The sequence below is a fragment of the Nocardia sp. NPDC051832 genome (genome assembly GCF_040681285.1).
In the GTDB taxonomy this organism is placed as follows: domain Bacteria; phylum Actinomycetota; class Actinomycetes; order Mycobacteriales; family Mycobacteriaceae; genus Nocardia.
Window position 1 is genome coordinate 166,504 of the sequence record NZ_JBFAYL010000002.1, and the last position, 56,157, is coordinate 222,660.

General features: G+C 68.5%; 56 protein-coding genes (2 of these 56 cut by a window edge). 38 read left to right on the top strand and 18 right to left on the bottom strand.

Going from position 1 to position 56,157, the window contains the following annotated elements:
• Window positions 1–227, bottom strand: partial view of a MerR family transcriptional regulator gene (locus AB0M14_RS10465; RefSeq protein ID WP_364991944.1) — the start only. Its footprint begins 712 nt before the window's first position; 227 of the gene's 939 nt are visible here — the first part of the coding sequence; the start codon lies at window positions 225–227; its stop codon lies beyond the left edge, outside the window.
• 70 nt (window positions 228–297) lie between these two features.
• Here AB0M14_RS10465 and AB0M14_RS10470 point away from each other — a divergent pair, with 70 nt between their 5' ends.
• From AB0M14_RS10470 to AB0M14_RS10480, 3 genes are all read left to right on the top strand, one after another.
• On the top strand, window positions 298–933 hold the full coding sequence (locus tag AB0M14_RS10470; protein WP_364991947.1) for a maleylpyruvate isomerase family mycothiol-dependent enzyme: 636 nt from the start codon (window positions 298–300) through the stop codon (window positions 931–933).
• Between the two features lie 218 nt (window positions 934–1,151).
• The gene (locus tag AB0M14_RS10475; RefSeq protein WP_364991950.1) at window positions 1,152–1,799 is read left to right on the top strand and encodes a hypothetical protein; all 648 of its coding nucleotides are present in this window, start codon (window positions 1,152–1,154) and stop codon (window positions 1,797–1,799) included.
• A gap of 30 nt (window positions 1,800–1,829) precedes the next feature.
• On the top strand, window positions 1,830–3,443 hold the full coding sequence (locus AB0M14_RS10480; protein WP_364991953.1) for an acyl-CoA synthetase: 1,614 nt from the start codon (window positions 1,830–1,832) through the stop codon (window positions 3,441–3,443).
• Between the two features lie 12 nt (window positions 3,444–3,455).
• On the opposite strand, the gene AB0M14_RS10485 is transcribed toward AB0M14_RS10480, so the two are convergent.
• Entirely contained in the window at window positions 3,456–3,806 is a 351-nt protein-coding gene (locus AB0M14_RS10485) for a hypothetical protein (RefSeq protein ID WP_364991955.1), read from the bottom strand.
• Window positions 3,807–3,897: 91 nt separating this feature from the next.
• Here AB0M14_RS10485 and AB0M14_RS10490 point away from each other — a divergent pair, with 91 nt between their 5' ends.
• The gene (locus tag AB0M14_RS10490; RefSeq protein ID WP_364991957.1) at window positions 3,898–4,524 is read left to right on the top strand and encodes a histidine phosphatase family protein; all 627 of its coding nucleotides are present in this window, start codon (window positions 3,898–3,900) and stop codon (window positions 4,522–4,524) included.
• Between the two features lie 69 nt (window positions 4,525–4,593).
• Window positions 4,594–4,845 (top strand): hypothetical protein, encoded by a 252-nt coding sequence (locus AB0M14_RS10495; protein WP_364991960.1) that lies wholly within the window; start codon window positions 4,594–4,596, stop codon window positions 4,843–4,845.
• Between the two features lie 4 nt (window positions 4,846–4,849).
• Here AB0M14_RS10495 and AB0M14_RS10500 read toward each other — a convergent pair whose 3' ends face one another.
• A complete protein-coding gene (locus AB0M14_RS10500) occupies window positions 4,850–5,488 on the bottom strand; it encodes an SRPBCC family protein (protein ID WP_364991964.1) in 639 nt (212 codons plus the stop codon).
• A gap of 140 nt (window positions 5,489–5,628) precedes the next feature.
• Between AB0M14_RS10500 and AB0M14_RS10505 the strand changes: the two genes are divergently transcribed.
• The 5 genes from AB0M14_RS10505 to ligA all read left to right on the top strand — a co-directional run bounded on the left by AB0M14_RS10505 (window position 5,629) and on the right by ligA (window position 12,390).
• Window positions 5,629–6,270, top strand: coding sequence for a TetR/AcrR family transcriptional regulator (locus tag AB0M14_RS10505; RefSeq protein ID WP_364991967.1), 642 nt, complete (start codon window positions 5,629–5,631; stop codon window positions 6,268–6,270).
• 122 nt (window positions 6,271–6,392) lie between these two features.
• The gene (locus tag AB0M14_RS10510; protein WP_364991969.1) at window positions 6,393–7,613 is read left to right on the top strand and encodes a cysteine desulfurase family protein; all 1,221 of its coding nucleotides are present in this window, start codon (window positions 6,393–6,395) and stop codon (window positions 7,611–7,613) included.
• Window positions 7,613–8,731: a tRNA 2-thiouridine(34) synthase MnmA gene (gene mnmA / locus AB0M14_RS10515; RefSeq protein ID WP_364991972.1), complete on the top strand. Its 1,119-nt coding sequence runs from the start codon at window positions 7,613–7,615 to the stop codon at window positions 8,729–8,731. The genes AB0M14_RS10510 and mnmA overlap by 1 nt, the downstream gene beginning before the upstream one ends.
• Before the next feature lie 324 nt (window positions 8,732–9,055).
• Complete coding sequence (locus AB0M14_RS10520) at window positions 9,056–10,177, top strand: methionine synthase (RefSeq protein WP_364995631.1); 1,122 nt, start codon at window positions 9,056–9,058, stop codon at window positions 10,175–10,177.
• 86 nt (window positions 10,178–10,263) lie between these two features.
• Window positions 10,264–12,390 carry an NAD-dependent DNA ligase LigA gene (gene ligA, locus AB0M14_RS10525; protein WP_364991975.1) on the top strand — a complete coding sequence of 709 codons (2,127 nt, stop codon included), beginning with the start codon at window positions 10,264–10,266 and terminating at the stop codon, window positions 12,388–12,390.
• Between the two features lie 13 nt (window positions 12,391–12,403).
• On the opposite strand, the gene AB0M14_RS10530 is transcribed toward ligA, so the two are convergent.
• Window positions 12,404–13,402: a LysR family transcriptional regulator gene (locus AB0M14_RS10530; protein ID WP_364991977.1), complete on the bottom strand. Its 999-nt coding sequence runs from the start codon at window positions 13,400–13,402 to the stop codon at window positions 12,404–12,406.
• Here AB0M14_RS10530 and AB0M14_RS10535 point away from each other — a divergent pair.
• The 5 genes from AB0M14_RS10535 (at window position 13,401) to AB0M14_RS10555 (ending at window position 16,548) form a co-directional block, all read left to right on the top strand.
• Window positions 13,401–13,772 carry a DUF4267 domain-containing protein gene (locus AB0M14_RS10535; protein WP_364991979.1) on the top strand — a complete coding sequence of 124 codons (372 nt, stop codon included), beginning with the start codon at window positions 13,401–13,403 and terminating at the stop codon, window positions 13,770–13,772. The two genes, AB0M14_RS10530 and AB0M14_RS10535, sit on opposite strands and share 2 nt — an antisense overlap.
• A 10-nt stretch (window positions 13,773–13,782) precedes the next feature.
• A complete protein-coding gene (locus AB0M14_RS10540) occupies window positions 13,783–14,187 on the top strand; it encodes a DUF2871 domain-containing protein (protein WP_364991982.1) in 405 nt (134 codons plus the stop codon).
• A gap of 66 nt (window positions 14,188–14,253) precedes the next feature.
• Complete coding sequence (locus AB0M14_RS10545; protein ID WP_364991984.1) at window positions 14,254–14,775, top strand: hypothetical protein; 522 nt, start codon at window positions 14,254–14,256, stop codon at window positions 14,773–14,775.
• Between the two features lie 49 nt (window positions 14,776–14,824).
• Window positions 14,825–15,523: an SDR family oxidoreductase gene (locus AB0M14_RS10550; RefSeq protein WP_364991987.1), complete on the top strand. Its 699-nt coding sequence runs from the start codon at window positions 14,825–14,827 to the stop codon at window positions 15,521–15,523.
• Complete coding sequence (locus AB0M14_RS10555; RefSeq protein WP_364991990.1) at window positions 15,520–16,548, top strand: S-adenosylmethionine:tRNA ribosyltransferase-isomerase; 1,029 nt, start codon at window positions 15,520–15,522, stop codon at window positions 16,546–16,548. Before AB0M14_RS10550 ends, AB0M14_RS10555 begins: the two co-directional genes overlap by 4 nt.
• Before the next feature lie 7 nt (window positions 16,549–16,555).
• Here AB0M14_RS10555 and AB0M14_RS10560 read toward each other — a convergent pair whose 3' ends face one another.
• The gene (locus AB0M14_RS10560; RefSeq protein WP_364991992.1) at window positions 16,556–16,885 is read right to left on the bottom strand and encodes a hypothetical protein; all 330 of its coding nucleotides are present in this window, start codon (window positions 16,883–16,885) and stop codon (window positions 16,556–16,558) included.
• Window positions 16,886–17,063: 178 nt separating this feature from the next.
• Between AB0M14_RS10560 and AB0M14_RS10565 the strand changes: the two genes are divergently transcribed.
• From AB0M14_RS10565 to AB0M14_RS10575, 3 genes are read left to right on the top strand one after another with little or no spacing between them, the layout of a single operon-like run.
• Window positions 17,064–18,308, top strand: a complete 1,245-nt coding sequence (locus AB0M14_RS10565; RefSeq protein ID WP_364991994.1) for an AAA family ATPase — start codon at window positions 17,064–17,066, stop codon at window positions 18,306–18,308.
• A gap of 23 nt (window positions 18,309–18,331) precedes the next feature.
• Window positions 18,332–18,673 carry a hypothetical protein gene (locus AB0M14_RS10570; protein WP_364991997.1) on the top strand — a complete coding sequence of 114 codons (342 nt, stop codon included), beginning with the start codon at window positions 18,332–18,334 and terminating at the stop codon, window positions 18,671–18,673.
• A 43-nt stretch (window positions 18,674–18,716) separates the two neighbouring features.
• Window positions 18,717–19,223: a GNAT family N-acetyltransferase gene (locus AB0M14_RS10575; RefSeq protein WP_364991999.1), complete on the top strand. Its 507-nt coding sequence runs from the start codon at window positions 18,717–18,719 to the stop codon at window positions 19,221–19,223.
• A 13-nt stretch (window positions 19,224–19,236) separates the two neighbouring features.
• Here the strand turns inward: AB0M14_RS10575 and AB0M14_RS10580 are convergent, their stop codons facing one another.
• Window positions 19,237–19,887 carry an amino acid-binding protein gene (locus AB0M14_RS10580; protein ID WP_364992002.1) on the bottom strand — a complete coding sequence of 217 codons (651 nt, stop codon included), beginning with the start codon at window positions 19,885–19,887 and terminating at the stop codon, window positions 19,237–19,239.
• 266 nt (window positions 19,888–20,153) lie between these two features.
• Here AB0M14_RS10580 and gatC point away from each other — a divergent pair, with 266 nt between their 5' ends.
• Both gatC and gatA read left to right on the top strand, forming a co-directional pair.
• Complete coding sequence (gene gatC / locus AB0M14_RS10585; protein ID WP_364992005.1) at window positions 20,154–20,453, top strand: Asp-tRNA(Asn)/Glu-tRNA(Gln) amidotransferase subunit GatC; 300 nt, start codon at window positions 20,154–20,156, stop codon at window positions 20,451–20,453.
• Window positions 20,450–21,922: an Asp-tRNA(Asn)/Glu-tRNA(Gln) amidotransferase subunit GatA gene (gatA, locus tag AB0M14_RS10590; protein ID WP_364992008.1), complete on the top strand. Its 1,473-nt coding sequence runs from the start codon at window positions 20,450–20,452 to the stop codon at window positions 21,920–21,922. The genes gatC and gatA overlap by 4 nt, the downstream gene beginning before the upstream one ends.
• Before the next feature lie 49 nt (window positions 21,923–21,971).
• Here gatA and AB0M14_RS10595 read toward each other — a convergent pair whose 3' ends face one another.
• Complete coding sequence (locus AB0M14_RS10595; RefSeq protein ID WP_364992011.1) at window positions 21,972–22,853, bottom strand: SDR family NAD(P)-dependent oxidoreductase; 882 nt, start codon at window positions 22,851–22,853, stop codon at window positions 21,972–21,974.
• 116 nt (window positions 22,854–22,969) lie between these two features.
• Here AB0M14_RS10595 and AB0M14_RS10600 point away from each other — a divergent pair, with 116 nt between their 5' ends.
• The gene (locus tag AB0M14_RS10600; protein ID WP_364992014.1) at window positions 22,970–23,557 is read left to right on the top strand and encodes a TetR/AcrR family transcriptional regulator; all 588 of its coding nucleotides are present in this window, start codon (window positions 22,970–22,972) and stop codon (window positions 23,555–23,557) included.
• A 67-nt stretch (window positions 23,558–23,624) separates the two neighbouring features.
• Here AB0M14_RS10600 and AB0M14_RS10605 read toward each other — a convergent pair whose 3' ends face one another.
• From AB0M14_RS10605 to AB0M14_RS10615, 3 genes are all read right to left on the bottom strand, one after another.
• The gene (locus tag AB0M14_RS10605; protein WP_364992016.1) at window positions 23,625–24,068 is read right to left on the bottom strand and encodes an SRPBCC domain-containing protein; all 444 of its coding nucleotides are present in this window, start codon (window positions 24,066–24,068) and stop codon (window positions 23,625–23,627) included.
• Between the two features lie 38 nt (window positions 24,069–24,106).
• Entirely contained in the window at window positions 24,107–25,441 is a 1,335-nt protein-coding gene (locus tag AB0M14_RS10610) for an alpha/beta-hydrolase family protein (protein ID WP_364992019.1), read from the bottom strand.
• 412 nt (window positions 25,442–25,853) lie between these two features.
• Complete coding sequence (locus tag AB0M14_RS10615) at window positions 25,854–26,612, bottom strand: hypothetical protein (protein ID WP_364992021.1); 759 nt, start codon at window positions 26,610–26,612, stop codon at window positions 25,854–25,856.
• A gap of 168 nt (window positions 26,613–26,780) precedes the next feature.
• On the opposite strand from AB0M14_RS10615, the gene AB0M14_RS10620 reads away from it, so the two are divergent.
• Entirely contained in the window at window positions 26,781–27,992 is a 1,212-nt protein-coding gene (locus AB0M14_RS10620; RefSeq protein WP_364992024.1) for a histidine kinase, read from the top strand.
• Between the two features lie 70 nt (window positions 27,993–28,062).
• Window positions 28,063–28,728, top strand: coding sequence for a response regulator transcription factor (locus AB0M14_RS10625; protein WP_194814781.1), 666 nt, complete (start codon window positions 28,063–28,065; stop codon window positions 28,726–28,728).
• 33 nt (window positions 28,729–28,761) lie between these two features.
• Here the strand turns inward: AB0M14_RS10625 and AB0M14_RS10630 are convergent, their stop codons facing one another.
• A complete protein-coding gene (locus AB0M14_RS10630; protein ID WP_364992028.1) occupies window positions 28,762–29,661 on the bottom strand; it encodes a hypothetical protein in 900 nt (299 codons plus the stop codon).
• Between the two features lie 182 nt (window positions 29,662–29,843).
• Between AB0M14_RS10630 and AB0M14_RS10635 the strand changes: the two genes are divergently transcribed.
• Together AB0M14_RS10635 and AB0M14_RS10640 are read left to right on the top strand one after the other, a co-directional pair.
• Window positions 29,844–31,025, top strand: coding sequence for a serine/threonine-protein kinase (locus AB0M14_RS10635; RefSeq protein ID WP_364992030.1), 1,182 nt, complete (start codon window positions 29,844–29,846; stop codon window positions 31,023–31,025).
• A gap of 8 nt (window positions 31,026–31,033) precedes the next feature.
• Window positions 31,034–31,795: a hypothetical protein gene (locus AB0M14_RS10640; protein ID WP_364992033.1), complete on the top strand. Its 762-nt coding sequence runs from the start codon at window positions 31,034–31,036 to the stop codon at window positions 31,793–31,795.
• 3 nt (window positions 31,796–31,798) lie between these two features.
• On the opposite strand, the gene AB0M14_RS10645 is transcribed toward AB0M14_RS10640, so the two are convergent.
• The 3 genes from AB0M14_RS10645 to AB0M14_RS10655 are packed head-to-tail and all read right to left on the bottom strand — an operon-like array spanning window position 31,799 to window position 35,314.
• Window positions 31,799–34,288, bottom strand: coding sequence for an FtsX-like permease family protein (locus AB0M14_RS10645; RefSeq protein ID WP_364992035.1), 2,490 nt, complete (start codon window positions 34,286–34,288; stop codon window positions 31,799–31,801).
• Window positions 34,288–35,013 (bottom strand): ABC transporter ATP-binding protein, encoded by a 726-nt coding sequence (locus tag AB0M14_RS10650; protein ID WP_364992038.1) that lies wholly within the window; start codon window positions 35,011–35,013, stop codon window positions 34,288–34,290. Before AB0M14_RS10650 ends, AB0M14_RS10645 begins: the two co-directional genes overlap by 1 nt.
• Before the next feature lie 28 nt (window positions 35,014–35,041).
• Window positions 35,042–35,314, bottom strand: a complete 273-nt coding sequence (locus tag AB0M14_RS10655) for a hypothetical protein (RefSeq protein ID WP_364992041.1) — start codon at window positions 35,312–35,314, stop codon at window positions 35,042–35,044.
• 236 nt (window positions 35,315–35,550) lie between these two features.
• Here AB0M14_RS10655 and AB0M14_RS10660 point away from each other — a divergent pair, with 236 nt between their 5' ends.
• The 8 genes from AB0M14_RS10660 to gatB all read left to right on the top strand — a co-directional run bounded on the left by AB0M14_RS10660 (window position 35,551) and on the right by gatB (window position 45,910).
• The gene (locus tag AB0M14_RS10660) at window positions 35,551–36,936 is read left to right on the top strand and encodes a histidine kinase (RefSeq protein WP_364992043.1); all 1,386 of its coding nucleotides are present in this window, start codon (window positions 35,551–35,553) and stop codon (window positions 36,934–36,936) included.
• Complete coding sequence (locus tag AB0M14_RS10665) at window positions 36,933–37,646, top strand: response regulator transcription factor (RefSeq protein ID WP_364992045.1); 714 nt, start codon at window positions 36,933–36,935, stop codon at window positions 37,644–37,646. The genes AB0M14_RS10660 and AB0M14_RS10665 overlap by 4 nt, the downstream gene beginning before the upstream one ends.
• 67 nt (window positions 37,647–37,713) lie before the next feature.
• A complete protein-coding gene (locus tag AB0M14_RS10670) occupies window positions 37,714–40,203 on the top strand; it encodes a protein kinase (RefSeq protein WP_364992047.1) in 2,490 nt (829 codons plus the stop codon).
• Window positions 40,193–41,071, top strand: coding sequence for a hypothetical protein (locus tag AB0M14_RS10675; protein WP_364992050.1), 879 nt, complete (start codon window positions 40,193–40,195; stop codon window positions 41,069–41,071). The genes AB0M14_RS10670 and AB0M14_RS10675 overlap by 11 nt, the downstream gene beginning before the upstream one ends.
• A 17-nt stretch (window positions 41,072–41,088) precedes the next feature.
• Complete coding sequence (locus tag AB0M14_RS10680; RefSeq protein WP_364992052.1) at window positions 41,089–42,123, top strand: ATP-dependent 6-phosphofructokinase; 1,035 nt, start codon at window positions 41,089–41,091, stop codon at window positions 42,121–42,123.
• 157 nt (window positions 42,124–42,280) lie between these two features.
• The gene (locus tag AB0M14_RS10685; RefSeq protein ID WP_364992054.1) at window positions 42,281–42,898 is read left to right on the top strand and encodes a Uma2 family endonuclease; all 618 of its coding nucleotides are present in this window, start codon (window positions 42,281–42,283) and stop codon (window positions 42,896–42,898) included.
• Window positions 42,899–42,920: 22 nt separating this feature from the next.
• The gene (locus AB0M14_RS10690) at window positions 42,921–44,300 is read left to right on the top strand and encodes an alpha/beta fold hydrolase (RefSeq protein WP_364992057.1); all 1,380 of its coding nucleotides are present in this window, start codon (window positions 42,921–42,923) and stop codon (window positions 44,298–44,300) included.
• 98 nt (window positions 44,301–44,398) lie between these two features.
• A complete protein-coding gene (gene gatB / locus AB0M14_RS10695) occupies window positions 44,399–45,910 on the top strand; it encodes an Asp-tRNA(Asn)/Glu-tRNA(Gln) amidotransferase subunit GatB (protein WP_364992060.1) in 1,512 nt (503 codons plus the stop codon).
• A gap of 136 nt (window positions 45,911–46,046) precedes the next feature.
• Here gatB and AB0M14_RS10700 read toward each other — a convergent pair whose 3' ends face one another.
• Window positions 46,047–47,156 (bottom strand): PQQ-dependent sugar dehydrogenase, encoded by a 1,110-nt coding sequence (locus tag AB0M14_RS10700; protein ID WP_364992063.1) that lies wholly within the window; start codon window positions 47,154–47,156, stop codon window positions 46,047–46,049.
• A gap of 273 nt (window positions 47,157–47,429) precedes the next feature.
• Between AB0M14_RS10700 and AB0M14_RS10705 the strand changes: the two genes are divergently transcribed.
• The gene (locus tag AB0M14_RS10705) at window positions 47,430–48,254 is read left to right on the top strand and encodes a DoxX family protein (RefSeq protein ID WP_364992065.1); all 825 of its coding nucleotides are present in this window, start codon (window positions 47,430–47,432) and stop codon (window positions 48,252–48,254) included.
• 71 nt (window positions 48,255–48,325) lie between these two features.
• Here AB0M14_RS10705 and ilvD read toward each other — a convergent pair whose 3' ends face one another.
• Both ilvD and AB0M14_RS10715 read right to left on the bottom strand, forming a co-directional pair.
• Window positions 48,326–50,167 carry a dihydroxy-acid dehydratase gene (ilvD, locus tag AB0M14_RS10710; protein ID WP_364992068.1) on the bottom strand — a complete coding sequence of 614 codons (1,842 nt, stop codon included), beginning with the start codon at window positions 50,165–50,167 and terminating at the stop codon, window positions 48,326–48,328.
• A 317-nt stretch (window positions 50,168–50,484) separates the two neighbouring features.
• Entirely contained in the window at window positions 50,485–51,012 is a 528-nt protein-coding gene (locus AB0M14_RS10715) for a PH domain-containing protein (RefSeq protein WP_364992070.1), read from the bottom strand.
• A 346-nt stretch (window positions 51,013–51,358) separates the two neighbouring features.
• On the opposite strand from AB0M14_RS10715, the gene AB0M14_RS10720 reads away from it, so the two are divergent.
• From AB0M14_RS10720 to AB0M14_RS10735, 4 genes are all read left to right on the top strand, one after another.
• Window positions 51,359–53,278: an acetolactate synthase large subunit gene (locus AB0M14_RS10720; RefSeq protein ID WP_364992073.1), complete on the top strand. Its 1,920-nt coding sequence runs from the start codon at window positions 51,359–51,361 to the stop codon at window positions 53,276–53,278.
• A complete protein-coding gene (gene ilvN, locus AB0M14_RS10725; protein WP_040693551.1) occupies window positions 53,275–53,778 on the top strand; it encodes an acetolactate synthase small subunit in 504 nt (167 codons plus the stop codon). The genes AB0M14_RS10720 and ilvN overlap by 4 nt, the downstream gene beginning before the upstream one ends.
• Before the next feature lie 45 nt (window positions 53,779–53,823).
• Window positions 53,824–54,825, top strand: a complete 1,002-nt coding sequence (gene ilvC, locus AB0M14_RS10730) for a ketol-acid reductoisomerase (RefSeq protein ID WP_364995633.1) — start codon at window positions 53,824–53,826, stop codon at window positions 54,823–54,825.
• A 134-nt stretch (window positions 54,826–54,959) separates the two neighbouring features.
• Window positions 54,960–55,895 carry an alpha/beta fold hydrolase gene (locus AB0M14_RS10735; protein WP_364992076.1) on the top strand — a complete coding sequence of 312 codons (936 nt, stop codon included), beginning with the start codon at window positions 54,960–54,962 and terminating at the stop codon, window positions 55,893–55,895.
• Between the two features lie 59 nt (window positions 55,896–55,954).
• Here AB0M14_RS10735 and AB0M14_RS10740 read toward each other — a convergent pair whose 3' ends face one another.
• Window positions 55,955–56,157, bottom strand: partial view of a VOC family protein gene (locus AB0M14_RS10740; RefSeq protein WP_364992079.1) — the end only. Its footprint extends 217 nt past the window's final position; the window shows 203 of its 420 coding nt (coding positions 218–420); its start codon lies beyond the right edge, outside the window; the stop codon is at window positions 55,955–55,957.

The following is a 56,157-nucleotide window of genomic DNA, read 5'->3' on the forward strand; positions in this document are numbered from 1 at the left end:
CTGAGAACCTCTGCCACCGTGGGTAATCCGATACCGACACCGCGGAGCCGGCGCAGCAGAGTGAGCTTCTCGACGGCGGCGTGGTCGAAGGTGCGATGGCCGCCGCTGGTGCGGTCGCACGCCAGAATTCCCTCGTCGCAATAGAAGCGGATGGTCCGGACCGATACTCCGGTCCGCCGCGACAGGTCTCCGATCCCGATCCGCCCGACGGCTGTGTCCTCGATCACGTTCCCTTGAACCTCCACCCGGCTGGAGTTCCTACCGTACTGCCGACCGTACAAGGAAGGACCACCGCCGATGACCGAGCACCACACCATGACCGACCCCCGCCTCTGGGACGCGGTGGCCGCCGAACGCCGCAGCCTGCACGCACTGCTGGCGCAACTCCCGGAGTCCGCCTGGGATCACCCGTCCCTGTGCGAAGGCTGGCGCGTCCGCGACGTCGTCGCCCACGTGGTCCTCTCCGCCGACGCCGGCCTGGGCTGGATCCTGCGCGAGTTGGTCCGCGCCCGAGGCAATTTCGACCGCGCCATCCGCGACACCGCCATCCGCCACGCCGACCTGACCCCCACTCCGGAACTCCTGGCCGAGCTGCACGCCACCATCCCCGCCCGGACCACCGCCCTGGGCACCACCCCGGCCGATCGCCTGATGGACCTGCTCGTGCACGGCCAAGACATCGCGGTCCCACTCGGAATGCCCTACGAAATGCCAACGCCGTCAGCTCAAGTCGCCTTGCAGAGAATCTGGACTCAGGGCGCACCATTCCACGCCCGCAAGAAGCTGCGCGGCTATCGCCTGGTCGCCACCGACCGCGACTGGTCCGGCGGCGCGGGCGAGACGATCGCCGCCCCGGTCGCAACGCTCCTGATGCTCGTGACTGGCCGGATAGCCGTGGCTGACCTGGACGGCTCCCGCGGCGAACGCGGCTGAGCTGCTGCGAGATCCGCAGAGCCGACCGCAATCCGTCCGGTTGTTCTATCGTTCGATGCGGTGACCGGTCATGGTGCCTGCGGCCGGTCAGCTTCGGAGGGGAGGTTCGAATGTCCTACCTGGCAAATGAATTGGCTGCACGGGCATCCGGCTTGGATGCGGAAGACGGTGTAGTCCGAATCTATCCGGGCGAGCACTGGGGCGAGAGTCTCCAGCGGATGTTGCAGCGAGCGCGCGACGAGGTGGTGGTGGCGGTAGGCGCTCCGCTGCGGATGCAGAACTACTACCACCGCGAAGCTTTGGTGCTGCGGGATCTGGTCGAGACCGGGAAACGGATTCGAGTCCTCTACTCGAAGGGCTATGCCGGGTCCCGGGAGCCGGAGCCGGAAAGACGGCAGCCGATCATCGACTCCTGGACCAAGGTCGCGAGCATCGAATTTCCCAACGCGCTCATCGTCGATCGTTCGGTGGGTGTGCTGTGGAGCCCGGCACGGGCGGCGCGACCCGAGGCGCTGGTGATCCGGAACCCGGCACTGCTCAGCTTTCTGCACCAATTCACCACCACGACCTGGGATTCGGCGGTGCGGCTGCGCCCGGAGCAACCGTGCGCGGAGTTCGACGCGCTCTCGCTAGCGGTCCTCGAGGCCCTGGCCGCGGGACTGAAGGACGAGGTGGCGGCCCGCCGGCTGTCGGTGTCGTTGCGAACCTATCGGCGACAGGTGGCGGCGCTGATCGCGCGGCTCGACGTCGGCACCCGCTACCAGCTCGGGGTGCGGGTGGCGGAGTTGGGCATCAGAGCCGGCGCAGGTCAAGCTCCCCGCCGTGATCCGGCAGGAAGTTGCCAAACCCCTCGATCGCCGGCCTGATCCGCCACCTCACGATTTACGTTGTGCCGCATGGCTTTCAACGTCGCTGACCTTTTCGAACATGCTGTGGACGCGGTGCCCGACCGCATCGCCGTCATCTGCGGCGACCGTCAGGTCACCTATCGTGAACTGGACGAACGCGCTACTCGGCTGGCGCACTATTTCGCCGGACGCGGCATCGGCCGGGGCGATCACATCGGCATCTACTCTCGGAACTCGATCGAAATGCTCGAAGCGATGATCGCGAGCTACAAGTTGCGGGCTGTCTCGGTGAGCGTGAACTATCGCTACACCGCGGACGAGGTCCGGTACGTCCTCGACAACGCCGATCTGGTGGCGCTGGTCCATGAACGCCGATACTCCGGCATCGTCGCGGAGGTGCTGCCGACGGTACCGAAGCTCACCGATGTTGTTGTGGTCGAGGATGGTTCGGATCTGAGCAGTGACGGTGTGCGGTACGAAACCGCCCTGGCCACGCAATCGCCGCTGCGCGATTTCGAGGCGCGCTCCGCCGACGACCTGTACGTCCTCTATACCGGCGGGACGACCGGATTCCCCAAAGGCGTGATCTGGCGGCACGAAGACGTATGGCGCGCACTCGGCGGCGGGATCAACCATGTGACTGGTGCATACGTCGAGGATGAATGGACGCTGGCCGAGCAGGCGAAGCAGTCTCCGGCCGGCCTGGTGATCGCACCGCTGTCGCCGCTCATCCATGGTGCGGCGCAGTGGGCTGCCTTCATCGGCCTCAATTCCGGCGGCACGATCGTCCTCGTGCCCCAGTTCGACGCCGACGAGGTATGGCGGACCGTGGCGAAGCACCGCGTCAATGTGCTCACCGTGGTGGGCGACGCGATGGCCAAGCCGCTGCTCGACGCCTATCGGTCCGGGGACTACGACGCGTCTGCGCTGTGGGCGTTCACCAGCCACGCCGCGCTGTTCTCGCATTCGCTGAAACAGCAGTACCTCGAGCTGTTTCCGAACCTGTTCCTCACCGATGTCGTCGGTTCGTCCGAGAGCGGCGGCACCGGGCTGGGGGTGGTCACCAAGGACGCCGACCACACGCAGGGCCCGCGCGTGAAGTTCAATGCCCAGACAGCGCTGATCGATGACGACGACAACGTGGTCGAACCGGCGCCCGGCGCGATCGGCCGAATGGCGCGCACCGGGCATATTCCGCTCGGCTACTACAAGGATCCGGAGAAGACGAAGACAATCTTCGTCGAGATCGACGGGCGACGGTATGTCGTGCCCGGCGATTACGCCCGATACGAGCCGGACGGCCTGGTCACCCTGTTGGGCCGGGGCTCGGAGTGCATCAACACCGGCGGTGAGAAGGTGTTCCCGGAGGAGGTCGAGAGCGCCCTGAAGTCTCATCCAGATGTGTTCGACGCCTTGGTGATCGGCCTCGAGGATGAACGCTACGGCCAGACGGTGGCCGCCCTGCTCCAGCCCCGGCCCGGCGCCCGACCGGACCTCGCGCAGCTCGACGCGCACATCCGCGCCAGGGTCGCCGGATACAAGGCGCCGCGCGCCTATTGGGTCGTCGCGGAAATGATGCGCCAGCCCAGCGGCAAAGCCAACTATCCGGCAGCCAAGAAGTACGTCACCGACCATGCCGAGCTGGCCATCGGACCGCGCTGACCGATGCCGGGTTCAGCGGGCCGACTCGGTACCGCCGATCGGGAAGGAGGCACTGCGCCCGCGTGCCTCCAAACGTCCGTCACCCCAGCTCGCACTGCCATAGGCGTCGACCTCGATGACGTACTGTCCCGCCGTCCGCGTCTCGGGCAATCGCACTGTCGCCGTGGACTTTCCGTCGACGATGTCGAGGTAGGTCCGCTGGGAGGCGCCCAGCGCGAGAACGAAGATTCGCGCGTACTCGAATCGGCTGCGGGCGGCGACGGCGTCGTCGGGCGACCAGCTGACGGTCGGCGAGCGACCGGCGTCGCCGGTGAATTCGACGGTGACTCGCAGTCGCCCCGCGAGTTCAGCCTGGTGCCGCACGGTGGTTCCTCCTCGACTGCCCGGACCAGCCGGGCTCGCCTCTGAATCCAGGCTGGCACGGCCCGCCCCGCAGGGCAAATATCGTGGTGCGATGCGAACCCTTCACGTCATCGCCCATCCGGAGTCGGCACATCATGTGGACGGGCTCGTCGGCGGTTGGTACGACTCGCCGCTCACCACGGCGGGCTCGGCGGCCGCGGTGGCGATCGCCGAGGCGCTGCGGGCCAGGATCCCCGAAGGCGCCGGGCTCGAACTGTTCTCGTCGGATCTGCGCCGCGCCCAGGAGGCGGCCGCCGTCATCGGCGAACGGCTGCAAGTGATTCCGATCCTCGACCGGCGGCTGCGCGAGAAGTCCTACGGGGAAGCCGAAGGCAAGCCCCAGGATTGGCTGACGCGGCGCTTCGTGACCCCACCCGCAGTGGGCGAGCGCCTGCGGCACGACGAGGGCATCGCGGGCGCGGAGTCCATGGCCGAGTTCGGGCAGCGGGTTTACGCGGCGATGGACCCGATCCTGCGAAGCGACTGCCCGCATCAGATCATCGTGACCCACGGCGGCGCAATCACTTTCGTGGTCGCCGCGTGGCTGGCATTGCCGCTGGACGCCCTCGGGTACGCCCGATTCCGGGCCGGACCGGGCAGCATCACCGAACTGCACGAGGACGATTACTTCCACAACCGCCAGCTCGTCCGTCTCGGCGAGACCGATCACCTCCGCTGACCGCTGTCACAGTCGCCCGGCCTACGTCGTCACCTTCATGACAGCGGATATCGCAGAGAGGGAACGACTATGACGACTACACACGAATCGGCGGAGACCGCGACCGTGGCCGCACACCCGGCGAAGTGGAAGTTCTGGCTGCTGACCCTGGCCGGTCTCTACCCGCTGCTGACCGTGCTGGTGACGGTCACCGCGCCGCTGGTCGAGCCGCTGCCGGCGCCGCTTCGCCTGGCGTGCATTCTGCCGATCGCGGTCGCCGCGATGGTGTGGGGGATCATGCCGTTCCTGACCCGGCGCTGCGCCGGCTGGCTGGCGCGCTGAGGATTCAGGAGCGGGCTTCGGCGGCGGCCTTCAGGTCCTTCAGCCAAGCCTCCAGGCCGGCGCCGAGGAAGGTGGTGGAGGTGGGGACGTCGGCCTCGACCTGCGCCCCGGACCAGTTCTCCTCGGTGCGCACCAGCACGCCGCCGCCCACCTCGGTGAAAGTCCAGACATGGATGCCGTTGTCGATGCGCAGCCCCTCGCCGACCGCGGGACCGCTCCAGCGCAGGCACTTACCGGTCTCCACCTGATGCATCGAGGACGTGATGACCAGGGTGGTGGCCGGGGTCGTCGGGGAGGCGGGCACCGGGGTCTTCCATTCGAACTGTGACCCGTCCCGCAGCGTGCCCTGATCCAGCCGCTCGAGGCTCGCGACCGCCTTCTGCCAGGTGGGCCAGCGCTCCACATCGGTCTGCAACTCCCAGATGGTGCTCAGCGGGGCATTGATCACGGTCTCCGTCCGGTACCGGATCTTGGCCGCGTCATCGATTCCGGCCCCGCCGCAGGTCACCGCCGCGGGCGGCGCGGCGACGGGGCTCGTCGTCGGCTTGCTGTCGGCGGTGTCGGTGCCGCACGCCGCAGTCAGCGCGACGGCGGCGACGGGGATCAAGAGCTGGGCGACGCGACGGTTCTTCGAGTGGGACATGGCTACTCCTCGGGCTGTGACTTAGTGGGTATCGATTTACTTAGACCCTATAAGCGTCATGTCTCGAGTGTCAATCAAAATTCTGAGTAGTGCTCGACTTGGTGATAGCCTCTAAATAACCGAACGAGGAGGCGGGGCCGATGGCAGCAGGTGGAACCGGTTCGCGCGAGCGCTACCGGGCGCAGGTGCGCGCGGAGATCAAGCAGCACGCCTGGGAGCAGATCGCCACGGCCGGCGTCCCGGCCTTGTCGCTCAACGCGATCGCCAAACGCGTGGGGATGAGCGGACCGGCCCTGTACTGGTACTTCGCCAACCGCGACGAACTGATCACCGAGCTCATCCGCGACGCCTACCGCAGCCTCGCCGACACCGTCCGCTCGGCGTTCGACGGCGGTGCCGACGTACCCGCCCTGGCCCGCACCGTGCGCGACTGGGCACTGCACGACCCGCAGCGGTACTTCCTCATCTACGGCACCCCGGTCCCCGGCTACCACGCCCCCGAGGACACGACCGCGATCTCCAACGAGGTCATGACGGTCCTCATCGAAGCCTTCGCCGCACTACCCGCCGACCGGCCGTCCACCCCGTTCGACACCCACCTCGACAAGCATCGGCACTGGGCCCCGGCCGAGATCCCCGCGGCGACCCTGCACGGCGCGCTGACCTTCTGGACTCGCGTCCACGGCGTACTCTCCCTCGAACTCGCCGGTCACTTCGCCGGCATGGGCTTCGACCCCGCCCAGCTCTTCGCCGACGAAGTGGACTCGCTGCTGTCCCGCTGACCGCGAGCACCCCGGACACGCCGAACTTCCAACAACGAACCCTTGGCGCGTCGCTCCCCGTTCCGCGCTCTGCGGTTGGGCGGGAATAAGCAGCCTTTCCCGGCGGCTAGACTTTTACGGTCATGAAGTCGGCTCTATCGGGCGGTGCTGCGCCCAAGACGGTCTACCTCGATCACGCGGCCACCACTCCGATGCTGCCTGCCGCTATCGAGGCGATGACCGCTGCCCTGGCTCGGCCCGGTAACGCGTCCTCCCTGCACGGGTCCGGGCGCGCGGCCCGGCGGATGCTGGAAGAGGCGCGGGAATCGATCGCCGCCGATCTGGGGGCCCGGCCCTCGGAGGTCATCTTCACCTCAGGTGGCACCGAGAGCGACAACCTGGCGATCAAAGGCATCTATTGGGCGCGGCGTGACTCCGAACCGCGGCGCACCAGAATCGTCAGCTCCGCCGTCGAGCATCACGCGGTGATCGACGCGATCGAGTGGCTGGAACAGCACGAGGGCGCGCACGTGACCTGGCTGCCGGTGGACGCGGACGGCGTGGTCGCGCCGCGGGTGCTGCGGGCCGCGCTCGCCGAGCACGCCGACGAGGTCGCGCTGGTCACCGTCATGTGGGCCAACAACGAGGTCGGAACCATTCAGCCGATCCGGGAATTGACTTCGGTGGCACAGGAATTCGGTGTGCCCATGCACAGCGACGCGGTGCAGGCGGCCGCGCAGCTGCCCATCGATTTCGCCGCGAGCGGGTTGTCGGCGGCGAGTTTCGCCGGGCACAAGATCGGCGGACCGCACGGGGTCGGAATACTGCTGCTGGGCCGGCAGGTGCCGTGTGTGCCGCTGCTGCACGGCGGCGGACACGAGCGGGACCTGCGTTCGGGCACCTCCGACACCGCGGCGGCGGTCGGCTTCGCCACCGCGCTGCATCAGGCGGTCGCTGAGTTGCCCACGCGGGCAATGGAATTGGCCGCGCTGCGGGACGAGCTGATCGACCGGGTGTCGGACGCGGTGCCGGAGGCGGTGCTCAACGGCCCGCGCGACGGGCACCGGCTGCCCGGCAACGCGCACTTCAGATTCCCCGGCTGCGAAGGGGATTCGCTGCTGATGCTGCTGGACGCGGCCGGGATCGAATGCTCGACCGGTTCGGCGTGCAACGCGGGCGTCGCCGAGCCCAGTCATGTCTTGATCGCCATGGGCGTGGAGCCGTGGGAGGCGCGCGGATCGCTGCGCTTCTCGCTCGGGCACACCTCGACCCGTGCCGATGTGAATGCCCTGGTGCAGGTCCTGCCCCAGGTAGTGGAGCGAGCCAGAGCGGCTGGACTTGCCGGTGCGAAAGGTGGTGTGTGATGCGGGTACTCGCGGCGATGAGCGGTGGTGTGGATTCGGCCGTGGCGGCGGCACGCGCCGTCGACGCCGGACATGAGGTGGTCGGGGTGCACCTGGCACTGTCGGCGAACCCCGGCACGCTGCGCACCGGATCGCGCGGTTGCTGCTCGAAGGAGGACGCCGGCGATGCCCGCCGCGCCGCCGACGTGCTCGGAATCCCGTTCTATGTCTGGGATTTCGCGGACCGCTTCAAGGAAGACGTGATCGACGACTTCGTCGCGGCCTACGCGGCGGGGGAGACCCCGAACCCGTGCCTGCGCTGCAACGAGAAGATCAAGTTCTCGGCGCTGGCGGATCGCGCGGTGGCGCTCGGCTTCGACGCGGTGGTCACCGGTCACTACGCGCGACTGGACGACGGCGTGCTGCGCCGCGCGGTCGACGCCGACAAGGATCAGTCCTACGTGCTCGCGGTCCTCACCGCCGACCAGCTCGCGCGCGCCATGTTCCCGGTGGGCGACACCCCCAAGCCCCGGATTCGCGAGGAAGCCGCCGAGCGCGGCCTCTCGGTCGCGAACAAGCCGGACTCCCATGACATCTGCTTCATCCCCTCCGGCGACACCCGCGCGTTCCTCGGCGCCAAGATCGGCATCCGGCCCGGTGCGGTCGTCGATGCCGACGGCACCAAGCTCGCCGAACACGAAGGCGTGCACGGTTTCACGATCGGCCAGCGCAAGGGTCTCGGGCTGCCCGGACCGGGCGCGGACGGCAAGCCGCGCTACGTGACCGGCATCGATCCCGAATCCGGCACGGTCCATGTGGGTTCGGCCGAGGACCTCCAGGTGTGGACGGTGCTGGCCGACCGCGCCATCTGGACCTCCGGCGTCGCGCCCACGGGCCCGATCGACTGCGTCGCACAGGTGCGCGCACACGGCGGCACCGCCCCCGCGGTCGCCGAAGCGGTCGGTGACGGCCTGATCGTGCGCCTGCGCGAACCGCTCACCGGAGTCGCGAAGGGTCAGGCGGTCGTGCTCTACCGCCCGGACACCGCGGGCGACGAGGTGATCGGCAGCGGCACCATCAGCGGCACCGAGCGCGACAACAGCACCGCTGGAAGCGAAACCCGCGCCGCCGCACAGTGATCTCGGCGAACCAGGCCACCACGGCCCGCCGTGACTCCGGTGCTCCGGTTCGGCACGGCAATGAGTGGCACGCGAGTTGGCACGCGCCGAGCGGCCGCTCCGCCGCGCCACTCGGCGCACTGAACGAACCTGGGCAGGGCGCACTGAACCGAACCTGGCACGCGGCAATGAACGAACCCGGCCGCACTGAACGAACCTGGGTGGCGTAATGACGACCTGGGTTGGTGGAGCGGCGAAGCCTGGGTTGGGCGTGGTGAACGAAACTGGGTGGGCGTAGTGGACGAACTTGGGCAGGGCGTGGTGAGCGAAACTGGAGCGGACGCGATGGGAACGGCGGAGTTGTTGCCGGGCGGGATCGCGACTGCTGTCGGGTCCTGGCCGGGGACCGATCCGCGGGAGGCGGCCGCCACCGTTGTCGGTGAGCTTCCCGCGCTTGCTCATCTGGTCGAGTTGCCTGGTCGCGGGGTCGGCGCGGATATGCTCGGACGGGTTTCGGCGCTGCTGGTCGATATGCGGTTCGACACCACCACCCGCGGTTATCGGCTCGCGCCGCGTCCGGGTGCGGCTTCCCGGCGGGCTCGCGATCTGCTCCGGGCAGACCTGGACGCACTCGAAGAGGTCTGGGAGACAACGGGTTCAGCGGGAACCGGTCGCGTCGTCAAGGTGCAGGCCGCCGGTCCGCTGACGCTGGCCGCTCAGGTCGAGCTGCCGGGCGGGCATCGCATCCTCACCGATTCCGGTGCGGTGCGCGATCTTTCGGAATCTCTCGCCGAAGGCCTGCGCGAGCACGTGGCCGAGGTGCGCAAGCGTCTCGGCGCGGAAGTCGTTGTGCAGCTTGATGAACCGTCGCTGACCGACGTGCTGAACGGTTCGTTGCGCGGGGTGAGCGTGCTCAACACCGTGCGCGCGGTACCCGAACCGGAAGCGCTGGCCATCCTCGACGCTGTCATCGCGACGCAGTCCGCGCCGGTCCTGGTGCACACCTGCGCCGATGCTCCGGCGATCGGTTTCCTGCGGGGCAGCGCGGCCGCCGCCATCGGCTTCGACATCACCACCATCGCGACCCGCGACCTGGACCAGATCGGCGAAACCCTCGACGCCGGAAAGCAATTGGTACTCGGCCTGGTGCCCACCACCGCCCCGGCCACACCACCGACGTGGCGCGACATCGCCGAACCCGCGGTCCGGCTGACCGACCGCCTCGGATTTCCGCGCCGAACCCTGTCCACCCAGGTGCTCGTCGCCCCGGCCTGTGGCCTCGGCACAGCCTCATTGAGCTGGTCCCGCCGCGCGCTACAACTGGCAACCGACACCGCCCGCGCTTTCGCCGACGACCCGGACTCGCTGAGCTTCGACGACCGCGACCAACGGCAACGCGAACGCGCCGAGGCGCTCGACGAGCTCGCCGAAGACTCCCGGAATTCCCGCCGCCGCGACGACGTCTGAGCCTGTGCGGGCGGGTGCCGTCCGGAGCGCGACAAGGCCGTCTGACGTGCCCGAATGTGTCGGTGGGGTCGGCTAGTGTTCCTTGTGTGAGTGACAGTGTCGAATCCCTCCAGAACCCCGGCGGCGACAGCGCGCCCGCGCCGGCGTCGGCGGAACTGCGCGTGCAGTGGCAGCAGGTGGCCGATGAGGTGCGCGAGCATCAGTTCCGGTACTACGTCCGGGATGCGCCGATCATCACCGATGGCGAGTTCGACACTCTGCTACGGAAGTTGCAGGCGCTGGAGGAGTCGCATCCGGATCTGCGGACGCCCGATTCGCCGACCCAGCTGGTCGGCGGCGGCTTCGCGACCGACTTCACCGCGGTCGATCATTTGGAGCGAATGCTGTCGCTGGACAACGTCTTCGACTTCGACGAGCTGCGCGCCTGGGCCAGCAAGGTGGAAGCCGAAGCCGGGTCCGGCCTGCACTATCTGTGCGAGGTGAAGATCGACGGCGTCGCGCTGAACCTGGTGTACGAGAACGGCAAGCTGGTGCGCGGCGCCACTCGCGGCGACGGCCGCACCGGCGAGGACGTCACGTTGAACGCCCGCACCATCGAGGACATCCCCGGTGAACTGACGCCGAGCGCCGAGTTCCCGATCCCGGCCCTGCTCGAGGTGCGCGGCGAGGCCTACATGCGGCTCGAGGATTTCGAGACGCTCAACGCGGCCATCGTCGCGGACGGCAAACCGCCGTACGCCAATCCGCGCAACACCGCGGCCGGTTCGCTGCGGCAGAAGGATCCGTCGGTGACGGCGCGGCGGCGGCTGCGGATGATCTGCCACGGGTTCGGCCGGATCGAAGGGTACGCGCCGACCTCACAGCACGAGGCCTATCGGGCGCTAGCCGCATGGGGTCTGCCGGTATCCGAGCACACCCGGCTGGTGCAGGGCATCGACGCGGTGATCGAGCGGGTCGCCTACTGGGGTGAGCACCGCCACGATATCGAGCACGAGATCGACGGCCAGGTCATCAAGATCGACGAGACGGCGTTGCAGCGCCGCCTCGGGTCCACCTCGCGGGCGCCGCGCTGGGCCATCGCCTACAAGTATCCGCCGGAGGAAGCGACCACCAAGCTGCGCGACATCCAGGTGAATGTCGGCCGCACCGGCCGGGTTACGCCGTTCGCGGTGATGGAGCCGGTGTCGATCGCGGGCTCCACCGTCGCGATGGCGACGCTGCACAACGCGTCCGAGGTCAAGCGCAAGGGCGTGCTGATCGGCGACACGGTCACCATCCGCAAGGCGGGCGACGTGATCCCCGAGGTGCTCGGCCCGGTCGTCGACGCGCGCACCGGCGCGGAACGCGAATTCGTCATGCCGACGCACTGTCCCGAATGCGGCACCGAGCTCGCGGCCGCCAAAGAGGGCGACGTCGATATCCGCTGCCCCAACCAGCAGTACTGCCCGGCGCAGTTGCGCGAGCGGGTTTTCCACGTCGCCGGCCGCGGCGCCTTCGACATCGAAGCCCTCGGCTACGAAGCCGCGGTCGACCTGCTCAAATCCGGCGCCATCTCCGACGAGGGCGACCTGTTCGATCTCGACGAGGCCGACCTGCTGACCACCACGCTGTTCGCCAACAAGAGCGGCGAGCTGTCCGCCAACGGCAAACGGCTGCTGGAGAATTTGGAGTCGGCCAAGGATCGCCCGCTGTGGCGGGTGCTCGTCGCCTTGTCCATCCGCCATGTCGGCCCCACCGCGGCCCGCGCGCTCGCCGCCGAATTCGGCAGCATGGAACGGATCATGGAGTCGACCGCCGAGGAGCTCGGCGCCGCCGACGGCGTCGGCCCGACCATCGCGAACGCGGCGGCCGAATGGTTCACCGTCGCCTGGCATCGCGCCATCGTCGACAAATGGGAAGCCGCCGGCGTCCGCATGGAAGACGAACGCGACGAATCGATCGAGCGGAACCTCGAGGGCCTGTCCATCGTGGTTACCGGCTCGCTGCAAGGGTTTACGCGCGACGGCGCGAAGGAGGCGATCCTGCTCCGGGGCGGCAAGGCCGCCGCCTCGGTGTCCAAGAAGACAGCGTTCGTGGTCATCGGCGATTCCCCCGGCACCAAGGCGGCCAAGGCCGAAGAGCTGGGCGTGCCGATCCTGGACGAAGGCGGCTTCCGGACACTGCTCGAGCAGGGCCCCGAGGCGGTGACCCCGCCGGCGGCGGACGCCGGTTGACGGCGGGGTTCGGTCAGGATTTCGAGTGTGCCGCGGCGGTGGCGAAGGCGCGGATCAGGGCGGTTTCGTGGCCGGGCCGCCAGGCGAGACGGTGCTCGAGCGGCGGGGCGTCGTTGAGGGGCAGATAGACGACGTCCGGGCGCGGGAAGTAACGCGTCGCGTGTTCGCCGACCACCAGTGCGCCCTGGCCCGCGCCCACCCTGGTCAGAATCTCTTCGTGGCTGTGCGCTTCCGGCGCGTAGGTGATCGGCCGGCCGGTGGGCGTGTGCTCCGGGACGCGGTGCTCGACCTGGGTCCCGGGCGGCCGGAACAGATCAATGGTCGCCAGATCCTCGTGGGTCGCCGCGGATCGCGCGGCGAGCGGATGGCGAGCCGGCACCGCGAGCATGCGTGCCTCGGTGATCAGCACCGGTCCGGTGCGGAATGCCGGATCGGTGATGGGGTGGCTGAGCAGCACCAGGTCGAAATGTTCGCTGCGCCAGTCCGCGCCGTCCCGGGCGGACAACTGGCGGATGTGCACGTCCACCCGGGGATTCAGGGCTCGGAAACGTTCGGCCACAGCCAGAATGAATCGGCCGGCCGGCGCGGCCTCGAAGCCGATGGTCAGCTCGCCTTCGACCTTGCGTCCCGCCTCGATCGCCCGCTGGAGGACGCGCTGCATCTCCATGCACACCGGGCCCATCTCGTCCAGCAGCCGCTGGCCGATGGGGGTCACCGTCACCCGTCGGCTGGTGCGCGCGAACAAGGTGGCCCCGACTCGGCGCTCCAGGGACTGGATGGTCCGGCTCAGCTTGCTCGGCGAGATCCGCAGCCGATCGGCCGCGCGCCCGAAGTGCAGCTCCTGAGCCAGCATGCGGAGCGCCTCCAATTCGCGCTTATCGATCGCGACATTCGGCAACGTTGCATCAGTCGCAACGGTGCTTGCCGTTTTGGTCGTTGTTCCGGAGACGGGCTGTAGCTGACTCTTTACTCCGGTAACCGTTTCGCGTTCTGGAGGAATTGTTCTGACCATGCTGATCCCAATCGCCTACGGCCTGGCCATATTCCTGGCCGTCTTGATCATGTTCATCGGGGTCCGGTTCCTCGTCGTCCCGCAGGCCGCGGCCAGCGGGTACGGGGTGCCCGCGAAGCCCGACGGGGATGCGGCCTATCTCACCATCAAGGGTGTGCGCGATTTCACCTCCGGCGTCATCGGATTGGCGCTGCTCGCGTTCGCGGACGCGCATGCCGTCGGCTGGTACATGCTGGCGGTGGCGTTGACGCCGCTCGCCGACACGGTCGTCGTACTGCGGCACGGCGGCACCAAGGCCGCGGCCTTCGGGATCCACTTCGCGACCGCTGTGATCGTCTTGATCAGCGCGGCACTGCTGTTCGCGGTCTGAGGCGGCGGCGATGCGAAAGATCTATTACGCCGCGCACACCTACATGATCGTGGGGCTGATCAGCGGGCTGTTCTACCGTGAGTTCACGGTGCTGAACGACTTCACCGGCGAGACCCGGCTGTCGATCGTGCACACACACCTGCTCGCTCTCGGCATGCTGTTCCATCTGATTCTGCTGGTGCTGGAGAAGTCGTTCCGGCTCACGGTGAGCAGGCTGTTCGAGTGGTCCTTCTGGGTGTACAACGCGGGTGTGACGCTGACCGTCACCATCCTGATCGTGCAGGGCATCAACCAGGTGCTCGGCAGCGAAACCGCTTCTGCCACAGCGGCGTTCGCCGGGCTCGGGCACATCGTCCTGACGGTGGGGTTGGTCCTGTTCTTCATCAACCTCGGCAAGCGCGTAGCCTACGCCTAGGAGCGTAGGCGGGCCGTCGCCGCCAGCCGGATTCGCCGCGTCCCCGGTGGCGCGAGGCTGGGACGCATGTGGAAATTGAACCGCCGCGCGCGGCAGGCAACGCTCATCGTTCACATCGTCGCCGCGGGTGCCTGGATCGGCATCGATGTCCTCGTCGCCGTGCTGGTCGTGGTCGGCCGCTTCGGTTCCGATCTGGAGACCAGAAGCCTTGCCTACCAGGCGCTCGGGGCGTTCGTGGTGTGGCCGATGCTGGTCTCCGGGCTGGTATGCCTGGCGACGGGTCTGCTGCTGGGGCTAGGCACCAAGTGGGGTCTGATCCGCTATTGGTGGGTGCTGGTCAAGCTGGTTCTCAACGTGGTGTTGTGCCTGCTGATCCTGGAGGCACTCCGTCCCGGAATGCCCGGGGTCGGACGCTATGGACGGGAATTGCTGACCGGCACCGCCGATCCGGCTGTGGTCTCGGACCTAGTCTTCCCGCCCGCGGTATCGCTGACCGCCCTCGCCATCGCCACTGTTCTCAGTGTCGCCAAACCCTGGGGGCGCGTCCGGCGCGCGGCACGCCCGCAGCACGAACGGTCCTTGACCTGAACTATTGTTCAGGTACCACGATGGTGGGTGACTTACAGAGGAGGTCACCATGGTTCATCATCGCAATGCTCTGGTCACCGGTGCGTCCGCGGGATTGGGGCTGGCGCTCAGCCGGGAACTCGTTCGTCGTGGATGGCGGGTGGTCGGCACCGGTCGCCGGGAGGATCGGCTCGCGGCGGCCGGAGCGGAGCTGGGTTCGGCGTTTCTGACCGTGGCCGGTGATGTAGCGGATCCGGTGCATCGGAAACGTCTGGCCGAAGTCACCGGAGCGCTCGGGCAGCTCGATCTCGTGGTGAACAACGCGAGTTCGCTGGGGGCGAGCCCACTGCCGCCGCTCGCCGAGTATCCGCTCGACCTGCTGGAGCAGGTCTATCGCACCAATGTCGTTGCGCCGCTGGCAGTTCTACGGTTCGCGCTGCCGCTGCTGCGGGCCGCCGGTGGCGTCGCGGTGAACATCAGCTCCGATGCGGGCGTCGAGCCCTATCCGGGCTGGGGCGGTTACGGCTCGTCCAAGGCGGCGCTCGACCAGCTGACCGCGATCCTGGCCGCCGAGCATCCGGATCTGTCGATCTACGCCTTCGATCCCGGTGACATGCGCACCGACATGCATCAAGCCGCGTTCCCCGGCGAGGACATCTCCGACCGTCCGACGCCGGAGACCGTGGTGCCCGCGCTGCTCCGTCTGATCGAGCAGCGTCCTAAGAGCGCCCGCTACACAAGCGCCGATTTCACCGAGGTGGTCCGATGACCATCGCGGTGGCCGAACGAGACTTTGTGCTGCCGCCGGAGCGGAACGCGACGCAACCGCCGGAAGCGCGAGGCCTCGCCCGCGACGAGGTGCGGCTGCTGGTGGCGCAGGACGGGTTGACGCACGCACGGTTCAACGAGCTCCCGCAGCACCTGCGGCCCGGTGACCTTGTGGTGGTGAACAATTCGGCGACGATGACCGCCGCGGTGGACGGGTCACTCGGTGGGCGGCCGGTCGCCGTGCACTTCTCGACCTGGCTGGACGACGGCCGGTGGGTGGTGGAAGTGCGCTCGCCGGAACGGATTCCGTTCCCGGCCGCGGATCTCGCGGCGGGCGCGACGCTGCGGTTGCCCGGCGGTGCTCGGGCCACCCTGCTCGAACCCTGGTTGCCACCGGCTCGGCGTTTGTGGATTACCGAGCCGACCGTCGACCCGCATCAGCTGATGCGGGCGCACGGGTACCCGATCACCTACTCGTATGTGCCGCAACGCTGGTCGGCCTCGTACTACACGACCGCCTTCGGTCGCATCCCCGGAAGCGCGGAAATGCCCAGTGCCGCAAGACCGTTCACCGATCGGCTGGTGCTCGATCTGCTCACCTCCGGCGTCGGCGTCGCACCGGTCACCCTGCACACCGGAGTGTCCTCACCGGAGACCGGCGAACCGCCGAGCCCGGAACGCTTCGCGGTCCCCGCCGCCACCGCCCGTCTCGTGAACGGCACGAAAGCCGCCGGCGGTCGCGTGATCGCGGTCGGCACCACGGTGACGCGCGCGCTGGAATCCGCCAGGGATCCGGCCGGTCACGTGCGACCCGCGCAAGGCTGGACGGAACTCGTCCTGGGCGCGAGTAATCCGGCCCGCGTCGTCGACGGCTTGATCACCGGCTGGCACGCGCCGGGCGCTTCGCACCTGGACCTACTGGTGGCAGTAGCGGGCGCGGGGGTGGTGTGCGACGCCTACGCGGCGGCCTTGGACACCGGCTATCTCTGGCACGAATTCGGCGACAGCGCACTCCTGCTGCGCTGACCGGCTACTAGACCGGCGTCAGCACCACCGACGCGGACTTCTGCGCTGGCAGCGGAACCTGCGTGCAATGCCCCGGATCGAGCTCACGGATCAGCGGCCTGGCCATGTACCCGTCGTACTCGGCGCGCACGGTCACCTTGACCTGCCCCACCGAACACACCTTGGACACCCACCGCGGCGACGAGAAATTCGCCGACCCGGCCTGGCAGTGATTGTCCCCGCCCTCGAAGAAGATCCGCGCGGTGCCATCCGGACACGGGGCCCCGGCCACCGCCTCCGGCACGAAAACGACCGATCCGAGCCCCATCGCGGCGATCACCGCGCTCCGAAGTGCCACCCGCCGTACTGAAATTTCCATCGTTACCTACCCGCTCGAAACTTTTCGCACCGCATCGCACACGGCAACTACTGCGCCCAGCATGCTAGTGCGACTTGCCCAGCTTGTCCGGACTTCGGTCGCGGCCGGCGCGGGCCTTGATGTCGCATCCTCGCGGCGGGCAGGCAAGGATGGCAGCGTGTTGCGGAGCTTTCAGGTGGAGAATCATCGGTCGCTGGCCGACCGGCAGGAACTGCGGCTGTATCGGGGGAGCGGGCCGGTGGCGGTGCCGGTGACCGCGGTGCACGGTGCGACTGCGGCGGGGAAGTCCAGCCTGCTCGGGGCGCTGGGGCAGATGCGGGACGCCGTGCTGCATTCGGTGACGGGCTGGGATCCCTATGCCGGGCCGGTGCGAGCGCCGCATCTCGGGTTTCCGGAGCGGGCAACGGAATTCGTCGCGTCGTTCGTGGCCGAAGGGGTGCCGTATACCTACGGATTCCGGCTGGACAACGCGGATGTCACCGCGGAGTGGTTGCATACCCATCCGCGCAACCGGAAGCGGATCGTGTTCGAGCGCACCGGGGATCAGATCAAGGTCGGGCCGATGTTCGAGGCGGCGCGGTACGGGATCGCCGCGCTGGTGCCGCTGGTCCGCCCGAACGCGCTGCTGCTCAGCCTGGCCGGGCAGATGTACGCCGAGGCGCTGGTGCCCGCCTACCGGTGGTTCTCCTCGCTGCTGGAGGTGCAGCTCGGCGCGCCGGAGCCGGAGCGGGTGGCGCATCGGCTGGGCGGGCACGTCTCCCGCTCCGCCGAGAACGCCGCGCGGCTGCTGCTGTTGCTTCGCACCGCGGACCTGGGCATCACGGATCTGCTTGTCGCCGAACACGATCCGCTGTACGCCGACTATCTGCGCGAGCTGGACGCCGACATCGCCGCGACCGCCGAACAGGTCGACCTCTGCGCCACCTCGCCCGGTCACGCCGAGAATCTTTTGCGGGCCAACGGGATCACCGCCTTGATGCTGGACCGCGAGCTCACCAACCTGCGGGCCGCGCGCGACGCGCTCTACTCCCGGATGGTCGACCGCCGCGGCGCGGGCCTGAACCTGGTGCACGAGGGCATCGAGACCCCGTTCGACATCACCGACGAATCCGCCGCCACGCTGGCACTGCTCCGGCTGCTCCCGACCATGCTGGACGCGCTCGACGCGGGCCGCGTCCTCGCAGTCGACGACCTGGGCGCGCACCTGCCCGCCGAGCAGACCGACCGCCTGATCCAGCTCTTCCAGAACCCCGAAACCAATTCCCGCGGCGCACAGCTGATCTACACCACCGGCAATCGAGCGCTGATCGAGCGCGGCAACGGCCGCTCGCAGCGCACCCGCACCGCGGTCTGGCAGGTCCGCCGCACCGAGCGCGGCACCAGCGAGCTCGCCGCGCTCTAGCCGCGCTGACTAGGATGAATGGCATGCTGCAGTTCGTTTTCCTCGTGGTCATGGTGGTCGCCCTGGCCGCCCTGGTGGTGCCGTTGCTGCGCCGGCGCGGGGCCTCGCGGATCGCGCAGCCGGAAAGCGGCTCGGTCTACGTCACCGGGATCAGCCCGCGCCCGCTGGAGGGCACCGAGGATTTCGTCACCATCACCGGCAATCTGAGCGGCCCCTCCGTCTCGGAGACGGTCGTCTACGGCCGCTGGGTGTGGGATGTGCAGCAGTGGCCCACGGTCGGCGAGTTCATCCCGGTCGTCTACCCGGCCGGAAAGCCGGACCGCTGGCAGCCGGTGCACCCCGGCGCCCGATCGCTGTGGGGGTAGCCGCGCGTCCAGTGCGGTTGCCGCTGCTGGCAGGATGCCAGGTATGGGTGCAAACGACTCCGCGGTCGTCATCCGGACGGCGAAACCGGATGAATTCGACGCGATCGGCGAGCTGACCGTCGAGGTCTATGTGGGCGAAGGGTACGTCCAGGCCGATAGCCTGTACGTCGCCGAACTGGGCGATACGCCCAAGCGCGCGGCCGCGGCGCAGATTCTGGTGGCGACGCACGAGGATCGAGTCGTCGGCTCGCTCACCGTCGCCCGGCCCGGCACCCCCTACGCCGAGATCGCCCGGCCGGGTGAGCTCGAGTTCCGGATGCTGGCGGTGTCGAAGAAGGCGCGCGGCCTCGGCGCGGGCACGGCCTTGATCGAGGCGGTGCTCGAGATCGCCGCCGCGGAATCCTTCGGAGCGGTCGCGATCACCACCATGCCCGCCATGGTCGACGCCCGCCGTCTGTACGACAGATTCGGTTTCGTGCCGGTTCCCGAACGCGACTGGCTCACCACCTCGGGTGAGCAACTACGCGTGCTCCGGCGTCAACTGCGCTGAGCGGCGACCTGATTCAGCCGAGCACGGTGGCGATGATCCCGGCCAGATAGCCGAGCCGAGCGATCTCCGACGGCCGGAAATCCGGCCCGCCCGGACGGCCGAGCATCAGGACCTTGCCGGTATTGCCGAGCGGCGCGGCCGCGAGTTTGGTGTCCATATCGCGCCAGATCTGCGGCACCCATTCGGCCTCGGGATCGAGCACGGCGGGCTTCTCCAGCGGCATCCACGGCGCGGAGGCCGCCTGCGTCTGCGGCGCGCTCTGGCTGCCGACCACCCGGTAGGCGCCCTGCGGGCCCATGTCGAGGATGGTGGACCAGCCGACGCGCAGCACGCGCGGAGCGCCGTCGACGAGCACCTGCATCCGGTCGTCGCGCGCACTGGCGACCTGATCGATCAGTTCGAGTTCGCGATGGGTGTCCAGCACGCCCGAGTACGGGCGGATCGAATCGACATGCACGTCACCGATGGATTCGGCGGCGGTGATGAGGGTGTCGGGCAGCGCGCCGGGCGGCACCTCCACGACGAGATCGTCGATCGCGAAGCCCGCTCCGCGCTCGACGACGTCGAGGGAGAGGATGTCGGCACCCACCGAACCCAGGGCGAGTGCCAGGGAGCCGAGGCTTCCCGGGCGATCCGGAAGTTGCACGCGGAGCAGATAAGACACGCGCGTTCCTTTCCTCTGGGCCGGCCGAGCCTGGTGTTCGGTTACCCGGGTCTGGCAATACTTACACCCCTGGGCGACGGTTATCGAGTCGAACAGCCGCCAGTGACCAACGCCACGCGGCGTTTTGGCGGCGCGGCGGCGTGTCACGTTAGGCGGTGTGGGTGTGTCGCTCCCGGCCGGGCTGCGGTGGGCGGCGCATCCCGGCGGGTCGGTAGGCTACCGTCTGGCCGATTCATCATGCTCACCATGCCGAAAGGGGTCCTGCGGTGCCCGCCATCTCCCGCGACGAGGTAGCTCACCTCGCCCGGCTGTCCCGGCTCGCGCTGTCCGATGCCGAACTGGATCAGTTCGCCGGTCAGCTGGATTCGATCCTGAGTCACGTACGGACCATCAACGAGGTCGCCGCCGCCGACGTCCCGCCCACCTCGTCGCCGAATCCGGCCACGAACGTGACCCGGCCCGATGAGGTCCGGCCGAGCCTGACTCCCGGGGAAGCGCTCTCGGGCGCGCCCGCGGTGGAGGAACAGCGGTTCATGGTTCCGCAGATCTTGGGAGAGGGCGAATGAGCGACCTGACCACGCGCACCGCGGCGGAACTCGCCGAGCAGATCCACGCTCGCGAGATCACCTCCGTCGAGGTGACACAGGCGCATCTGGATCGCATCGCCGAATCCGACGGTGAGATCCACGCTTTCCTGCATGTCGCCGGGGACCGGGCACTCGAAGCGGCGGCCCGGGTCGACGCCGATCTTGCCGCGGGCAAGGCGCCCGCCTCCGCGCTCGCCGGTGTCCCGCTGGCGCTCAAGGACGTGTTCACCACCACGGACATGCCCACCACCTGCGCCTCGAAGATCCTCGAGGGCTGGGTCTCGCCCTACGACGCGACCGTCACCACGCGACTGCGCGAGGCCGGCATCCCGATCCTCGGCAAGACCAATATGGACGAGTTCGCCATGGGCTCCTCCACCGAGAACTCGGCCTACGGCCCGACCCGTAACCCGTGGGACACCACCCGCATCCCGGGCGGCTCCGGCGGTGGTTCGGCGGCGGCGCTGGCCGCGCACCAGGCGCCGCTGGCCATCGGCACCGACACCGGCGGCTCGATCCGCCAGCCCGCCGCGGTCACCGCGACCGTCGGCACCAAGCCCACCTACGGCACGGTCTCCCGGTACGGCCTGGTCGCGTGCGCGTCCTCGCTGGATCAGGGCGGTCCGTGTGGCCGCACCGTGCTCGACACCGCGCTGCTGCACGAGGTCATCGCCGGGCACGACCCGCGCGACTCCACCTCGCGCAAGGCGCCGGTGCCGCCGGTGGTCGCCGCCGCGCGCGCGGGCGCCGAGGGCGATCTGCGCGGGCTCAAGGTCGGCGTGGTCAAGGAACTGCACTCCGACAGCTACCAGCCGGGCGTGCTCGAGTCCTTCGACGCCGCGGTCGCGGTGCTGAAGGAGCTCGGCGCCGAGGTCGTCGAAGTGTCCTGCCCGAACTTCGAATACGCGCTGTCGGCGTACTACCTGGTGATGCCCTCCGAGGTGTCGTCGAACCTGGCTCGCTTCGACGCGATGCGCTACGGCCTGCGCGTCGAGGACGATGGCAAGCACAGCGCGGACCAGGTGATGGCGGCTACTCGCGCCGCCGGTTTCGGCCCGGAAGTCAAGCGCCGCATCATGCTCGGCACCTACGCGCTTTCCGCCGGGTACTACGACGAGTACTACGGCCAGGCCCTGAAGGTGCGCACGCTGATCACCCGCGATTTCGACCAGGCCTACGAGCAGGTCGACGTGCTGGTCTCGCCGACCAGTCCGTTCACCCCGTGGAAGCTGGGCGAGAAGGTCGACGATCCGCTGGCCATGTACCTGTCGGACCTGTGCACCCTGCCCACCAACCTGGCCGGGCATCCGGCGATGTCGGTGCCGTCGGGGCTGAGCAAGGACGACGGAATGCCGGTCGGGTTCCAGATCATGGCGCCCGCGCTGGCCGACGATCGCCTGTACCGTGTCGGCGCGGCGTACGAAGCGGCACGCGGCCCGATCAACTGACAGCAGGCGGTGACGGGGTGGAACCGGAGGCCGGTTCCACCCCGTTCCGCTATGCGGGCCAGGTGAATTCGGGATCGGTCTGGTAGTCCAGACGGCGGGCGTCCAGTGCCATGGTGACCATCTGGTGCGCGCCGGGGCCCACGACCTTGCGGACCGGGGGATTGGACATCGCGACCAGTTCGAGGATGGCCGCGGCGGCGACCTCCGGTCCCGGTTCGGTGGACTCGGCGGCAGAGTCGGCTGCGGTGGAGTCGGCTCCGGCGGGCTCGGCTGGGGTGGAGTCGGCTTGCACGAGCGAGCCCCAGTAGTCCGGCATGCCGAAGAGGGCTTCGCGCTGCGCGGTGTAGGCGGGGAGCTCGGTGCCGAACTTCATGCTCGACTTGGCCCAGTCCGTGTCGAACCCGCCCATCTGGGCGAGGGTGACATGGATGCCGAACGGCCGCAGTTCGTCGGCGAGCGAGGCGCTGAAGCCTTCCAGCGCCCACTTGCTGGCGTTGTACAGGCTGAACAGCGGCAGGCTGCCGACCGCGCCGACCGTCGAGATCTGCACGATGTGACCGGAGCCCTGGGCCCGCAGATGTGGCACCGCCGCCTGGGAAACCCAGAGGGCGCCATAGAAGTTGGTGTCCATCTGGTCGCGGATCTCGGCCTCGGTGAGCTCCTCGACGGCGCCGACCAGGCCGTAGCCCGCGTTGTTGACGAGCACGTCGATGGTGCCCACCTTGTCGAAAGCGGCGTTCACCGTGTCGATTACGGTGGCCCGGTCGCGGACGTCCAACGGCAGCACGGTGAGCCGCTCGTGCTGGAGATCGTCCATGGTCTTGGGGTCGCGAGCGGTCGCGACGACCCGGTCGCCCTGGGCGAGGGCAGCGGTGGTGAATGCGCGGCCGAGGCCTCGGTTGGCTCCGGTGATGAACCAGGTGCGGGTCATGGTCACTCCTCTCGTCGCGAGACGGTCCGTCTCGTTGGAACGCTGCCAAGAATGCCAACCGGATCGAATCTTGTCAAGACGAGACGTGCCGTCTCGTTCTCGCGTACTGTGGCGGCATGCCCGCAACGCCCAGCGCAGCCCGTCGCAGCGAACGCGCCCGCGCCGCGATCTTGACTGCCGCGACTGAACTGATCCACGAACTGCCCTACGCGAAACTCACCGTCGAGGCGATCGCGGCCCGCGCCGGCGTCGGCAAGCAGACGATCTATCGATGGTGGCCGTCCAAAGGCGCGGTAGTTTTCGACGCCATGCTCGAACTCGACTCCGGCCCAGAAGGATTGGCGCTGCCGAACACCGGCGATATCCGCGCCGACCTGGTCGAGCTGATGCGCGGATCAGTCGCCGCGCTCACCGACCCCGGTTTCGAAGCGTTCCTGCGTGCGATCTACATCGAAATCCAGCACGACCCCGCACTCGGCGCGCTCTATCGCGAACGGCTACTCCGGCCACAACGCGCCGCCATCGCCGAACGCCTCACCGCCGCAATCGAATCCGGAGAACTCCGCCCAGACCTGAACCTGGAACTGGCACTGGACCTCCTCCTCGGCCCGATCCAGAGCCGCTGGTCCCTCGGCCTCGGCGGCCTCGACGAGGCCTACGCCGACGCCGCCCTCGACGCCGCCCTCACCGCCCTGCGCGCCTGACGCTTCCGCCGGCACCGGCTTCGCGCCTGACGTCCCTCGGCAACCGGTGTCACTCGGCACTCGCGAATCAGCGGGCGTGCAGCGATTCGGCTTGGCGTTGGACCGCGGCGGTCATGCCCTCGAAGCCGTCGCGCAGGTGTTTGCCGAGGACGGCGCGCACGACTGGGTTGAGCCAGCCGTTGAGCTCGAAATGGGATTCGTAGCGGGTGCGTTCAGGGGTCACGGCGGTGACGGTGTGGGTGCGGGCGCTGTGCAGGGTGCCGAGTGGGACCGGCTTCATGGTGTAGCTGAATTCGCGGCCGGGGGTGTGGCTGCGCATGTACTCGCGCTGGCGCAGGCGCTTGGGGCCGAGCTGGACGAGCATGTCGATCGGTTCGCCGGGGACCAGGCTGGTCTTCGCCTCCAGGCAGAAGGGGTTCCAGTCGCCGTAGTGCGCGAAGTCCGTGAGCACCTGCCACACCACGTCGGCGGGGGCGTCGATATAGACAGTGGCGTCGATGGTCAGTCCCATGCGAGAAAACTAGAACACGTTTCAGGATGCGTCAACGGTCAGCAGGTCCCGAGGGCGGTGCCCTGGTCGGCGCCGTAGCGGTGCCCGTGCCCGGCGGGCGCGTCGAGGGCCGCGAGCAGGTCGGCGGTGGTCTGGACGAAGCTCGCCACCGGAAGCCACCGCGGGACCGGGGCGTCCACGCGCGTCGCCGACAGATCCGGGGCGCGCCACAGCAGCGCCGGCGACCAATGCACGACCGGGTCGGAGCTGTTGGCCAGCACTGTCGCGCCCGCGCGGTACACCTGCCCGGCCGGTGGCCCTGCCCACAAGGCGGCGCAGGTGCGCCGGTCTTGATCGGCGTCGTCGGCGAAAATCGAGCTGCCGCCGTACGCGCCGAGGCTCTGCCCGTAGATGAACAACTTGCGGTGCCCGCCGAGCTCGGCGCTGCGCCGCTCCACGGCGGTGAACAGCGCGCGGGCCGCGGCGAGCGCGTCGTCGCGACCGAAGAGGAAGGTCACCCAGCTCGGCGCGTAGGAGTATTGCAGTCCGACGACCGCCGCATCGTCTCCGAACCGCTGCGCGAAACCGCGCATCGCATTCGCATCGATCCACCCCGATCCGGTCGGCACCGCGACAACGACGTTCGACCGGGCGAACCCGCCGGACCGCTCCAGTTCCCGGATCGCCAGCGCCACCCGAGCATCCAGATCAGGCGCCGACTCGACCCCGACGTACACCCGGACCGGCCCCTCGGCCTGACCGGTAACGAACTTGCGCCCCTCCGCCCCGAGTGAACCCCAGCTGACCACCGACTCGGTACTCCCGGACCGCGTGAACGAAACCGGCTGCACCAGAGCCGGATCCATCAGATGATTCGCCGCGGCATACGTGCTCTGCCGCCACCCGACGAAACTCGGCACCAGCACCAGATACCCAGCCGCCGCGGCCACCACGGTCAGCGCGACACTGCGCGCCAATCCCAATCGCCGCAGGACCCAGCGGAATCCACGCGCGATGCCCGCACACACCGCCACCAGCGCCGCCGCACCGAGCGCGCACCGCAGCCAGTAGTCCGCTCCGATCGGCGGCGTCCCCATCGCGGCCCGCAGCGAGTTCTGCCAATGCCCAGCCTGCGCCGCTGCACCCACAATCAGGAGCGCACTGATCGCGAACAGCGGACGACGCACACCCGGAAACCGCGTGTTGATATCGAACTGCCAGCGCCGCAGCACCATACGCAGCGCACCCGCCACAGCCAACACGATCACAATCAGCAGTGCGGTCAAGATGGCCTGTGCCCCAGGCGTCCTCGGCAGCAACCCCGGTGCCAGCGAAACCAGCGCGCCGATGCCGATCGCCGAGGTGGTCCCGATCCGCGGCGACCCGGTCAACACCCGCCGTGCAGTCCTCCGGATCCGCCGCGAGACTTCCGTTCCTCCACGCATGCGTATCGGTGCTTCTCCACCCTTGCGCATCAGTGTGACGGGCTCCGTGTCCTCCCGGCCGGAATCAGGTCGTTCGAGGGTGGTCGTCATCGCGAACTCTCCTGGAAGGTGCTGTAGGCCAGCGAAATCGGGTGCGGCACTTCGACCGGCAGGGTCTCGCCCTGTCGTCTTGGCAAGGTCTCGCTCAGTCCCGCCAGGCACTGCCCGGCCCGGCGTGCTTTGTCCGGGACCCAGGCAGCGGCCGTGGCACGGCAAGGGCGTCCGACGTGAAGGTCTGGATGGAGCCGGGATACAGCTGTCCGGCGGCTACCGCTGGCGGGGGCGGATGATGCCGAGTCCTGGCGGGGTTGCGGGGTCCTGATCATGCGGGCGCCCCAGCGACGACGACGGGGGTGAGCCGCTGGGTGCGCGGCCGTCCGCCGAACAGGCTGCGTGCCAGCGCGAGGAGGGCGGTGATGCCCAGCCCCGCCAGCGCGAAGATTCCGAAATGCCAGCTGTTGAGCCCGGATTCGGTGACCGGCGCGCCGTAGTCCTGGCGGCGGGAGTTCAGGTCGACGAAGGCGTCGGCGACGTCGGCCATGGTGAAGCACTCCGCGCGGCCGATCGCGGTGCCGCGGGTGGTGCAGCTTTCCTGCATGCGGCGGTCGAGGGTGGTGTCGATCGCCTGTCGGGCCCAGGGGCCGAGGGCTTCACCGCGGTGGTCGGCGTAGCGAAGCAGGTCGTAGCCGAGATCGTGGGCCCGGCAGGCGAGTTCGAATTCCGCAGGCAGCGGGACGGGGGAGGAGCAGCCGCCGCTCGGGTTGACCAGGAGGCCGCGCTCGGTGCCGGGCTGGTAGCCGAGGACAGTCGCGAAATCGGACGGGAGCTGGTCGGCCGAACCGGGTCCGCCGGCCGTGAGATCCACGACTGCCGCTGCCGCCGAGGCGTTTTCGACGCGCTGTTCGGTCGCGGCCGCCGCGTGGCTCATCGGGGCGAAGGCGACGGTCGCCGCCATCGTGGTCAGGGCGACGGCGGTCACCGCGGCGCACCGCTCCAGGGTGGTGCGGCGGGGGTTCGCGGGGGAGTTCTGCTCGGCCGCTGTGTCGGCGCCGGCCTGCCGTGCGGTGGTCGGGAAGCTCATGATCGGTAACGCTAGAAATCGGCTCCGCCCGCCCACCTCACGCCGAAGTGCGGTTTCGGGTGCCGTGCCTGCGGGGGAGCGGTCCGTAGGTCTCGCACCGGGGTACGGGGTCGGGGTTCACCCGACGGTATGACGCGATCCAGGCCGCGGGTTTCTACTGTCTTAGGTATGAAGCAGCAAATCCGTGCCCGGACGAAGACCTTGCCCCCGCGCCTGTTGTTCGACATCGGCAGCGTGGTCGTGGCACTGATCTTCTATACGATCGCGTGGCCGACGCTGCACCTCACCCATGTGGTCCCGGCCGCGGCCCAGCCGGGCGTGGCCGCGCTGGCCGCCTTCCCGGTGCTGTTCGTGCGGGTGAATCCGGCGCTCGGCTGGGCGATTTCCGCGGGTTCGGCGCTGCTCATCGCGTTGGCGATCCCGCATCAGCCCGGCAACGACATGCCGTTCCAGGTGGTGCACCTCTTGTCACTGCTCATCCTGCTGTTCGCGGTGGGGCTGCGGGCGCCGACGCAGTTGGTCGCGGTGGCGTGGGCGGGAACCGCGCTGCTGTTCGCCACCACCATGCCGGGCTCCGGCGCGGGCGCGGCGTGGGGCTGGCCGATCGGGCTGGCCGCGGTGGTGCTGGTGGGTCTGCTGGTCCGCTGGCTGGTCGCCTCCCGGACGCAGTTGCTGCGGCAGGAGGAAGCCAACGAACTGGAGCGGGCCCGCCGCACGATCCTCGAGGAGAAGGCCCGCATCGCCCGCGATCTGCACGACGTGGTCGCGCACCACATGTCGCTGGTGGTGGTGCAGGCACAGACCGCGCCGTACCGGGTCGAGGGTGTGACCCCGGCCGCCCGCGCGGAATTCGAGTCCATCGGCGCGACCGCGCGCGAGGCGCTGAACGAGATCCGCGGCATGCTCGGCGTGCTGCGCAGCGACGGTCAGCTGCCCGAAACCGCACCGCAGCCCAAGGCCGCCGACCTGCTCACCCTGTTCGAGGGCGCCCGCCGAGCGGGCGTCGACATCGACTGGACGGTCGAGGGCGACCTCAGCGTGGTCCCGGAAACCACCGGGCTGGCGCTGTACCGGATCGCGCAGGAATCGCTGTCCAACGCCTCTCGGCATGCGCCGGGCGCACCGGTGCGAGTCGAGCTGAGCAGCGGCTCGGACCTGATGCTGCGGGTCGGCAACGGCCCCGGCACCACCCCGGCCCGCCCGAGCAGCAATGGCGGCCACGGCATCGCGGGTATGCAGGCCCGCGCGCTGGCCGCCGGCGGCGAACTGCTCGCGGGCCCGCGCCCCGACGGCGGCTACCAAGTCGAGGCCCGCCTGCCGTTGAGCCCGGCACTGCTGAACACCCCTGATCTCGCGGTGGACGCGCCCCCGGTGAGCTAGGCCGCTGTCGTCCCCGCGTGCGCCGTACACGCGGGGACGACTCGGGCGGGTGCGCGGCTAAGGTGAGCGTGTGGCTATAACGGTTTTGATCGCCGACGACCAGGCGATGGTTCGCCAGGGATTCGGCGCCCTGCTCGCCGCGCAACCCGATATCAGCGTGATCGGGGACGCGCCGGACGGGAAGGCCGCGGTGGCGGAGGCCAAGCGGCTGCGCCCGGACGTGGTGCTGATGGATGTGCGGATGCCCGAGATGAACGGGCTCGACGCGGCGCGCGCGATCCTGGCGGCCGGATTCGATCCGCCGGTGCGGGTGCTGATGCTCACCACCTTCGACATCGATGACTACGTCTACGAGGCGCTGAGTTTGGGCGCGAGCGGATTCCTGCTCAAGGACGCGCCCGCCGAGGAATTGGTGCGCGCGGTGCGAGTGGTCGCGGAGGGGCAGGCGCTGCTCGCGCCGACCGTCACACGCCGCCTGATCGCCGACGTCACCAGCCGGCGCAACCACACGCGCGCGAAACCCACTCCCGCCCTTGCCTCATTGACGCCGCGCGAGCGTGAGGTGCTGGAGCTGATCGCCAAAGGCATGTCCAACACCGAGATCGCCGAGGCCCTGTTCGTGGCCGAGCAGACCGTGAAAACGCATGTCTCCAAGGTCTTCTCGAAGCTGGACCTGCGGGATCGGGCGCAGGCGGTGGTGCTCGCCTACGAATCCGGGCTGGTCACGCCGGGCTGAGCCCGCCTGCTACTCCGCACCGAGGCGGCACTATCATTTCGGGCACTTGCCTCCGCGCAGCTCACCCAGATGCCGGTCGAGCAGATCGGCGAGGGTGTCCAGCAGCGCTGTCGAGTCGTCGTAGGTGCCCGAATCGGCCTGCGCCGCAACGGCGATGGCGACCTGACCGGACTTGGTCGGCACCAGCCCGAACTGGCGCACGGTGTAGATGCCGGTTTCGTCGTCGGGACCCCAGCCGCCCTTGAACTCCACGTCGTCGAGTTTGCCCAGCCCCCAGCCCTGTTCGGGGGTGATCTCACCCATCAGCTTGGTGACCGTGTCGGTCTGGGCCAGGCAGGGCAGCTTCGAGGCGAACTTCACCTGATCGGTGAGCGTCCATTCGGTGGCGCCGAAGGCCGACAGGTCCAGCTGGGTGTGCGGTGCGGCGAGGTCGGTGTCGTCGGCGCCGGCTTCGTCGAGCACCTGCTGGACCGCCTTGGCCGCTTCCGCTCCGGCGCCCAGCGACGCCCAAAGGGCGTCCGCCGCACCGTTGTCCGACCAGGTGATGGCGGCTTCGACATCGCTGAGCACGCCTTCGGGGTCGTGGCGCAGTGCGGCGATGGCGAGCGGCACTTTGATGGTGGACCAGGCGATGCCGGTGGTCCAATCGCCGAGCACGGTCATCTTGCCGCCGCCGACCGGCATGATCGCCAGGCCGACCCGGCCACCCAAATCCGGTTGCAGCAGCGCGAATTCGGCGGTCAGCGATTCGGAGCGGGCGGCCGACCAGGCCGACCGCCACATCCCGTCGGTGGGCAGCACGACCTTCGCGGGCGCGGCTTCCATCTTGTGTTCGGGCATCAGGCCGCAGGACGTCAGAGCGAGTGCCGCGGCCGCGACGGCGATACCCCGCACCGCCATCCGGCTCGCGGGCATCGATCGAGCAGACTTCACTACCGTGTCCTCCCCACCACCACGGCATGATCATGACCTGGTGATGCAAACTACTGCGCACCCCGCCCGGTTGCCACCGGGCGGTAAGAACAGTTTCGCTGATATTCGGGCGGAATTCGAAATCAGGAGCTGGGCAGTCGCCTTGTAGGCTGACTTTCTGTCTTGACCGGAAGGGGGTCGCGTTGCTGAACAGCGGTGACGTGTTCGCCGGCTACACCGTGGAACGCCAGCTCGGGCAGGGTGGCATGGGTTCGGTGTACCTGGCCAGGCATCCGCGCCTACCCCGGCAGACCGCGCTGAAGCTGCTGAACCGAGACTTGTTCACCGACGCGGAAGTACGGGCCCGGTTCGAACGTGAGGCCGATCTGGCGGCCCATCTGGACCACCCGAACATCGTGGCCGTCTACGACCGCGGCTCCGAGGACGAGCAGCTGTGGATCGCCATGCAGTACGTCGACGGGGTGGACGCGGCGACCGTGCACCCCATGACGCTGCCGCCCGAACGCGCCGTGCAGATCATCGAAGGCGTGGCGGGCGCACTGGATTACGCGCACGGCATGGGCGTGCTGCACCGCGACGTGAAACCGGCCAACATCATGCTGGCCAAAGCCGGTGGCGGCCACGGGGAACGCGTGTTCCTCACCGATTTCGGAATCGCCCGGCTGCGTGAGGATTCCACGCATCTGACGCAGGCGGGCATGTTCACCGCCACCCTCGCCTACGCCTCCCCGGAGCAGATGACCGGCCGTCCGCTGGACCACCGCTCGGACCAGTATTCCCTGGGCTGCGCGCTGTATTGGCTGCTCACCGGCATCGGCCCGTTCGACGCCGACAACCCCGCCGACATCATCCGCGGCCACCTGCAAATGGCCCCGGTCCCCGTCTGCGTGCGAAGACCGGGCCTGAACCCGGCGCTGGACCAGGTACTGGCGGTCGCGATGGCCAAGCTGCCGGACCAGCGGTTCGGCTCGTGCGCCGAATTCGCCGCCGCGGCAAAGAAAGCCTTGAAGGCCCCGGTCCAGCAAGTCGCGCCCACCGTGACCGGCCCCCTCAATCCGCCCTTCATGCCGGGCTATCCGGTCTACCAGGGCGCTCCCCAGCCCGCACCCTTGCCGGTGCCGCCACTGCCCGCCGCGCCCCCGCCGCCGCCGAACTACGGTGTGCCGCACCCGATGTCGCCGCCACCCCGGCGCACGTCCAGCCTCGTCGGCTGGCTCGTCATCGCTTTGCTCGCCCTCCTGACCCTGATGATCCTGTTGCTGGTGGTCGCCTCCTACGGGCCTTTCGACAACCAGGGCAGCGGTATCGCACCCGGGGCGGACATCGTCGCCTGGGCTCAGGATCTGGGAAAGCCTCAGCAGTAAGGAAACTCGTGACTTATCCACCGCCCGGCCCGCAGTACGGTGCACCTCAGGGTTATCCGCCCGGCCCGAATTACGGTGCGCCGCCGCCGATGCCGGGACCGCCGCGCGGATCCAATCCGGCCGTCTGGATCGTGGTGGGCGTGGTGGCTGTCGTGGCCGTGGCCGCCGCCTTGTTCATGGTCGTCGGCGGAAGCTCGGGTTCCGGCGCGGACACGGCTGCCCCGGAGTCGGCGCTGCCGACGTCACCGGAGCCGCCGGCGGATCCGCTGACGACGAGCCGAGCCGCGTTCCCCGGGCTGGTGCCGCAGGGTTCCGGGGAGTTCGGTGACGCGTACGGGTCCGGCACCTGCTTCGCCTACGAACCCAGCGATGTCTACCGGCTGAAGTTCGAACAGCTGAAGTCGAGTCCGTGGCAACGCATGTGGGAGTGCAACGGCGGCGGCGACGACAATTATGGGTACTCGATTCTGTTCTTCGACAGTCCGAGCGCCGCGGCGGCGGCCGTCGCCGCGCTGCCGCAGCACGAGCTCTCCGCTGGACACAAGGCGGGGGCCCGGCAGACCCACCATTCCTGGATCGAGCCGGACCCGCCGGGCCCACTCCAGCCGTACTACTACACGGCAAACTTGGTGGTCAGTTTCGAATCGGATCCGTTGCGGGACACCTATCTGATCTACACGAGTCACCACGGGACCTCGCGCGACCCGCAGTCCGCGCCGCCACCAGCCGACGAGAAACTCGCCGACTGGTGGGCGCAGGCTCCGCTGTAGCGCTCAGTCGACCGCCAGCGCCGCCACGATCGGCATCCGCGCCGCCCGCAGCGCCGGCGGGATCGACCCCAACAACGCCAGACCGAGGGCGGCCGCGCCGTAGACCAGGATGAGGATGCTCGGGTCGTAGATCGCATCGATCGTCATGGCTTGTCCGATCGCCATGATGGCGAGGTACTGGATACCGGTGCCGGCGACGAGACCGATGGCCGCGCCGATGAATCCGATGCCCGCCGCTTCGGCGAGCACCGAGCGGAGCAGGAACTTGCGGTTGGTGCCCATGGCGCGCAGCACGCCGAGTTCGCGGCGGCGTTCCAGGACCGACAGCATCAGCGTGTTCAGCAACGCGACGGTCGCGACCAGGACCACGATCCAGAGGATCGCGGCGCTCATCGCCGTGCCCTGCCGCAGGCCGCCGGAGATGGCGTCGACCTGCTGCTGCCCGGTGGAGACGCGGATGTCGGCCGGTAGCGCCGCCTGAACGGCGGACCGCACCGTGGCCAGGTCCGCGCCGTCGGCCACATCTACCGCGAGGATGGTCTCGCCAGGGCGTTCGTACCAAGCTCGCAAGTGGTCGACATCCATGATGACCACCCCCGCGACCGCGCTGAAGTACGGAATGACCTGTAGCACTTGCACGCTGTGGTCGCCGGTCGGGGTGGGCAGCGTGACGCGCGAGCCCACGGTGACGCCGAGTTCCCGGGCGACGTCGCGCGAAATGATGACGCCCTCGTCGGCGGCGAGGCGCGGCAACAGGCTCCGATCCACCGCCTCGATCCGGACCGCGCCCTTCTCGGTTTCGAAGCCCTGCAGCATGACCCGGCCGCTGCCGAGGGTCGCGAAGGCCATCTGCGCCGGGCTGACGTCGGCGACCCCGGGCACCTTGGCGACCTTGTCCTTGATGTCGGCGGGCAGCAGCGGTCCGGTCGGAAACTGTTCGGCCGAGGTGACACTGACGTTCAGGTCGATCCGGCCCAGCTCCTCGAAGGTCGTGCTCGCCGAGTCGACCATGTTCTGGGACGCACCGCCCATCGCGACCGTGGCGGCCACCCCGATCATCACCGTCATGGCGGTCGCCCAGACCCGGCGCGGTGCGCGTTCCAAGGTGGTGGCGCCGAGCGCCCCGGGCGGCCCGAAGCGCCGGGCGATCGCGGCGGCGGCGCGCACGATGGGCCCGGTGGCGGCGAAGCAGAGCACGACGGCCGCGGTGTAGGCCATCGAGATCGAAACCAGGGAGAGGCGACCGAGATCGGCGCGCGCGATGCCGATCGCGCCGCCGGCGAGCCCGAGGCCCAGGACGATGGCGGCGATCCGCCACATACGGCTCGTGCTGTCGGTCTGCGCGACGCCGACCGGGACCAGCGCCTCGATCGGCTCCACCTTGTACACCTGGCGGGCCGCGATGGCCGCCGCGATCACGCTGGCCAGCACACACGCCAGCACCGCGACCGGTATCGCGTACCAGGGCACCATGTATTCGGTCCGCGCCTCCACCGACTGCACGATGCCGACCGGGATCCGGTCGATACTGATGCGGCCCATGAGAATTCCGATGCCCGCGCCGATCACGCCGCCGATCACGCCGAGCATCGCAGCCTCGGCCAGCAGGTCACGCACCATCGGCCCGCGTTTGCCGCCGATCGCGCGCAGCAGCGACAGCATCGGACGGCGTTGCGCCACCGCCATACTCATCGCGTTGTAGATCAGGAACGCGGACACGATCAGCGCCGCGAAGGAGGACATGAGCGTCGAGTACCGCACGATCTGAATCGCGCCGCCGGCCTGGGCCGTGCGCAGACCCGGGTCGGCGACCACCGCGCGCCCGCCGACCGCCGTGGTCAAAGCGTCACGCAGCGTACCGATGTCGGTGCCCGGCTGCGCGATGATCTGCACCGAATCCAGCCGTCCGGGGCGTTCGGTCAGGGTCTGCGCCAAGCTCAGCTGGGTCGCCACGAGGTGGCCGCCGTTCAGCTGCTGGGAGGATTCGTGGTCGAGAACCCCGGCGACGGTGACGGTCTCGCTGCCGAGCCGGAAGGTGTCGCCTTCCTTATAGCCGAGCGCCGCGCCGACGAGCACGCCGTTGCGCACCGAGACGAGTTTGAGTCCCTGACTGGCCATCGGGCCGGTCAGCCTGCTGCCGAGCGCGGAGATACTCGGATCCGCGCCGATCAGCATCAAGCGGTCCTCGTCCGCGCCGAGCTGCGCGCGCAACATCGGCACCGCGGCCTTGACGCCGGGCGTGGCCGAAATCTTCGGCAGCAGTTGCTGTTCGAAGCCCGCGTCGGTGATCCCGCTGACCTCCAGCACCGCCGACCCGCCGAGCGCGCGGGTGAGCTTGTCCACCGACCCGGTCACCGAACCGGAAATGCTCAACACCGCCACCAGCAGCGACGCCGAGATGCTCATCACCGCCAGCGACATCACGGTGCGGCCGCGGTGCGCGAGCAGTTCGCCGATATTGAACAGCCGCAACCGATCCCAGATCGCGGCCATCAGGCGTGCACCGCCCCGCCGCCGCGGACCTTGCGATCGACGGCGTCGTTGGACCCGATCAGCCCGTCGCGCAAGGTGATCACCCGATCGCAGTACTCCACCGCACCCATGTCATGGGTCACCATGACGACCGAATTGCCGTCGCCCGCGATATCGCCGAGCAGTTGCAGGATCGACGCGCCGGTCTTGGAGTCGAGGTTGCCGGTGGGTTCGTCGGCCAGGATCAACGGCGGATCCATGATCAGCGCGCGCGCCACCGCGACCCGCTGCATCTGCCCGCCCGACATCTCCGAGGGCCGGTGTCCCGCCCGATCGCCCAGGCCGACCCGGTCCAGCAGTTCCAGCGCCCGCGGCTTGGCCTTACGTAATCCGGTGCCGTCCAGCAACTTCGGGATGGCGACGTTTTCCCACGCGGTCAGCGTCGGCAGCAGGTTGAAGAACTGGAAGATGAAACCGACCTGGTGTCTGCGGAATTCGGATTGCCGCTCGTCGTCCAGCGCGCCGATCTCCTCGCCGCGGAACTGGATGGAGCCCGACGACGGGCTGTCCAGCGCGCCGAGCAGATGCAGCAGCGTGCTCTTCCCGGACCCGGAAGGCCCGATGATCGAGGTGAACTCACCGGGTTCGATGCGCAGGCTCACGCCGTCCAGCGCGCGCACGGACTGGCCGCCCACCCGGTACTCCTTGATGATGTCGGTCAGTTCCAACATGGCCGGATTCGGCATTGTCGTCCCCCATCTTTCTTCTCGGTGGTCAGCGCGCCAGGGCTTCGATCGCCGGCCGGCGCGGGGTGTGGGCATCGAGCACGGCCCGCAGCGCGGGCTGCTCAGCGGCAAGCTCGAGATAGGCCTCGACAGCGGACTGGCCCCGGCTCATCGCCAGCTCCAGCTTTACTTCGAGGTGAATCTTCCAGCGGTAGTACAGCGCTTGCAGCAACCCCGCGGGTCCGCCGAACAACCGGTCCAGTTCCGGGATCCCCGAGAACAGACCGGGACTGGCCGGGTCGTGCGCCGCGCGGGTGAGCACGGTGTGCACAATTTCGGTTCGCGTGTGGTGATCTTCCCACGCGGAGCGACTGCTCGCAGTTCGCTCGAAATGGTCAGTCATGGCTTGGCCTTCCGTGATTCGATGGAACTGACGCTACGGAGACCACTACGCGCTGTCGTCGTGCCAGAGCAGCGAATTCGGTTCCTACCGGAGTAGGAGAGGCCGACCTTTCGCGGCACGATGTGGCGACAGGCACAGGCCGCTAACCTGGCGGGATGGATGTGACCCAGATCCCGCCGGCGGGGAGCGCCGGACCGGCGATCCCGCTGCGCGACCTCGGGAGCATCCGGGACCGCCTGCTGGACCTGTGGCGGAATCCGCGAGCCATGATCCGGCGCTACCTCGAGACGCTGCCGTTCGACTATCCGCCCGCCCTGATGACCGGCGGCTGGCTGGCGATGTGCCTGATCGGCGTGATCGCGACGGTCCAGCGCCACAGCTATTTCCCGAATGTGCTGCCACTGGTCGCCGTCCTGGTGATGCTCGCCTCGATGCCGGTCTTCTGCCTGTTCAGCGTGACGCCGCACCCAGTTGTGCTGGCAGCCTCGGGGCTGGTCAGTACCGCGGTCTTTCTGATGCAGCCGGTCCAGTCGGATTTCGCGCCGTTCGTGTTGATCGTCTCGGTCGGCGAGGTCGCCGCGATCGTCGCCAAACGCTGGAGCGCGGTGTATGCCGTTGTGGCGCTCTGCGAGCTGATCGCCTTCGACGCGATGGACAAGGTGCTGTGGAGCGGGCCGAACACCCGGCTGGAAGGCCTGCAGATGTACACCGCCGGGCTCGCGCTCGGCTGGATGGTCGGCGTCATGCTGCGCTACCAGCGGAAGTTCCTCTATCAGGAGCGCGAGGGCCAGCAGATCCGGGCGATGCAGGCCGCCGACGAGGAGCGCCGCCGGATCGCGCGCGAGGTGCACGATGTCATCGCGCACTCGCTGAGCATCACGCTGCTGCACCTGACCGGGGCGCGGCACGCGCTGGAGACCGACCGCGACGTCGACGACGCGGTCGCGGCGCTGGTCGATGCGGAGCGGCTCGGGCGGCAGGCCATGGCCGATATCCGGCGCACCATCGGGCTGCTGGACGGCCGGCCGTCGAAACCCATGCCGGAACCGGGGATTGGCGATATCGATGCCCTGGTAGGCGATTTCGTGCGGGCCGGGCTGGATATTCGCTACACCGGCGTCGGCGATCACTCGGCGGTGTCGGCGGCGGTCGGGCTCGCGCTCTATCGGATCGGTCAGGAATCCCTGGCGAATGTGGTCAAGCACGCGCCCGGCGGCACCGCGACCGTTCAGGTGGACGTGGACGCGCACACGGTGACGCTGCTCGTCGCCAACACACTGCCCGCCGGCTTGCCGTCGAAGCCGGGCAACGGGATGGGCCTGTCGGGCATGCGGCAGCGGGCCGAGTTGCTCGGCGGCGCGATCGCCGCCGGTCCCTACGACGACGGCTGGTCGGTGCGGGCGGCGTTTCCGCTTGCCGCGCAGCGCAACTGCGTGCTGCCGGAATTGATGCAGCTCGCGGTGACGACGGTGCGTGACGGTGTGGCACGGGAGGCGCCGCGCGCGACGGGCGCGCGGGCCACGGTGGAGGAGAGTGCGTGAGCGTGGTTGGTCAGAACGGCGTCGTGCCGGTGGGCTCGGCCGAGGATCTGGTGACGGTCCTGGTGGTCGACGATCAGGAGCTGGTGCGCGGCGGGTTGCGCCGAATCCTGCGCCGCCGTGACGGATTCGTGGTCACCGAGTGTGCCGACGGCGACGAGGTGATCGCCGCGGTAGCCGCCGAGCAACCCGATGTGGTCCTGATGGATCTGCGGATGAAGCGGGTCGGCGGCATCGATGCCACGCGATTGCTGCGCGCCAAAGACGGTGCGCCGCCGGTGCTTGTGCTCACGACCTTCGACGATGATCAATTACTGTCCGGCGCGTTGCGCGCGGGAGCTGCTGGATTCATTTTGAAAGACTCGCCCGCGGAGGATCTGATTCGCGCGGTCCGCACCGTCGCGAGCGGTGGGGCCTGGCTCGATCCGTCGGTCACCGGCCGGGTGCTGTCGGCCTACCGCACGGTCCGGCCGGTGGTAGCCAAAGCGAATAGCAGGCTCTCGGAATTGACCGCGCGCGAGTACGAAGTGCTCGAGCTGATCGCCCGGGGCCGGGTGAACGGAGAAATTGCCAGGGACCTTGGCATCTCCGAAGTAACGGTGAAAAGCCATGTCGGACACATATTCGGCAAACTCGACCTGCGCGATCGGGCCGCGGCGATCGTCTTTGCGTTTGACCACGGGGTGGTCACCCCAGGAGAATCCACACCTTGACGGAATGCCCCGCTTGGCTAGGATCGCAGGGTCCAGGCGGGCGTCCGGGATGTGGAGGTTGTACGGCGTGGACGGACCTGGCTGGAGGGTCGGCAGTCGATTCGGGCCGTACGAGTTGCGTGCGTTGCTGGGCAAAGGCGGGATGGGCGAGGTCTACGAGGCCTACGACACCGTCAAGGAGCGTGTGGTCGCGGTCAAACTGCTGCCCGAGGAGCTCGCTAAAGATCCGGTGTACCAGGTGCGTTTCCGGCGCGAGTCGCAAGCCGCGGCACGCCTGGCCGAGCCGCACATCATCCCGATCCACGACTGGGGCGTGATCGACGGCGTCCTGTTCATCGACATGCGCCTGGTGCCGGGCTCCGATCTGCGTTCGCTGCTGCGCGGCCTGGGGCCGATGCAGCCGCAGCGTGCGATCGCCATCATCGAGCAGATCGCCGCCGCGCTGGACGCCGCGCACGCCGACGGGCTCGTGCATCGCGATGTGAAACCGGCGAACATCCTGGTCACCGAGGCGGACTTCGCCTACCTGGCCGACTTCGGCATCGCGCACACCGAGGGTGACGCCGCGGTCACGCAGGTCGGAATGGCCGTCGGGTCGTATGTGTACATGGCGCCCGAGCGCTTCGACGTCGGCCAGGTCACCGGCCGCGCCGACATCTACTCGCTGGCCTGTGTCCTGCACGAATGCCTCACCGGCGCAACGCCGTTCCCGCAAGCCAGCATGAGCGTGCTGATCCGCTCGCACCTGACCGAGGCCCCGCCCCGGCCCAGCGTGGCCCGCCCGGGCGTACCGCCCGCGCTGGACGACGTGATCGCCCGCGGCATGGCCAAGGACCCGGCCGACCGCTACCCGACCGCCGCCGCGTTCGCCCAGGCCGCCCGCGCCGCCCTGGGCGCGCCCGCCGCCCCCGCCCCCAAGTTCGTGGTGCACGCCCCCGACCCGTCCCGCTTCGGCAACCCGGACGCGACGGCGACCCGCAACGCGGTGGTGCCCCCGGAAGCGACAGGGGAGTTCTCGGTCATCCAGCCGCCCGCGGCATCCGAGGTGAGCCTCACCGACTTCCACTTCACCCCGCTACCCCAGGACACCCCCGACTCCTCGGGCCCACTACCCATCCGCCCGTTCCCGGACGCGCACCTATACGAAGAGATCGAGCAGTTCCCCAGCGGCCAGTTCGCCGCGGTGAAGCCGGAAGCGCCGGTAACGCAGAAGTACAAGGCGCCATACGGTTCCGAGCCCCAGCCGTACACGCCGCCGGAGAGCTACCACGCACCCGAGCGCTTCGCCGAACCGCAGTCCTACCCGGAGTCCCAGGGTTACGACGAGCCGGACAACCGCTCGGGCCAGCAGGATCCGTCGCGGCAGCAGGCGTACTCCGGATCCGAAGGCCATTCGGAACCGCGAGGGTTTGCGGAGCGGGCGTACGCGGAGACCGAGGGCCGTTCGCAAGCGCGAGGATTCGCAGAGCAGCCCTACGCGGAGACCGAGAACTTCTCGGAGCCGCGAGGATTCGCGACGGAGCGGAACCAGGGGTTCAACAGCCATCCGGAGTCTCGCGGTTTCGATGAGCCGCAGGCGTATTCGGAGCCACAGAGTTACTCGGAGCCGCGTGGTTCCGCTGAACAGCGGCCATATCCCGAGCCGCAGGGTTACTCCGAGTCGCGGGATTTCGAGGAAACGCGGACCTATTCCCAGCCGGAGGGCTATCGCGAGCCGCAGGCATATTCGGAAGCGGCGTATCCGACCGTGCGCGGGCGGAACGGGGATCAGGATCTGACACCGGCGGCGCGGGCGTATCCGGTCGAGCCGTATGACGAGCAGTTCCCCGACGAGCAGTACGCGCCGGAAACCCGGCGCTACCCGGAGTACGCCGAGCCGGATCCGTACCAGGAGCCGCAGCGGCATCCCGAGGATCCGTATCGCCCTGCCGCGCAGGCGTATTCGGAGTACCGGCCACCTGCCGCCGCGGCCGCGCCGGATTACGACGACGACCGTTACTCGCCGCGCGGCGGTTACGACTATGCCGAGGAACCCGAGGATCCGTATCAGCGGCCGTCCGCGCGCGGTTCGATCGTGCTGCCGATCCTGGTCGGCGTGATCAGCGTCGTCGTGGTGGCGGTGGTGGGCGCGGTGGGCTGGCAGATGTTCGGCGCCGGTAATTCCCAGCCCGTCGCCGAGACCGCGGCCGAAGGCAGCTCCGTCGCGGCGACCCCGCGGCCCGTGACTCCGGGAACGCCTGCGCCGCAATCGAGTTCGGCGTCCCCGACGACGACCAGCGGTACCGCCGTGAAACTGCCCGACGGCGCGAAGGCCTGCTCGACGGGTTCGTCGACGAGCACTTTCGGCCGGGCGGCCACCGGCAGCGAGGTCACCAGCTGCCAGTTCGCCGAAGCCGTGCGCAAGGCCTATGCCGAATCCGCCTCCGCTACCCGGGCACCCAGCTCGGTGGTGGCGACCAGCCCGGTCACCGGCCGGACGTACACGATGAATTGCGTCGCGCAGGGTCAGCTGGTGACCTGCAGCGGCGGTGAGAACGCGGTGGTTTATGTCTATTAGTCGTCTGCGAAAAGCGCTGGGCGGCAGTGCTTTCGCGCTGCTCATGCTGACCTCGTGCGCGCAGAATCCGAGTGACGACGCCGCGGCCGAGCCGACCACCATCACCCAGGCGGCCGCGCGTTCGGAGCAGCAGAACCTGCAGATGGCCGTGCCGGGCACGCTGGCGCACAGTTTCCAGCAGTTGCAGGGCAGCTGGCGCGGGCATCTCGGCCTGGCCGTCATGCCGGTCGGCGGCAGCAAGATGGTCACCTTCGGCGATTGGTCCACCGGACCGGCCTGGTCGACCATGAAGGTCCCGTTGACGCTGGCCGCCGTGCGCCGCAGCTCGTCCAACGCCGGATACACCGCGACCACCGCGATCACCCAGTCCGACAACGCCGCCGCCGACACGCTGTGGCAGGCCCTGGGCGGTGCGCAGGAGGCGGCGAAAGCGGTGGAAGCGGTGCTGCGCGAGGGCGGCGACACCAAGACCATCGTGCCCCCGACCCGCACCCGCGCCGAGCATTCGTCGTTCGGTCAGGCGGAATGGTCGCTGGCCGAACAGGTTCGGTTCGCGTCCAATTTGCCGTGTCTGCCGCAATCCTCGACCGTGCTGACCATGATGGCGCAGATCATCCCGAATCACCGCTGGGGACTGGGCACGTTCACCGGCGCGGAATTCAAGGGGGGTTGGGGCCCGGACACCTCCGGCGGCTACCTCGTCCGGCAGTTCGGCGTGATCGACACCGCGGGCGGTCAACTCGCGGTCGCCTTTGCGGCGCAACCGGATTCGGGCGCCTTCAACGACGGCATGAACGCCATGAACAAGATGGCGACCCTGCTCACCCAGCACCTGGACGAACTTGCCGGAGGTAAGTGCGCGGCGTGAGTGGCATGATGGCGGCCATGCGCATCGGAGTCTTGACCGGAGGCGGAGACTGTCCAGGACTGAACGCGGTGATCCGCGCGGTCGTTCGCACCGCGAACGGCCGCTACGGTGACGCGATCGTCGGCTTCCAAGACGGCTGGCGCGGTCTATTGGAGGACCGCAAGATCACCATCGCCAACGACGACCGCACCGACCGGCTGCTCACCAAGGGCGGCACCATGCTCGGCACCGCCCGCACCAATCCCGACGTGCTGCGCGCCGGGCTCGGCCAGATCAAGCGCACGCTCGACGACAACGGCATCGAAGCGCTCATCCCGATCGGCGGCGAAGGCACCCTGACCGCGGCCAGCTGGCTCTCCGACGAGGGCGTGCCGGTGGTCGGCGTGCCCAAGACCATCGACAACGACATCGATTGCACCGACGTCACTTTCGGCCACGACACCGCGTTGAGCATCGCCACCGACGCCATCGACCGCCTGCACACCACCGCCGAATCCCATCAGCGCGTCATGCTGGTCGAGGTGATGGGCCGGCACGCCGGCTGGATCGCCATGCACGCCGGCATGGCCGCGGGCGCGCACCTCACCCTGGTGCCCGAGGTGCCGTTCGAAATCGACGAGGTCTGCGCCATGATCAAGCGCCGCTTCCAGCGCGGCGAGAAGCACTTCATCTGCGTCGTCGCCGAAGGTTCGGTCCCCGCTCCGGATTCCGGCTTCACCCTGCGCCAGGGCGGCATCGACGAATTCGGCCACGAGCGCTTCACCGGCGTAGCCCAGCAACTCGGCGCCGAGATCGAACGCCGCATCGGCAAGGAAGTCCGCACCACCGTCCTGGGCCACATCCAGCGCGGCGGCAGCCCCACCCCCTACGACCGTGTCCTCGCCACCCGCTTCGGCCTGCACGCCGCCGAAGCCGTCCACGCCGGCCACTTCGGCCAAATGGTCGCCTTGCGCGGCACCGAAATAGACCTCGTCCCCCTCTCCGAAGCCACCAAACAACTCAAACGCGTCCCGCAGGACCGCTACCGCGAAGCAGAAGCCTTCTTCGGCTGAGGTGCTCAGCGAAATCGGCCACGGGCTATAGCGAATCGCTCTAATGTCGGCTCGTGGCCAGAACGATCGAGCAAGCCGAGCTGCACGCCAGCAGTGCCGTTCTCCTGGAAGCGCTCGACGCGGGTGCGGATCTGATCATCACCCGCGACGGACGCCGATGAGTGAGCCGCCACCGAATGGGCAAGAGCGGCTCGTGACTGCCGAAGAATTTCTCGAAGGCCATCCCGACGCGTTCGGGGAGATCCATGACGGCGTTCTGATCCAGGCGTGTGGGCAATCGCCGCAGCATGGCCTCGTGGTCCGCAGGCTGGCGGCCGAGCTCGAATACGCCGTCGATCCGGACGGACCGCGCCGGGAGGTGTATTGGGACACGCCGATTCGCGTGGTCGACGCCGAGCGGGCTGAGGCCGATCGGCGGGTCCGAGTCCGGCACCCGGACCTGATTATGCGGGATGGTACCGGTGGGCCGTATGACTTGCGATCGGTGGCGCGCGAGATCCTCCTTGTCGTGGAGGTCACGTCGGCCTCGACCATTGGCAGCGACATCGGGCTCAAGCGGGAGCTCTATGCGAGCGAGGGCATCCCGGTCTACCTGATCGTGCACTTCGATAGGGACTGGCAGCAGATCACCGAAATCGAGGAGTGCCGTCTCGACTGGTCGGGCTGTCGTTACGTGACTCGGCACAACCACACCGACTCGCTGGTTCTCACGGAACCGGTCACCCTCACCGTGGCATTCGCTGATCTACAGAGCAGGCTGCCGCGTCGCCCCTGAACCCGTCGGTACTGTGGATCCCATGCGGAGCGGGCGAGTGATGGCGTTGGTGCTGTTCGTTGTTGCCGCGGTGGTGGCGGGGTGTTCGGAGGAGTCGAGCCCGCCGGATCCGACGGTCGGGGATTGGCAGGGGGCGATCGAGCTTCCGGGGCAGCCGCTTCCGGTTGGGGTGACGTTCAAGGCGGATGGCACCGGTACGGTCGATATTCCGCTGCAAGGGATTTCGGGCGCGCCGCTGAAGGACGTGAAGTCCGGGCGGGACGGGGTCGAGTGGGCGATGGCCGACATCCCGGGCGATCCGAAGTTCAAGGGGCGCTACGACTCCGGAACAGACAAGATCACCGGGGATTTCACGCAGTCGGGGCAGTCGTTTCCGCTGGCGCTACAGCGCGGCAAGGTCGCGCCGCTGAATCGGCCGCAGGAGCCGAAGCCGCCGTTCCCGTATCAGTCCGAGGACGTGAGTTACCGCAACGGTGAGCTCACCATCGCGGGCACGCTGACCAGGCCGCAGGGCAACGGGCCGTTCCCGGCGGTGCTGCTGATCACCGGCAGCGGGCCGCAGGATCGCAACGAAGAACTCATGGGGCACAAGCCCTTTCTGCTGCTCGCCGACACGCTGACCCGCGCGGGTTATGCCGTGCTGCGCACCGACGACCGGGGCGTCGGCGGCACCGGCGGCAAACTCGACGACGCGAATTACGAGGATCTGTCCGCGGACGCGGCCGCAGGCGTGAGCTTCCTGCGGGGGCGTGCCGATATCGACAAGGCGCGCGTCGGCCTGCTCGGGCACAGCGAAGGCGGCTACCTCGCACCGCGGGTGGCGGCCAAGCCTGACAGCGGCGTCGCGTTCACCATCCTGATGGCGGGCCCGTCGGTACCCGGCCGGGATGTGCTGATCGAGCAGAACCGCGTCCTGCTCGCTGCGGCGGGTGAATCGCCGGATGCGATCGAGAAGCAGGTGCAGTTCGTCTCCGAATGGTCGGGATTGCTCAGCACCGGCGACTTGGCCGGAGCGAAAGCGGTGCAGCAGCGGCACAACGAGACGCTGCCCGCCGACCAGCGGCAATCTCAGGAGGCGATCGACGCGGTCAACACTCGGTACATGGGCTCGTTCCTGGGCTACGACCCAGGCCCGGACCTGTCCGCGCTGCGCATCCCGGTCTACGCCTTCTTCGGCGCGAAGGACTTGCAGGTTCCGCCCAGCCAGAGCGAACAGCCGATGCGCGACCGCCTCGCCGGTAATCCGGACGCGACGGTGCAGACCTTCCCGGATCTCAACCACCTCATGCAGCCCGCGCCGACCGGGCAGATCAGCGAGTACACCACGATCGAGACCACGATCGACCCCGTCGTGCTGACCGCGATCACCAACTGGCTCACCCAGCGCTTCCCGCCGAAGTAACCCGGCCCGGTCATCCCGGCGGAGGGCCACTACAGCATCCCGCCGAACGCCGGGATCCAGCGTCATGGCCGTGGACCCCCTTGAATAGGATGGTCGCCATGAGTGCAGCCACGGTCGAGTTGATGGATTATGCCGATGTCATCGCCCGCTACGAGCCGGTGCTGGGCATGGAGGTCCACGTCGAGCTGTCCACCGCGACCAAGATGTTCTGCGGTTGCCCCACCGAATTCGGCGCCGACCCGAATACCCAGGTGTGCCCGGTGTGCCTGGGCCTGCCGGGTTCGTTGCCGGTGGTGAACGAGAAGGCCGTCGAGTCCGCCATCCGGATCGGTCTCGCGCTGAACTGTTCCATCACCCCGTGGGGCCGGTTCGCGCGCAAGAACTACTTCTACCCGGACCAGCCGAAGAACTACCAGATCAGCCAGTACGACGAGCCGATCTGCGGCAACGGCTACCTCGACGTGCTGCTCGACGACGGCTCCACCTTCCGCGTCGAGATCGAGCGCGCGCACATGGAGGAGGACACCGGTAAGTCGCTGCACGTCGGCGGCGCCACCGGCCGCATCCACGGCGCCAGCCACTCGCTGCTGGACTACAACCGCGCCGGCGTGCCGCTGATCGAAATCGTCACCAAGCCGATCGAAGGCGCCGGCGAACGCGCCCCCGAGGTAGCTCGCGCGTATGTGACCGCGCTGCGTGAGGTGCTGCGTTCGCTCAATGTCTCCGACGTGAAGATGGAGCAGGGTTCGCTGCGCTGCGACGCCAACGTCTCGCTGATGGCGAAGGGCGCCAAGGAATTCGGCACCCGCACCGAAACCAAGAACGTGAACTCGCTGAAGTCGGTCGAGGTAGCGGTGCGCTACGAGATGCGCCGCCAGGCCGCGGTGCTCGCCGACGGCGGCACCATCCTGCAGGAGACCCGTCACTTCCACGAGACCGACGGTTCTACCTCGCCGGGCCGGGTGAAGGAAACCTCCGAGGACTACCGTTACTTCCCCGAGCCGGACCTGGAACCCGTTGCGCCCGATGCCGACTGGGTCGACTCGCTGCGCGGCACCATCCCCGAGTACCCGTGGCTGCGGCGCGCGCGTCTGCAAGCCGACTGGGCCCTGTCCGACGAGGTCTTCCGTGACCTGGTCAACGTCGGCGCCCTCGATTTGATCGTCGCCACCGTCGACGCGGGCGCCTCGGTCGACGCCGCGCGCGCCTGGTGGGGCAACTCGCTGGCCGGCACGGCCAAGGAACGCGAGGTGGCTCTGGCAGAACTGCCCATCACGCCCGCCCAGGTGGCCGAGGTGATCAAGCTGGTCGAAGCGAAGACCATCAACAGCAAGGTCGCCAAGCAGGTCGTCGATTTCGTTCTCGCGGGCGAGGGCGAACCGGCGCAGATCGTCGAGGCCAAGGGGCTCGGCATGGTCAGCGACGATTCCGCCCTGCAAACCGAGGTGGAGAAGGCGCTCGCCGCGAACCCCGACATCGCCGACAAGATCCGCTCCGGCAAGATCCAGGCCGCAGGCAAAATCGTCGGTGACGTCATGAAGGCCACCCGCGGGCAAGCCGACGCCGCCCGCGTCCGCGAACTCGTCCTGGCAGCCTGCGGCGTCAGCTAGCCTGTCTGCCCCGGCTGCTGGCCAGCCCGTTGTTTCGGGCTCCCAGCCACCGGTCGTCCCGCCGTGCTTGTGGCCGGGACTCAGGGAGCACACCAGCGAAAAGGCGTCCCGCTCCCCAGCGGGACGCCTTTCGCGTCTAGTCCGGCGTACCGCCACCACCCGACGGCGGCGGAATCTTCACCACGCGATCATCGAACGGCCCGTGATTGTCGTCGTTGTTGACCGTCGCCACCCAGATCGCGCCGTCGCTGGCCGCGGCCGCCCCACCGAGCCGCCCGTACTTGTCCTGATTGGTGAGCGCGGGCTGCGTGGTGATCGCATGCGACTTCGGATCGACCTCCGCGATCGCGAGCGCCTTCCCGCCCGACATCGCGATCGCCACCATCTCCGGCCCGGCCGCGCAGCCCGCGACGCCGGGATGATCAGGCCAGGTCCAGCCGACGCTGACCGACCCGTCCTTGGCGAGCCGCTGCAACCGATCCTCGGTCGCGGTGCGATCGGTGACCCAGGTGCTGTCCGCGCCGTCCCAGCACAGGTCGCCGCCCATGCCGAGCCCCGAGAGCACGACCTCCGGACTGGCGTCCGGCGCGGGCGACTTGACCCGCAGCACCTTGCCCGCCAGCGACGACGGCGTCGAGGCCAGCCCCGGGTTCCCGGCGTCACCGGTCAGCACCAGTAGCTCGGTATCGGAGACGAACTCCAGCGCGCCGTGATTGCCGTTGGCGCCCTTGGGGATTCCGGCCACGATGACCTTCGGCTGCCCGCCCTGGGCGATGCGCACCACCCGGTTGTCCGAGCCGGTGGTGATGTAGGCGTAGATCAGGCCGTCCTCGTGATAGGTCGGGGAGAGCGCGAGATCGGTGATGCCGCCGTCGCCGGAGGCGTCCACGTCCAGCTTGGCGATCTCGATCGGCGGGACCTGCGGATCGCTCTCACCCACCGGCACGACCTTCAGGATCCGGCCGGTGCGCCGCTCGGCGACCAGCGCGGTATCGCCGAGGCCCACGATGCCGCCGGTGGAGTCCAGGCAGGTGCTCATGACCGCGGGATCCGGGTCGATGCACGGTCCTTCCGGCCGCGGCGGCGGCTTCTGCGTGGACTTCGGCGCCTTGGGGTTCGCGGGCGCGAAGGTGGGTTCGGGTGTGAACGGGCTGGCGGCGGAATCGTCGAAACGCGCACAACCGACCAGCAGGACCGAGCCGAGCGCCAGACTCAGGGCGACGCGGCCCGCGACAACCAAACTCATGGTAGTGACGTTACGGAAATACCGGCGCGGGCGCTGCTCCCGGGTACGTGTTGCGGCGATCGGGGCGGTCGCGGGCGCCGAATCCGGTGCACTGGCAGGGTGGTTCGCGCGCGTAGCACCACTGCACAGGGTAGGCCGGGATTGACACGCCGTACCGCTAAGTCTCCCGCCGAACGATCGTGCGGCATAGGGTGTTGCCGTGAGTGAGCGTGAGCTAACCATGGACGCAGCCCCACCGGCGACGGCGGAGCCGATCAGGAGCGAGGTGCGGTTGTGACCGACAAGCCGAAGGACACCTCCGGTGACCCCAACGCCACCGGTCGCGGTGTGACCAGCCCGTACGATTCGCCGACCGGGCAGTTCCCGCGCGTCGGCGGCGGTCCCGAACTGCGCAAGGACGTGCCCCGCACCGACGAGGAACTGGGTCTGGAGCCGGACGTCCCCACGGTGGGCGAGCAGACCACCACGACGACGCCCTATTCCTACGCCAGCATCCCGCCCGCCGCGAACACACCCGGCGAGCCCAGCTCCGCGCTGCGCCGCCGCGCCGCCGAAAACCGGCGCGGCACCTTGGATTTCGGCTTGTTCCTGCTGCGCCTGGTCGTCGGCGGCACCTTCATCTATCACGGCCTGCAAAAGCTGACCGGCTGGTTCCACGGCCCGGGCCTGGACGGCACCCGCGACATGATGACGGGCGGCGGCTGGGATCACGCCACCGTGTCCGCCATTCTCCTCACCACCGGTGAGCTGCTCGGCGGCATTCTGCTGGTGCTCGGTCTGGCCACCCCGCTGGCGGCGGGCGCGGTCCTCGCCGTGATCATCAACGCCTGGCTGTGGAAGCAGGGCATGATTCCCGGTTTCCAATACAACGCGGGGGTGAAGACCGGCGTCGAATTGGACAGCATCCTGGTCGGCGCGTCCGCCGCGATCATCCTCACCGGCCCGGGCCGCTGGTCCCTGGACCGCAATCGCGGCTGGGCCCTGCGCCCGGCCTGGGGTTCCTTCGTGGTCCTGCTGCTGGCGGTCGCCGTCGCGATTCTCACCTACTGGTTCCTGCACGGCGGCAACCCGCTGACCGGCATCGGCCCGTTCGACTAGCCTTACCGACGCGAACGGCGTCCCCTCCGCGGAGGGGACGCCGTTCGCGTATTCGACTGTGCCGCTATCGGTTACGGGACGTACCGGACCGCGCCCTTGTCGGCCGAGGTGGCCAGCGCGGCGTAGGCGCGCAACGCTGTGGTGACCGGACGATCCCGGTTGACCGGCTGCCAGGGCCGTTCGGAGGCTTCCATCTTCGCCCGCCGCTCGGCCAGCACCGCGTCGTCGACCAGCACCTCGAGCGCCCGGGAGGCGACGTCGATGCGGATCTGGTCGCCGTCCTCGATCAGGCCGATCGCGCCGCCGGCGCCGGCCTCGGGGGACATGTGGCCGATCGACAGACCGGAGGTGCCGCCGGAGAAGCGGCCGTCGGTGATCAGCGCGCACAGCTTGCCGAGGCCCGAGCCCTTCAGGAACGCGGTGGGGTGCAGCATTTCCTGCATGCCCGGCCCGCCCTTGGGGCCCTCGTAGCGGACCACGATCACGTCGCCGGGCTTGATCTTCTTGGCGAGGATCGCCGACACCGCTTCCTCCTGGGATTCGACCACCACGGCCGGACCCTGGAAGGAGAACAGTTCCTCGTCGATGCCCGCGGTCTTGAGGATGGCGCCGTCGACGGCGATATTGCCGCGCAGCACGACCAGGCCGCCTTCGACGGTGTAGGCGTGCTCCTTGTCGCGGATGCAGCCGCCCACGGCGTCGGTGTCCAGCGAGGACCAGCGGTTCTCGGTGGAGAACGGCTCGACGGTGCGCACGCCGCCCGGGGCGGCGTGGAACAGCTCGAGCGCTTCCGCGGAAGCCTTGCCGGAGCGGATGTCCCAGGTGTCGAGCCACTCGTCGAAGCTCTTGGTATGCACGGTGGACACGTCCTCGTGCAGCAGCCCGGCGCGCCGCAGCTCGCCCAGCAGCGCGGGGATGCCACCGGCGCGGTGCACGTCCTCCATGTGGTAATCCGAGTTCGGCGACACCTTGGACAGGCACGGCACCCGGCGGCTGATCTCGTCGATGGTTTCCAGATCGAAGTCGATCTCACCCTCCTGCGCGGCGGCCAGGGTGTGCAGCACCGTGTTGGTGGATCCGCCCATCGCCACGTCCAGGGCCATCGCGTTGCGGAACGCCTTCGCGTTGGCCACATTTCGCGGCAGCACCGACGCATCGTCCTCGCGGTACCAGCGGTTGGCGATGTCGACGATCACCGTGCCCGCCTTCTCGAACAGCGCCCGGCGCGCGGCATGGGTGGCCAGCGTGGAGCCGTTGCCCGGCAGCGCCAGACCCAGCGCCTCGGTGAGGCAGTTCATCGAGTTCGCGGTGAACATGCCCGAACAGGAACCGCAGGTCGGGCAGGCGCTGCGCTCGACCTCGTCCAGGCCCTCGTCCGAGACGGCCTGGTTCGCGCTCGCCGAGATGGCGACGACCAGGTCGGTCGGCGCCTGCGCGACACCGCCGACGACGACGGCCTTACCGGCTTCCATCGGACCGCCGGAGACGAACACGGCGGGGATGTTGAGCCGCATGGCGGCGTTCAGCATGCCGGGGGTGATCTTGTCGCAGTTGGAGATACACACCAGCGCGTCGGCGGTGTGCGCGTTGGCCATGTATTCGACCGAGTCGGCGATGATCTCGCGCGAGGGCAGCGAGTAGAGCATGCCGCCGTGACCCATGGCGATGCCGTCGTCCACCGCGATGGTGTGGAATTCACGCGGCACGCCGCCCGCGGCGCGCACCGCCTCGGCCACGATGTCGCCCATGTTCTTCAGGTGCACGTGGCCGGGCACGAACTGGGTGTAGGAGTTCGCGATCGCGATGATCGGCTTACCGAAATCGGAGTCGGTCATACCGGTGGCGCGCCAGAGCGAGCGGGCGCCGGCGGCGTTGCGGCCGATGGTGGTGGTGCGTGAGCGAAGCGGTGGCATTAGCGGAATCCTCGATGGTCGCGGGGGGCTGATGTGCGACTGCGTAGAGCGGGTCTACGGCCGTTCCACGGTACTCCCGGGTGACCGGGTGTTCGCGGTGGGCCGACCGCTTTGGTGTCGCTGATTTCTCGCCGCGAAGGGTGTCGCAGGCGCCTGCGGTGTCATCGGGGAGTGCCCGGACCGGCTCGGCTGAAGCTCGCTGATCGCGAAGCTACCTTCACTCTAGCGAGTTCGAGCCGACCGGTATTCCGCGGTAGCCGGGTGTGATTTTCCTGTCATCCAGCGCGAGATTTCGCATCTCAGTATGTGAGACGTGGTTAGTCGGCGGTGTCGTCGGTCTGCTCGGCCTTTTCGGCGGCCTTGCGCTCCTCGTAGGCCTGCTGCTCGGCTTCCTCGGCCGCCGCGAACAGATCCGGGATCCGGCCCTCGGACGCATCGATCAGCGCGCGCAGCCGGTCGTAGCCGACCGCGGGGAGTTTCACCTCGGAGTCATCGGTGAGGTGCGCCCGTACGTACCCGCGCTTGGGGATCGAAACGCCTTTCAGCTCATCCCAATCGATGTGCCGCTTGCCGAAAACGGTCCGCAAGTCCAGGCCCGCGTCGGAGACCTTGGTGTGCGTCCGCTCGATCCAGAACACCGCGGCCAGCGGAATCAGGAGTAGCCACCACAAACCGATCGGCCAGCCCGCGAAGAAGAAGAACACGCAGAAGAACAGAACGACCACGCCGATGTAGGTCGTCTGCGGAATCCGAATGACCTTCGCTTCTGACCCACCCGTGGCGGATCCTTCGTCGGAGGTGTGGGACGATTTAGCCGGTGGCACGGACTGATGCGGTGATGACACACCACCATCCTCGCATCCTGGTGAACGGACACAAGCAACCGCACTGTCTCACATAATGAGACGCCACGAGTCAGAAGTTTGACTCACCGGTTCACGCCCGCATAACGTCGTCCGCGTGAATCCAAACGAGCTTCTCGTAATCAGCCGGCGCGTCCAGCGTTGAGCTTGACTCTCTGAGTCGACTACGAAGCTCGCGTTGCGACGCGCCACCCTCGAACAGCCTGGCTGTCGAGGGTTTTTTTGTGTCCAGGACTAATGTCCGACGCGGGGCGCTCGCAAGGCACCACGTGTCAAGCACAGCAAGGTTTGTCCGGGGTCTAGAACGAAGAAGTTAGGAACGAAGACGGTGAGTGCACCAACCGCACGGCCCGGGCCCTCGGCCCGCAGGCCAGCGCCTTCGGCTCAGCAGGCCAATGCTGCCGGCCCGACGACCGCGGCCAACCGCCGCCAGGTCCCGCCCGAGAAGGTGACCGGCGCGCAGTCGGTCGTCCGCTCGCTCGAGGAGCTCGGCGTCGACACCGTATTCGGCATTCCCGGCGGCGCGATCCTCCCGGTCTACGACCCGCTCTTCGACTCCACCAAGGTGCGCCACGTGCTGGTGCGCCACGAGCAGGGCGCGGGCCACGCGGCCACCGGTTATGCCCAGGCCACCGGCAAGGTCGGCGTCTGTATGGCGACCTCCGGTCCCGGCGCGACCAACCTGGTCACCCCGATCGCGGATGCGCAGATGGACTCGGTGCCGCTGGTGGCGATCACCGGCCAGGTCGGGCGCGGCCTGATCGGCACGGACGCCTTCCAGGAGGCGGACATCTCCGGCATCACCATGGCGTGCACCAAGCACAATTTCCTCATCACCGAGGGCGTCGACATCCCGCGCATCATGGCCGAGGCGTTCTACCTGGCTTCGTCCGGCCGCCCCGGCGCGGTGCTGGTCGACATCCCGAAGGATGTGCTGGTCGGCCAGACCACCTTCAGCTGGCCGCCGGAGATGCGACTGCCCGGCTACCGCCCGGTCACCAAGCCGCACGGCAAGCAGGTGCGCGAGGCCGCCCGGATGATCATGGAAGCCAAGGCGCCGGTGCTCTATGTCGGCGGCGGCGTCATCAAGGCCGACGCGTCGGCCGAGCTGCTGGAGCTGGCCGAGCTGACCGGCATCCCCGTGGTCACCACGCTGATGGCGCGCGGCGCGTTCCCGGACTCCCATGACCTGAACATGGGCATGCCCGGCATGCACGGCACCGTCGGCGCGGTCGCCGCCCTGCAGCGCTCCGACCTGCTGATCACCCTCGGCGCGCGGTTCGACGACCGGGTCACCGGTCAGCTCGACTCGTTCGCGCCCAACGCCAAGGTGATCCACGCCGACATCGACCCGGCCGAGATCGGCAAGAACCGGCACGCGGACGTCCCGATCGTGGGTGACTGCCGCGAGGTGATCGCCGAACTGATCGAGACCCTCAAGGCCGACCCGGCCGCGACCGGCAGCCCGCTGCTGACCCTGACCGACTGGTGGCGGTACCTCGACGGCGTGCGCAAGTCGTACCCGCTCGGCTACGCCCCGCAGGAAGACGGCTCGCTGTCGCCGGAGTTCGTCATCGAGAAGCTCGGCGAGCTCGCCGGACCCGATGCCGTCTACTGCGCCGGCGTCGGCCAGCACCAGATGTGGGCCGCGCAGTTCATCAAGTACGAGAAGCCGCGCACCTGGCTGAACTCCGGCGGCCTCGGCACCATGGGCTACGCCGTCCCGGCCGCCATGGGCGCCAAGATGGGCGCCCCGGAGAAGGAAGTCTGGGCGGTCGACGGTGACGGCTGCTTCCAGATGACCAACCAGGAGCTGGCCACCTGTGCCGTCGAGGGCGTGCCGATCAAGGTCGCGCTGATCAACAACGGCAACCTCGGCATGGTCCGCCAGTGGCAGACCCTGTTCTACGAACAGCGCTACTCCAACACCGATCTGGGCACCCACACCCTGCGCATCCCCGACTTCGTCAAGCTCGCCGAAGCCCTGGGCTGCCACGGCATCCGGGTCGAGCGCGAGGAGGACGTGGAGGCCGCGATCCGGGAGGCGCAGTCCATCAACGACCGTCCCGTGGTGATCGATTTCATCGTCGGCAAGGACGCCCAGGTGTGGCCGATGGTCGCCGCCGGTACCGGCAACGACGAGATCATGGCCGCGCGCGGCATCCGCCCGCTCTTCGACGAGGACGAGGCGGCCGCCGAGCCCGCCGTCATCCACGAGGCCATGACCCATAGCGAGGGACAGAAATGAGTACGACCCACACCCTGTCCGTCCTGGTGGAGGACAAGCCCGGCGTGCTCGCGCGCGTCGCCGCGCTGTTCTCCCGCCGTGGCTTCAACATCGAGTCGCTGGCGGTCGGCGGCACCGAGATCCCGGAGATCTCGCGCATGACCATCGTCGTCACCGTCGAGGATCTGCCGCTCGAGCAGGTCACCAAGCAGCTCAACAAGCTGGTGAACGTCATCAAGATCGTCGAGCAGGACGCCGACACCTCGGTCGCTCGCGAACTGATCCTGGTGAAGGTGCGCGCCGACGCCAGCGTGCGCACCCAGGTCATCGAGGCCGTCACCCTGTTCCGGGCGAAGGTCATCGACGTGTCCCCGGACGCGCTGACCGTCGAGGCGACCGGAACCCGGTCCAAGCTCGACGCACTGCTGCGGATGCTGGAACCGTATGGCATCCGCGAAATCGTGCAGTCCGGTGTCGTGGCCGTCGGCCGCGGTCCGAAGTCGATCACGGCAACCCGTTAATACCTAAGAAGAAATCAGAAGGAGATACCCACAGTGGCAGTCGAGATGTTCTACGACGACGATGCGGACCTGTCGATCATCCAGGGCCGCAAGGTCGCTGTCATCGGCTACGGCAGCCAGGGCCACGCGCACTCGCTGAGCCTGCGCGACTCCGGCGTCGACGTGCGCGTCGGCCTCGCCGAGGGCTCCAAGTCCCGCCCGAAGGCCGAAGAGGCCGGTCTGACCGTCGGCACCCCCGCCGAGGTCTCCGCCTGGGCCGACGTGATCATGGTCCTCGCGCCCGACACCGCGCAGGCGTCCATCTTCACCAATGACATCGAGCCCAACCTGAAGGACGGCGACGCGCTGTTCTTCGGCCACGGCCTCAACATCCACTTCGGTCTGATCAAGGCTCCGGCCAACGTCACCGTCGCCATGGTCGCCCCGAAGGGCCCCGGCCACCTGGTGCGTCGTCAGTTCGTCGACGGCAAGGGCGTCCCCGCCCTGATCGCCGTCGATCAGGACCCGAAGGGTGAGGGCCAGGCCCTGGCGCTGTCCTACGCCGCCGCCATCGGTGGCGCGCGCGCCGGCGTCATCAAGACCACCTTCAAGGAAGAGACCGAGACCGACCTCTTCGGTGAGCAGGCCGTGCTCTGCGGCGGCACCGAGGAACTGGTCAAGACCGGTTTCGAGGTCATGGTCGAGGCCGGCTACGCCCCCGAAATGGCGTACTTCGAGGTGCTGCACGAGCTCAAGCTGATCGTCGACCTCATGTACGAGGGTGGCATCGCCCGCATGAACTACTCGGTGTCCGACACCGCCGAATTCGGTGGCTACCTGTCGGGCCCGCGCGTCATCGACGCCGGCACCAAGGAGCGCATGAAGGCGATCCTCGCCGACATCCAGGACGGCACCTTCGTCAAGCGCCTCGTCGCCAACGTCGAGGGCGGCAACAAGGAGCTCGAGGGTCTGCGCAAGGCCAACGCCGAGCACCCGATCGAGGTCACCGGCGCCAAGCTGCGCGGCCTGATGAGCTGGGTCGATCGCCCGATCACCGAAACCGCGTAAGTTTCGCTCCGAAAGGGGCCCGGCACTCGTTGTGTGCCGGGCCCTTTTCGTGTCGCTGTGCCGGAGTATCGAATCCGATGGTTAGGGTTCAGCTAATTGTCAGCTACTGACGTGCCTACCCTCGGAGGATTCCCTTGCGTCGGTTCTGGAGTCGTCTCGGATTCGCCCTGACCGCAGTGCTGCTCGCGCCCGCGGGCCCCGCCGCAGCAGCACCCGAGCAATTGCCGGTCGAATACTCCGCCCCAGCCTTCGCCGTGGCGGCACTGACCGCCAAGGCTCCCTTCAACCCGCCGGGCGGCAACGACTGGTCCTGCGTCCCGTCGGCCGATCATCCGCAACCCGTGGTCCTGGTCCACGGCATCCTCGGCAACGGCGCCGGCTGGCCGGCCATGTCCCCGCTGCTGCACAACAACGGCTACTGCGTCTTCTCGGTCACCTACGGCATCTACCCGTGGCAGGCCGGCGGCGCCCTCGCCGGAACCGGCGGCATGGCCCCGATCGCCGAGTCCAGCAAGGAGTTACGCGACTTCGTCGCCCGCGTCCTGGACGCCACCGGAGCCGAAAAGGTCGACCTGCTGCCCTGGTCCGAAGGCACCCTGGTCGCCGCCCGCTACATTCTCGTCGATGGCGGCGCCGAGGTCGTCGACCAAGTCTTCAACCTGGCCCCCATCTACGCCGGCACCGACGTCGCCGACCCGATAGTCAACGCGGCATACGGTCTCGGCATCCAGGACCCGATCTTCACCGCACTGCGCGGCACCTGTCAGGGCTGTGTCGACATGCTCCCGGTCTCCGACAACATCCGCGAACTGCAAGCCGCCGGCGTCTACGCCCCCGAAGTCCGCTACACCAACCTCTTGACCCGCGGCGACCTGGAAGTCGTTCCCTACACCAACGGTTACCGCGAGGCCCCCAACGCGACGAACATCGTCCTCCAGGACGTGTGTCCGGTGAATTTCGCAGGCCACAACTCCATCTCTGTCGATCCCACCGTCGCCGCCTTGATGCTCAACACCTTCGGCACCCCAGTCGAAATCCCTTGCGCCCCTTCGCCAACCCCGTACGTATGACCTGCAATGAGTAAGGCCTGGCACTCCTCGGAGTGCCAGGCCTGATCGGCTACTTCTACTCAGTTGTTCTGCACCGGCTGACTGAACCGCACCATGTTCCCGGACGGATCCCGGAACGCACAGTCCCGCACCCCATAGAACTGATCTGTCGGCTCCTGCAACACCTCGGCCCCGGCGGCACTGATCTTCTCGAAGGTCGCGTCGACGTCATCGGTCCCGAAAATGACCCCGCGCAACAACCCCTTCGACAGCAGCTCCGCGG

Coding starts and splice junctions, on each gene's coding strand:
- AB0M14_RS10570 (WP_364991997.1), top strand. CDS start 18,332: ATGCTGCAGTTCGTTTTCCTCGTGGTCATGGTGGTCGCCCTGGCCGCC.
- AB0M14_RS10690 (WP_364992057.1), top strand. CDS start 42,921: ATGCGGAGCGGGCGAGTGATGGCGTTGGTGCTGTTCGTTGTTGCCGCG.
- AB0M14_RS10470 (WP_364991947.1), top strand. CDS start 298: ATGACCGAGCACCACACCATGACCGACCCCCGCCTCTGGGACGCGGTG.
- AB0M14_RS10510 (WP_364991969.1), top strand. CDS start 6,393: ATGAAGTCGGCTCTATCGGGCGGTGCTGCGCCCAAGACGGTCTACCTC.
- ilvN (WP_040693551.1), top strand. CDS start 53,275: ATGAGTACGACCCACACCCTGTCCGTCCTGGTGGAGGACAAGCCCGGC.
- AB0M14_RS10660 (WP_364992043.1), top strand. CDS start 35,551: ATGGATGTGACCCAGATCCCGCCGGCGGGGAGCGCCGGACCGGCGATC.
- AB0M14_RS10615 (WP_364992021.1), bottom strand. CDS start 26,612: ATGAGCTTCCCGACCACCGCACGGCAGGCCGGCGCCGACACAGCGGCC.
- AB0M14_RS10600 (WP_364992014.1), top strand. CDS start 22,970: ATGCCCGCAACGCCCAGCGCAGCCCGTCGCAGCGAACGCGCCCGCGCC.
- AB0M14_RS10595 (WP_364992011.1), bottom strand. CDS start 22,853: ATGACCCGCACCTGGTTCATCACCGGAGCCAACCGAGGCCTCGGCCGC.
- AB0M14_RS10530 (WP_364991977.1), bottom strand. CDS start 13,402: ATGGTCAGAACAATTCCTCCAGAACGCGAAACGGTTACCGGAGTAAAG.
- AB0M14_RS10500 (WP_364991964.1), bottom strand. CDS start 5,488: ATGTCCCACTCGAAGAACCGTCGCGTCGCCCAGCTCTTGATCCCCGTC.
- AB0M14_RS10620 (WP_364992024.1), top strand. CDS start 26,781: ATGAAGCAGCAAATCCGTGCCCGGACGAAGACCTTGCCCCCGCGCCTG.
- ilvD (WP_364992068.1), bottom strand. CDS start 50,167: ATGCCACCGCTTCGCTCACGCACCACCACCATCGGCCGCAACGCCGCC.
- AB0M14_RS10490 (WP_364991957.1), top strand. CDS start 3,898: ATGCGAACCCTTCACGTCATCGCCCATCCGGAGTCGGCACATCATGTG.
- mnmA (WP_364991972.1), top strand. CDS start 7,613: ATGCGGGTACTCGCGGCGATGAGCGGTGGTGTGGATTCGGCCGTGGCG.
- AB0M14_RS10700 (WP_364992063.1), bottom strand. CDS start 47,156: ATGAGTTTGGTTGTCGCGGGCCGCGTCGCCCTGAGTCTGGCGCTCGGC.
- AB0M14_RS10550 (WP_364991987.1), top strand. CDS start 14,825: ATGGTTCATCATCGCAATGCTCTGGTCACCGGTGCGTCCGCGGGATTG.
- AB0M14_RS10555 (WP_364991990.1), top strand. CDS start 15,520: ATGACCATCGCGGTGGCCGAACGAGACTTTGTGCTGCCGCCGGAGCGG.
- AB0M14_RS10650 (WP_364992038.1), bottom strand. CDS start 35,013: ATGCCGAATCCGGCCATGTTGGAACTGACCGACATCATCAAGGAGTAC.
- AB0M14_RS10680 (WP_364992052.1), top strand. CDS start 41,089: ATGCGCATCGGAGTCTTGACCGGAGGCGGAGACTGTCCAGGACTGAAC.
- AB0M14_RS10575 (WP_364991999.1), top strand. CDS start 18,717: ATGGGTGCAAACGACTCCGCGGTCGTCATCCGGACGGCGAAACCGGAT.
- AB0M14_RS10545 (WP_364991984.1), top strand. CDS start 14,254: ATGTGGAAATTGAACCGCCGCGCGCGGCAGGCAACGCTCATCGTTCAC.
- ilvC (WP_364995633.1), top strand. CDS start 53,824: ATGTTCTACGACGACGATGCGGACCTGTCGATCATCCAGGGCCGCAAG.
- gatB (WP_364992060.1), top strand. CDS start 44,399: ATGAGTGCAGCCACGGTCGAGTTGATGGATTATGCCGATGTCATCGCC.
- AB0M14_RS10675 (WP_364992050.1), top strand. CDS start 40,193: ATGTCTATTAGTCGTCTGCGAAAAGCGCTGGGCGGCAGTGCTTTCGCG.
- AB0M14_RS10505 (WP_364991967.1), top strand. CDS start 5,629: ATGGCAGCAGGTGGAACCGGTTCGCGCGAGCGCTACCGGGCGCAGGTG.
- gatA (WP_364992008.1), top strand. CDS start 20,450: ATGAGCGACCTGACCACGCGCACCGCGGCGGAACTCGCCGAGCAGATC.
- AB0M14_RS10685 (WP_364992054.1), top strand. CDS start 42,281: ATGAGTGAGCCGCCACCGAATGGGCAAGAGCGGCTCGTGACTGCCGAA.
- AB0M14_RS10495 (WP_364991960.1), top strand. CDS start 4,594: ATGACGACTACACACGAATCGGCGGAGACCGCGACCGTGGCCGCACAC.
- AB0M14_RS10475 (WP_364991950.1), top strand. CDS start 1,152: ATGTTGCAGCGAGCGCGCGACGAGGTGGTGGTGGCGGTAGGCGCTCCG.
- AB0M14_RS10605 (WP_364992016.1), bottom strand. CDS start 24,068: ATGGGACTGACCATCGACGCCACTGTCTATATCGACGCCCCCGCCGAC.
- AB0M14_RS10520 (WP_364995631.1), top strand. CDS start 9,056: ATGGGAACGGCGGAGTTGTTGCCGGGCGGGATCGCGACTGCTGTCGGG.
- AB0M14_RS10645 (WP_364992035.1), bottom strand. CDS start 34,288: ATGGCCGCGATCTGGGATCGGTTGCGGCTGTTCAATATCGGCGAACTG.
- AB0M14_RS10540 (WP_364991982.1), top strand. CDS start 13,783: ATGCGAAAGATCTATTACGCCGCGCACACCTACATGATCGTGGGGCTG.
- AB0M14_RS10480 (WP_364991953.1), top strand. CDS start 1,830: ATGGCTTTCAACGTCGCTGACCTTTTCGAACATGCTGTGGACGCGGTG.
- AB0M14_RS10535 (WP_364991979.1), top strand. CDS start 13,401: ATGCTGATCCCAATCGCCTACGGCCTGGCCATATTCCTGGCCGTCTTG.